This window comes from Pseudonocardia kujensis (genome assembly GCF_021283305.1).
Lineage (GTDB): Bacteria > Actinomycetota > Actinomycetes > Mycobacteriales > Pseudonocardiaceae > Pseudonocardia > Pseudonocardia kujensis.
Window position 1 is genome coordinate 1 of sequence record NZ_JAJSOK010000023.1, and the last position, 57,671, is coordinate 57,671.

Genomic DNA, 57,671 nt, shown 5'->3' on the forward strand with positions numbered 1-57,671 from the left:
ACCAGGGCGCCAGCTCGTCGCCGGCGACCTGGTAGTGCGCCGCGGTGACCACGCCGGGCAGCACGGGGACCCCGGTGGGCAGCAGGCTGCGCTGCAGCTCCAGCACGATCTCGGACGCGTGCCGGTACCGCCGCTCCGACGCCGCCGCCGCCCGCTCGGCCTCCTCCTGGCGCAGGGCCTGGGCGGTGGTCTCGGCGATGTGCACGACGAGGCCGCGGACCGACCCGTCGGCGTGGTGGGTGGGCAGGAAGGTGTAGGTGAAGAAGCCCTCCTCCAGCCGGCCGTCGCCGTCCCGGTCGACCAGCACCCGGCGATGATCGGCGGAGACCGGGCGGCCCGCGGCGAAGGCCTCCTCCATCATCTCGAAGATCTGCTGCCCCTCCAGCTCCGGCAACACCTCGCGGATCGGGCGGCCGACGATCCCGGGGCGGAACCCGGCCGAGGCACGGGCACCCGCGTTGGCCGCGACGACCCGCAGCTCGGGGCCCTCGAAGGCCCAGATGATCGCGGGAACCGACTCGAATGCGTCGAGGACGTCGACGGGGGAGCCGGCGTCGCCCGAACCGTCCTCCGCCGGCATGCCCGCATCGTGGCACAGTCGCCGGTGGCCCGCGCGCCGCTCGCCGCGGCGCTGCCCCTCGCGACCACCGGGCGGGGCGCCGCCCGCGCCGCGTCCCCGCCCGGGGGCCCTCAGCTCGACCCGGCCGCGACCGACTCCTCCTCGGCGCGCAGGACGTCGTCACCGTAGAGGGCCTCGACCCAGTTGCTCTGGTACACGGTGTCCAGGTAGCGCTCGCCGAGGTCGGGGGCCAGCGCCACCGCGACGGTCCCGGGCGTGCCGTGCTCGGCGAGCCAGCGGGTCGCCCCGCTGACCACAGTGCCGGTGGAACCGCCGAAGAGGAACCCGCGCCGGGCCAGCCGGTGGCACATCCGCACGGTGTCGGCCTCCTCGACCCGCACCACGTCGTGCACCAGCGCCGGTTCGAGGAACTGCGACGGGACGCTGCTGCCCAGACCCGGGATCATCCGCCGCGCCGGTGCGTCGCCGAAGGTCACCGATCCCGCCGCATCGACGGCCACGATCGTGACACCCGGTGCGTACTCGCCGAACCAGCGCGCGCACCCCATCAGGGTGCCGGTCGTCCCCGCCCCGACGAACAGCACGTCGAGGTCCGGGAACTCGCGATGGATCTCCGGTGCGGTCCGCCGGTAGTGGGCGCGCCAGTTGTCGGCGTTGCCGTACTGGTTGAGCCACACGTACTTCTCGTCCGAGGCGAGCAGTTCGCGCACGTGCCGCAGGCGCGCGCCGAGCAGCCCCTCCTTGGGGTCCGGGTCGGTCATCACGTGCACCTCGGCCCCCAGTGCCTCCATCATCCGGCGGGTCGCCAGGTTGCACCGGGAGTCGGTCACGCACACGAACTTCAGACCCTTGCTGGCGGCGAGCAGGCTCAGCGCGACGCCGAGGTTGCCCGACGACGATTCGACCAGCACCGACCACGGATGGATCACACCGCGCCGCTCGGCGGCCTCGACCATCTCGGTCGCGGCCTTCAGTTTGATCGATCCTGCGAAGTTGAACCCCTCGCACTTGAGGTGCAGCGGCTGGTCGACGATCGCGGCCAGATCGACGTACAGCGCGTCCTCGTTGTACTGATGGGGCTCGGAGATGACGGGCACTGGGCCCTCCTCGTCTGACTGCTCGCCCGGCGCGGTCGCACCGGCGAGACCGTGGTGGAGAACGACGGAGGTTCGTGGGTTCCGGCACGTGGGCGCGTCGAGGCGGCCCGTCGTACCGGGTGGATCTCCGACCGTGCGGTGGCGGCCGGTGTGCCGGGTGGGTCCCGCGGGGTGCGGGGCGACCCGTCCCGGACGTCGGCATGCTTCTGGTCGATGACCGGTCAGCGTGGACCGGGCGGGAGCCGTACGGGTACGGCCACCGCGCGCCCCGGTGGCCGGCGGGATCGCCGGCGCCGGGACGTCACCGACGTCGCTCTCCTGATGTCGTCACGAGCGGTCAAGGTTCCCCCCTTCCCGATCGGCACGGCACCCCCATGCCCCGCCGATCAGTGCCCCGCCGCCCCCTTGCGGCGAGTCGTGCACGTAGATCCCTCCGGACGAGCCGTCTGTTTCACGCGGGTCGATAATTCACTCAGACGTCGTATAAGGGGTTGCGCGACAAGCGCGTTCCGTGTCCGGTCGCGACGAACGGGTGATCAGGCGTCTCGCCGCCGGCAACGATCACCGGAAGGGTCGTGCCCTGCGCGGACGGTGGGAGGTCCGGGACCACGATGGACCGGCCCGTCGTCCTCGGTCGACTTCCGCCGTGATCGCGAGCACACTGCCCCCATGACCCCGCCGGACGACTTCGTCGGGCGGCGCGAGGAGCTCCGCGTGCTGACCGAGGAGTTCGAGCGGGCGCGGTCGGGCCGGGCCCGGGTCGTGTGGTTGACCGGCGAGGCCGGGATCGGCAAGACCTCCGTGCTGCACCGCTTCCGGGACCGGTCCGGCGCCGGGACCGTGCTGTGGGTCGCCGGCGACGAGGCCGAGGCGGGCCTGCCGTACGGCCTGCTGCAGCAGCTCCTCGCCGACGTGCCGGCGGAGCTGGTCGCCGACCTGCCCCTCCTCGGTGCCGGACCGGCGCCCGGGGCGGACCCGGTCGACGTCGGGGCGGCGCTGCTGGAGGTCCTCGGCGCGCTGGAGGCCGCGGGCCCGGTCCTGATCGTCGTCGACGACGCCCAGTGGGCCGACGAGCTGTCCGTCCGCGCGCTCGTGTTCGTGGTGCGGCGGCTCCGTCGGGACCCGGTCCTGCTCGTGGCCGGGGTCCGCGCGGAGGACACGCCGTCGCCGGCCTGGGGCCGGGTGCTCGCCCAGGAGCCGCTCCTGCGCCGGCTCTCCCTGACCGGACTGGACGCCGACGACGTCGGGGCCCTGTCGGTCGCCCTCGGTGGACCGGAGCTGCCGCCCGCCGCCGCGGTGCGGCTGCGCGACCACACCGAGGGACACCCGATGCACGTCCGGGCCCTGGTGGAGGAGATCCCCCCGGCCGACCTCCTCGACCTCGCCGTCACCCTGCCCGCCCCCCGGTCGTTCGGTTCGCTGGTCCTGGTCCGGGTCGCCGGGCTCTCCCGGCCAGCCCAGGAGGTCGTGCTGGCCGCGGCCGTGCTGGGTGTCCGGGCCGCGCTGTCCGACGTGGCGGCGCTGGCCGGGGTCCCGGCCCCGCTCACGGCGCTCGGCGAGGCCGTCGGGGCCGGGGTGCTGCAGGAGGTTCCCGCCGGTGTGCGGCCCGACGTCGTGTTCCGGCACCCGCTCATCCGTGCCGCGGTGTACGCGGACCTGCCGCCCGAGCACCGGCATCGCCTGCACGCGGCCGCGGCGGGTCGCCTCGGCGGCGCGGCCGCGCTCGAGCACCGGATCGCCGCGGCCGTCGGGCCGGATCCCGAGCTGGCCGCGGAGCTGCAGAAACTGGGCGAGGACGAGCGCGCGGGCCGGCGATGGCGGGACTCGGCGGCACACCTGCTGGCGGCGGCCGACCTCAGCCCGACCCACCGGGAGCGGTCGGCGCGGCTCGTCGGCGCGCTGGAGTCCATGCTCGCCGGCGGGGACCTCGGCGCGGGGCTGCGGACCGAGCCGGAGGTGCGTGCGGCCGGTCCGAGCCCGGGCCGCAGTCGTGTGCTCGGCCAGCTCGCCGCGCTGACCGGCCGGTTCGCGGTGGCCCGCGAGGAGCTGACCGCGGCGGTCGACCGGAGCGGGCCGCACCCGGGCCGCCGGGCCGCGGCGGCACACCTGGCCCTGGTCTCCCTGATCGAGGGCGACACCGCCCGGGCCGTCGCGTCAGCCGAGGCGGCGCTCGCCACCGCGGGGGCCCCCGACGTCGCCTCGACGGCGGGGTTCGTGCTGGTCGTCGCCCTGGCCGCCGAGGGCCGGCACGACGAGGCCCACGCCGCCCTCGACGGCGGCCGGTCCGGCCCCGAGCCGGTCGAGGCCCGGGCGCTGCGCGGGATCCTCGCGCTCTGGACGGGCGACGCCGCCGGCGCGGCCCGGATCCTGTCCGGGGTGGTCGACGACCGGGCGCAGCACCTGCCGATGCAGGGCCGGCTGCTCGCGCTGGGCTACCTCGCCGAGGCGCACTACCGGACGGGCGACTGGCAGGAGGCGACCGTCGAGGCGGAGCTGGCGATCTCGCTCGCCCGGGACGCGGGCGTGGTGATGGGCAGCGGCGTCGTGCGCGCCATCGCCGCCTACGTGGCCGCGGGCCGGGGCGACCGCGAGGCGGCGCGCGCCCACACCGCCGCGGCGGCCGGCGTCGCGCAGGCCCTGCCCTGGTGGGGCGGGCGCGCGTACGCCGCCCTCGCGGCCGCCACCCTCGCGCAGGCCGAGCACGATCACGCCGCCGTGCTGGAGGCCCTTCGCCCCTTCGACGATCCGGCGCTGTCGCGGCTGCTCGACAACGTCGGGCCCGTCGGGTGGCGGGTCCTGCGCACCGAGGCGTTGCTCGGCCTGGGCCGCGAGCAGGAGGCGGACGCGGCCCTGCGCGAGCTCGAGGGCCGGGTCGCGGGCCGGCCGCCGGGTTGGCCCGGATCGGAGGTCGCCCGGCTGCGCGGCCTGCGCGAGGAGCTCCGGTCGGACCGGGCGGCCGCCGAGCGGGCCTACCGGGACGGCCTCGCGCGGGCCGAGGGCGTCGACGCGGCGCTGGGCCGGGCCCGCCTGGAGGTCGCGCTCGGCCGGCTGCTGCTGGCCGGCCCCGAGCGCCGCCCGGCGGTGGACCTGCTGCGCACCGCCCACGACCGGCTCGCCCGGCTCGGTGCCGTGCCGTTCCTCGCGGAGTGCACGGACCTGCTCCGCTCCGCCGGGCTGCACCCGCCCGCGCCCGGCGACGCGCTGGGCCTCACCCCGCAGGAGCTGGCCGTCGCCCGCTCCGTCGCGGCCGGGCGGACCAACCGGGAGACCGCCGCGGCGCTGTTCATCACCGGCCGCACGGTCGCGTTCCACCTCAGCAACATCTACGCCAAGCTCGGCCTCTCCTCGCGCCGTGAGCTGGCCGCGCGCCTCCACGAGCTCGACGCCCGGCCGCTCCCCTGACGGCGTCCGGCGGTACCGGGCCGGGCGGAGCCGGGACGGAGCCGGGCGGGCAGGGTCGCAGGATCGACCGGCACCATCGTGTCGCGGACGTGCAGCAGCCGGAATCGGAGCGAGACGCGGCTGTCCGAACCCGCGAACGTCCCGCCGGGCCGCAGCACCCGGGCGGCCTCGGCGAACAGCCGGTCCTGCCGTGCGGTCGAGGGCACGTGGTGCAGCATCGTGAAGCAGGCGACGACGTCGACGCTGCCGGCCGGGAAGGGCAGGTCCGCCCCGTCACCGGTCCTGATCTCGACCGGGCCCGCGAGATCCCGTCGCAGGTCGGCGGCGAGGGCCGGGTCCACCTCGACGGCGGTGAGGCGGCCGGCCCGCTCGGCCAGCCACCGGGTCGTCGCCCCGTAGCCGGGACCGATCTCCAGCACGTCGCCGGTGAGGTCGACGCCGTCGAGCGCCCACGGCATGACCTGGCCGTGCATCCGCTCCGCCCACCCCGCGGAGCGGCACAGCCGGCGGTGGACGGCATTCATCGGCCTGGTCCCGACGCTGGAGGGCGCCCTGGTGTCGGTCGAGCGCGCCGGTCGAGCGGTTTCGCGGGACCTTCGTCCTCCGCGGTGTCGAGGAGGGACGCAGGGCAGGGGGTCCGACCGTCGGCCGCCCCTCACTCCGGTCGGCGCAACGGCGGCACGGCCGGTCGACGGCCGAGGTCGGGACCAGCGCATTTCGACCACCGTCACCCCTGGTGTCGACCCGTCACGGCATGCACCATCGAGGGATGCCACGGTGGGCGTGGGGCGTGATCATCGTGCTGGTCCTGCTGATCTGGGTCGTGCCCAACCCGGCAGCGGCAGGAGCAGCGGTCGGCAACGCCTTCCAGGCGATCGTCGTCTTCTTCCGCAGCATCGGCAACGCCGCGGTCACCTAACCCGCCCCCGCCCCCGTCAGCATCCCGTCGACCAGCAGGTCGGCGTAGGCCGCGCCGATCTCTTCCGGCGACCTCCTCCCGTCGGGCCGGTACCAGCGGTGGACCCAGTTCGCGGCGCCCAGCACCGCGAGGGCCGTGAGCTGCGGGTCCAGGTCCGGCTTGACCCGCGGGTCGGCCCGCGCGTCGACGACCAGGCCGGCGACCACCTCCTGGTAGTCGCGGACCGGCAACCGCGCGCGGTGCTCGGCGGAGAGCTGGTCGAACTCGTGCAGGAGCACGGTCGTCCCCACGAGGTTGTCGATCAGGTACCGGACGTGGCCGCGGATCACGGCCCGCAGTCGCTCGACGGGGTCGAGGTCGGCCCCGGCCAGCTCGCGCAGGTGCGCCAGGCCGCCCCCGTACACGGTCCGGACGACCTCGAACAGCAGCTCGTCCTTGCTGCGGATGTAGTGGTACAGGCTGCCCTTCAGCACCCCGAACTCGTCGGCGATGTCCTGCAGGGTGGTCGACCGGTAGCCCTTGCGGGCGAAGATCCGGGCCGCGATGTCCAGCAGCTCCTGCCAGCGGCCGTCGTCGGCGCGCAAGGGCGGCGCGGTACCGGTGCGCGGCGCCCTCCGCCTGTTCACCACCGGCCCGGCCGTCCGCTCACACCCCGGCCGACAGCTCGGCGAGCAGCCGGTCGCGCAGCCGGAACTTCTGGATCTTGGTGGCGGACATCGGCCAGTCGGCGGTGAACCGCACGTACCGCGGCACCTTGTACTTCGCCAGGCCCACGCGGCAGTACGCCGTCACCTCGTCCTCGGTCAGGGTGGCGCCGGGGCGCAGCTCGACGAACGCGGCCGGCACCTCGCCGTACTTCGGGTCGGGGACGCCGAGGACCACGGCCGTCTGCACGTCGGGATGGGCGCCCAGGTAGGCCTCGACCTCGAGGCAGCCGACGTTCTCGCCGCCGACCTTGAGCATGTCCTTGGTGCGGCCGCGGAAGGTCAGGTTGCCGGCGGCGTCGACCGAGGCGAGGTCGCCGGTGTGGAACCAGCCCTCGGTGTCGAAGCTGGCCGCGGTCTTCGCCGGGTCGTTGCGGTAGCCCTGGAAGAGGTTGAACCCGCGGATCCACAGCGGACCGGTCTCGTCCGGGGGCAGCGGGGCGCCCGTCAGCGGGTCCCGCACCTGCGCCTCGACGCCGGTGAAGGGCCTGCCGGAGGTCAGCCGGGCCTCGAGCGGGTCGTCGAGCCTGCCCATGATCGCGACGCCGCCGGTCTCGGTGGAGCCGTAGCAGCTGACGTGGGCGGTGTGCGGCAACCGCTCCTGGAACGAGCGCAGCAGGTCCGGCGGCCCGACGGTGAGCATCGCGCGCACCCGCCGGAAGGTGTCCGGGCCGTAGGAGGGGTGCTTCAGCAGCGGGCTCGTCAGCGTCGGGTAGGCGGGGTAGAGGATCGTGGCGCGCTCGCGCTCGATCTGCGCGAGCGCGGCGTCCACCTCGAAGTGGGTCATGGAGAGCCAGGCGGCGCCGGCGCCGAGCACGCCGACCATCGGCGCCTGCGCGCTGACGTGGAACATCGGCAGCGGGTTCCACATCCGGTCCGCGGCGGTGAGGCCGAACGCCTCCTCCCCCACCGCCCGCCCCAGCCCGACGACCGAGCGGTGCGTGAGTGGGCAGCCCTTCGGCACCGCCGTGGTCCCGGACGTGTACATCATGATGTACGGCTGGTCGGGATCGACGGCGTCCGCGGCCGCGAGCGCGTCACCGGTCCCGGCCGCCAGGAAGTCCTCGCGGGTGCGGAAACCCGGCGCCTCCCGGGTGCCCATCACGACCGCGGCCCGCAGCCCGGGCGCGCCGGCGAGCGCCGGTGTCGCCCCCGGCCGGGCCGCGGCCAGCTCGGGGAAGGCCTGGTGCAGCCGCGCCACGTAGTCCACGTGCTCGTCCACGGCGTCGGTGGTGAGCAGCACCTTCATCCCCGAGTCGGGGACCACGTGCGCGATCTCCCGCGGCGTGAGCCGGGCGTTGACCGGCACGAACAGCGCCCCGGTCATCGCCGTGCCGATCATGGCGTGGGCGAACGCGAGCCCGTTGGGCATCAGCGTGCCCACGGCGTCGCCCGGCCCCACGCCGAGCGCGAGGAGCGCCCGGGCCACCTCGCTCGCGGAGGCCAGCAGCCCGCGGTAGGTCTGCCGGGCGTCGGGGAACACGAACGCGTCGGCGTCCGGGTGCTCGCGGGCCGCGCGCAGGACGAGGCCCGGGATCGTCAGGTCCGGGGTCATCGGCACACCGCTCACGAGAAGGACCGCGGGAGGCCGAGGCCCTCGGCGATGCCGTTGCGCGCCATCTCGTTCGTCACCGGGCCGATCCGGAACAGCCGGACGTCCCGCCAGTAGCGCTGCATGTCCGTCTCGGCCGAGTACCCCATGCCCCCGAGGATCTGCAGGCCGAGGTCGGCGGCCTGCCCGGCCAGCTCGGAGGCCACGACCTTCGCCATGTTCGCCTCCTGCCCGCACGGGCGGCCCAGCGACTGCAGCCAGGCCGCGCGGTAGACCATCAGCTCGGCCTGGTCGCGCCACATCGCGATGTTGGCGACGTGGTGCTGAAGCGCCTGGAACCGGCCGATCGGACCGCCGAAGGCCTCGCGGTCCTGCATGTACCGCAGCGCGTCCTCGAGGACGCCGTCCATGATCCCCACGCAGAACGAGGAGAGCATGATCCGCTCGTTGTTCAGCGTGGGCAGCAGCATGTACCAGGCCCGGTCCTGCTCGCCGAGGAGGTTCTCGTCGGGCACGAACACGTCGTCGAGGAAGACGTCGCACGCGCCGAGGGCGCGCATCCCCAGCTTGGGGATCTCCCGGATCGTCACGCCCTCGGCCCGCGCGGGCAGGATGAACAGCGACACGCCCTGGTGCCGCTTCTCCCCGTGGTCGGCCGTGCGCGCCAGCAGCAGGATGTAGTCGGCCACGTGCGAGGCCGAGCTCCAGGTCTTCTGCCCGTTCACCACCCAGCCGCCGTCGACCTTGCGCGCGCGGGTCCGCATGCCGCCCAGCAGGTCCGTGCCGCCGCCGGGCTCGGTGAACCCGATCGCCCACTTCTCCCGGCCCTCGACGATCGCGGGGAGGTGCGCCGCCTTCTGCTCCTCCGTGCCGTAGAGCCCGACCGACTTGCCGCCGGCGAACGACGTGATGCCCCAGACCCAGGTCAGCCCGGCCAGCGACCGGGCCAGCTCGCGGGCCAGGATCATCTGGGTCAGCACGTCCCCGCCCTGGCCGCCGTACTGCTCGGGGATCCCGATGCCGTGGAAGCCCGCGGCCGTGAACTTGTCGAACAGGGCGTGCGGGAAGTGGTGCTCGTCGCGCTCCAGCTCCCGGGCCCAGGACTTGGGTGCCTCGCGGTCCACCCATTCCTTCACGGTCTTCCGGAAGAGCTGCTGCTGCTCGGTGAGCTCGAAGTCCACGCCGTACCTCCGTCGGTCCGCCGCGGGACGACGGTACGCGCCCCGACAACCGTTTGGTAGGGCTACGGGGAGACGCGGCGGCCGGCCGAGGGCCGGCGAAGGAGACCTACTCGGTCAACAGCAACGTGTAGAGGCGGGCGATGAGCCCGTCCTGGACCAGCGCGACGTCCATCCCGCGGACGACGGGCGGCTGCCCCTCCGGCCCGAAGTTCCAGGCGAGATGACCCAGGTCCTGGACGATGCGGACCGGTCCGGCCGGGGTGAACCCGAAGTCCGGGGCCTCGTCGAGGAGCTTCTGCACCTTCGCGTCGACGGCGTCGTGCCCGACCACGGTCCCCTCGGGGTCCGAGAACCTGACGTCGGGGCGGTAGGTGCGGGCGATCGCGGCCCGCCGCCGCTCGGCGTCGCGCTCGTTGAAGACCGCCATCAGGTTCGCCTGCATGAGCTCGGCGATCTCCGCCACGTCGTGCGCCTCTCGTCCGGGGTGGTCGCGCGGTCAACGTAGAAGCCGCGGGGGCGGTCGCGCCACCCCGTCCTCGAGCCGGCCGGCCTGTCGCCGTGAACCTCCCCGGTCGGACGGGGCCGGTTGCGGGTCATGCCGTGTGCGGAGTCCTGGTTCTGAACTAGGCTGGTCGTCCTGGTTCTCGACGCCGAGCAGGAGGTCGCCCGATGCCGCGCCGCCCCCGCCACGTCCGCCTCACCGAGCCGCTCGTCCGTGAGGACGGGGTGTTGCGCCCGGCGAGCTGGGAGGAAGCCCTCGACCGGGCCGCCGCCGGCTTCCGCGGCGTCCCGCCCGAGGCGTTCGGGATGTTCAGCTGTTCCAAGGCCACCAACGAGATGAACTTCATGGCCCAGAAGTTCTCCCGGGTGGTCATGGGCAGCAACAACGTGGACTCCTGCAACCGCACTTGACACGCTCCCTCGGTCGTCGGTCTGACGGCAGTGTTCGGAGCGGGTGGCGGCACGTCGGCCTACGTCGAGGCCGAGGACGCCGATCTGCTGGTCCTGTGGGGTTCCAACGCGCGCGAGACGCACCCGATCTTCTTCCACCACGTCCTGCAGGGGCTGAAGAAGGGCGCCCGGATGTGGTCGGTCGACCCGCGGCGCACGTCCACCGCGCAGTGGGCCGACGGGTGGCTCGGCCTCGACGTCGGCACCGACGTCGCGCTGGCCAACGCGATCGGGCGGGAGATCATCCACGCCGGCCTGGTCAACGAGGTGTTCGTCGAGCGCTCGACGACCGGGTTCGAGGACTACCGGGCCACGGTCGAGCCCTACACGCTCGCGCGGGCCCAGGAGATCACCGGCGTCGACGCCGGCCTGATCCGCGACCTGGCGCACGCCTACGCCCGAGCCGACCGCGCCCAGATCTGCTGGACGCTGGGCATCACCGAGCACCACAACGCCGCCGACAACGTGTTCGCCCTGATCAACCTGGCGCTGCTGACCGGGCACGTCGGCCGGTACGGGTCGGGGCTGGTGCCGCTGCGCGGGCAGAACAACGTCCAGGGCGGCGGCGACATGGGCGCCATCCCCGCCAAGCTGCCGGGCGGCTACGACCTCGGCGACGAGACGGCACGCGCCCGCTACGAGCGCGCGTGGGGCGTGCCGATCTCGCCGAAGCCGGGGATGCACCTGTCCGAGATCTTCGAGGCGATGGACACGGGCACGTTGCGCGCCCTGTACTGCATCGGGGAGAACCCGGCCGAGTCGGAGGCCAACGCGGCGCACGCCCGGCACCTGCTGGAAGGCCTGGACCACCTCGTCGTCCAGGACATCTTCCGCACGGCCACGGCCGAGCTGGCCGACGTCGTCCTGCCCGCCGCGGCGGACTGGTGCGAGTACGAGGGCACGGTGACCAACTCCGAGCGCCGCGTGCAGCGTGTTCGCAAGGCGATCGACCCGCCGGGGTCGGCCCGTCCCGACACCCACATCATCTGCGGCGTCGCCGAACGGATGGGCCACGCCTGGGGCGAGCCGACCGCCGAGCAGGTGTGGGACGAGCTGCGGTCGTTGTCCCAGAACTGGCACGCCGGCATGTCCTACGCCCGCCTGGACGCGCTCGGCGGGATCCAGTGGCCGTGCCCGACGGAGGATCACCCCGGCACGCCGACGCTGCACACCCGGCTGTGGGCCGAGGAGCCGGAGGACCGGGGCCGCCCGGCGCCGTTCATGCCGGTGGAGCACGCCGCCCCGCTCGACGTCCTGAGCGAGGAGTTCCCGATCCGGCTCACCACCGTCCGCATCCTCGACGCCTACAACTCCGGCGTGCAGAGCGGCGGGTACTCCTCGCCGATGCGGCGGCGCGAGTCGCTGCGGATGGACGCCGAGGACGGGGCGAGGCTGGGCATCGCCGACGGCGAGCGGGTGCGGGTCGTGTCCCGCCGCGGCGCCGTGGAGGCACCGGTCGCGTTCGACCCGTCGCTCCGGCCGGGGCTGGCGTCCTTCACGCCCCACTTCTCCGAGGAGGTCGACATCAACGTCCTGACCAACGACGCGTGGGACCCGAAGTCGGGCACATCGGAGTTCAAGGCGACGGCGATCCGTATCGAGAGAATCGGCAGCGAGAAGATCTGATGGACCTGCGCCTGTCCACGGCCGAGCCGACGGAGGCCGAGCGCCGCGCCGTCGACGCGGCCTTCGCCGCCCACCGGTCCCCCGACGACGTCCCCGGCGCCGACGTGCGGTTCCCCGACTCGGGGCACGCCGCCCGGGGGCGCCGGCACATCCTGCTGCCCGCGCTGCACGCGGTGATGGACGCGGTCGGGCACCTCACGCCGGGCGCCCTGAACCACCTCGCGCGGGTGCTGTCCGTGCCGCCCGCCGACGTCTACGGCGTCGCCACGTTCTACGCGATGTTCAGCGTGACGCCGCGGGCCCCGCACGTGGTGCACGTGTGCGACGACGTCGCGTGCGCGCCGGCCGGCGCCGAGGCGGTCATCGCGGGGCTGACGGAGGACCTCGGCGAGGAGGGCGAGGGCAAGGAGGCCTGCTGGGTCCGCAGCCCGTGTCTCGGGCTGTGCGAGCGGGCGCCGGCCGCGATGCTGCAGCTGGCCGGCAGGCCGGACGTGAGCGTCGCGCCCGCGGCGATCGGGAGTCTGCGCGCGGAGCTGGACCGGATCGCGACCGAGGAACCCACGCGGGTCCCGGCCGCCGACGCCGCGTTCGCCGACGCCACCGTGAGCGTCCCGCAGGCCGGGCAGCCGCAGCTCACGTTGTTGCGCCGGGTGGGCGTCGTCGACCCGGAGAGCATCGACGACTACCGCGCCCACGGTGGCTACGAGGCGCTGCGGCGCGCGGTCGCGCTCGGCCCGGAGCGGGTGATCCGGGAGGTCTCCGACGCCTCGCTCACCGGCCGGGGCGGGGCCGCGTTCCCGACCGGCGTCAAGTGGGACGGCGTCGCCCGCGCCCCGAGCCGCCCGCACTACCTGGTCTGCAACGCCGACGAGTCCGAACCCGGCACGTTCAAGGACCGCGTGCTGATGGAGTACGACCCGTTCGGGCTGATCGAGGCCATGACGATCGCCGGGTACGCCACGGGCTGCGAGCGCGGCTACCTCTACGTCCGCGGCGAGTACCCGCTCGCCACGCGCCGCCTGGAGCACGCGATCGCGACCGCGCGGGCCCACGGGTACCTCGGCGACGACGTGGCGGGGGACGGTTTCACCTTCGACATCGAGCTGCGCCGCGGCGCCGGGGCCTACATCTGCGGCGAGGAGACCGCGCTGCTGAACTCGATCGAGGGGCATCGCGGCGAACCCCGCAACAAGCCCCCGTTCCCCAGCACCAGCGGCCTGTTCGGCAAGCCGACGGTGATCAACAACGTCGAGACGCTGTACAACGTCCTGCCGGTGCTCGCGGTCGGCGGCGAGGAGTTCGCGAAGGTCGGCGGCGGTCGCTCGACCGGGACGAAGCTGTTCTGCGTGTCCGGGGCGGTCGGCACGCCCGGGGTCTACGAGGTGGACTTCGGCACCACGCTGCGCGAGCTGCTGGAGCTGGCGGGCGGCGTGCGCGGCGAGCTGCGGGCGGTCCTGCTCGGCGGGGCGGCAGGCGGGTTCGTGCTGCCCGACGGGCTCGAGCTGCCGCTCACCCTCGAGGGCTCCCGCGAGATCGGGGCCACGCTCGGCTCCGGTGTCGTGCTCGCGCTCGACACGCAGGCGGACCTGACCGGGACGCTGCGCCGGATCGCGGCCTTCTTCCGCGACGAGTCCTGCGGGCAGTGCGTGCCCTGCCGGGTCGGCACCGTCCGCCAGGAGGAGGCCCTGGCCCGGCTCACCCGGGGCGCCCCGAAGGGTCCGGAGCTGACGTTGCTCGACGACCTGGCCCGCGTCATGCAGGACGCGTCCATCTGCGGCCTGGGGCAGACCGCCCCGGCCGCCGTCCTGTCCGCACTGAAACTGGGCCTGTTGTGAGAATGGGGCTGCTGTGACGACCGTGCTGCTCGGCTCGATCTCCCGGCTCGTGACCGTCACGGTCGACGGCCGCGAGCTCCGCGTCCCCGAGGGAGCGACGATCCTCGACGTCCTGCGCGAGCAGGGTGTCGAGACGCCGACCCTCTGCTGGGCGCCGAACCTCACGCCGATCAACGCCTGCCGGGTGTGCATGGTCGAGGTCGAGGGCTCCCGGGTGCTCGTGCCGTCGTGCGCGCGGAAGGTCGACGACGGGATGGTCGTGCGCACGGACACCGAGAAGGTGCGGCACAGCCGTCGGATGGTCCTCGAACTGCTCGCCTCCTCGGTGGACATGGACCAGGCGAGCGAAGACGTGCAGCGCTGGATGGTCGAGTACGGCGTCGAGCCCGGCCGCTACGGACCGCCGGCACCCCCGGAGGACGACCGCGCGGGCCACCGGGTCGGCCACCACCACGCGCCGGACGGGTCGACGGCCGCGAACGTCGCCCAGCCGGTCAAGGTCGACAACGACCTCTACGTGCGCGACTACGCCCGCTGCATCCTCTGCTACAAGTGCGTGAAGGCCTGCGGCACGGACGCCCAGTTCACGTTCGCGATCTCCGCGGCGGGCCGCGGGTTCGACGCCCACATCGCCACCGAGTACGACGGCGAGCTGCCCGACTCCGCCTGCGTCTACTGCGGCAACTGCATCGGGGTCTGCCCGACCGGCGCGCTGAAGTCGGTCCGCGAGCACGAGCTGCGCGAGGCCGGCGACTGGCGTCCCGAGAAGGAGACCGTCACCACGACGATCTGCTCGTTCTGCGGGGTCGGCTGCAACCTGGAGCTGCACGTCCAGCAGGGCAGCATCGTCAACGTGACCAGCCCGTCGGACCACTCGGTGACCCACGGGCACCTCTGCATCAAGGGCCGGTTCGGCTTCCAGCACGTGCAGAACCTCCCCGAGGCCTGAGCGGCCGGTCCCGGACCGTGCGGTCGGAGGGGTTCTGGGGCCACCGCCGAGCCGCTACCGTCCGCACAGCGGCACACGCACGACGCCGACGCTCGCACGACGACGTGAAGGGGTGCGCGTGGACCCGACCATCGTGGACACCGACCGCCATCCGCTCGACGACCCGGCGCTGGTCGACCGCGTGCGGGCCGAGCTGCGGGACTCCGGCTGCTGTGTGCTGCCGGGGTTCGTGCGGGCGGAGCACGTGCCGGCGTTGCGCGCGGAGGGCCGGGCGCTGGCGCCGCTCGCCCATCACGAGACCGCGATCGTCAACGTCTACAACACCGACCCGGACCCCACGCTCCCGGCGGGGCACCCCGCCCACCGGCCGCTGGAGCGGGGCAACGCCTTCGTGGCCCGCGACCGGATCCCGGCCGACGCGCTGATCCAGCGCCTCCACGCCGACCGCGCCGTCCAGGGGTTCGTCGCCGCCGCCTTCGGGCTGCCCGAGGTGTTCGCGCTCGCCGACCCGCTCTCGGGCCTGGTGCTCAACGTCGTCGGCCCCGGCCGGGAGCACCCCTGGCACTTCGACACCAACGAGTTCACCGTCAGCCTGCTGACCCAGGCGGCCGAGGCCGGCGGCCTGTTCCAGTACTGCCCCGGCATCCGATCGCCCCAGGAGGAGAACCTCGACGCGGTCTCCGCGGTGCTCGACGGCGACCACCACGCCGTCCGCACGCTGGAGCTGCGCCCGGGCGACCTGCAGCTCTTCGCGGGCCGGTACTCCTTGCACCGGGTCAGCCCGGTCGAGGGCGGCCGCGAGCGGCACACCGCCATCCTCGCCTACAGCCGCCGGCCCGGGGTGGTCGGCACCGCGGCCCGGACCCGGCAGCTCTTCGGCCGGGTGACCCGCTCCCACACCGCACCGGCCGGCCCCGGCCGCGTCGACCGGCTCCTGATCTGAAGGGCCTCCGGTGACCCTCTCCCCCGCGACCTTCGGCAACGAGGACGCCCTGCCCCGGGTGCCGCTGCCCGCGCTGGAGGACACCGCCCGGCGGTTCCTCGAGTGGTGCGCGCCGCTGCTGACCGACGACGAGCGCGCCCGCACCGAGAAGGCGCTCGACGAGTTCCTCGCCGGCGAGGCCCCGGAGCTCGACGCGGCCCTGCGCACCTACGACGCCACCCCGGGGGTGCACAGCTGGCTCGACGCGTTCTGGCGGTCCCGCTACCTCGGCCGCCGCGACCGCATCGCGCTCAACGCCAACTTCTTCTTCCTCTTCCAGGACGCTCCCGGTCTCGGGCGGATCGAGCGCGCGACCGGGCTGATCGCCGCCACCGTGGGCTACAAGCTGGCGATCGACGCCCAGGCGGTGCCGCCGGCGACCCAGCGCGGCGCGCCGCTGTCGATGGAGCAGCTCAAGTACCTGTTCTCGGCCTGCCGCATCCCGGGTCGCGAGATCGACACCAGCCGCACCCCGTACACCGGGGCGTGGCCTGGCCCGTCCGCCGAACGCCACGTCGTCGTGTTCCACCACGGCCACGTCGTCCGGCTCGACGTGATCGCGCCGGACGGGAGACCGCACTCGGCCGCCGAGATCGCCGACGGGCTCCGCGTCGTCGTCGCCGACACGACCGCGCGCGGCGACGCCGTCGGGCACCTGACGACGATGGCCCGGCCCGCCTGGGCGGAGAGCCGCGACGCGCTGCGCGCGCACAACGCCGACGCCCTGGAGACGATCGAGACCGCACTGTTCTGCGTGGCCCTGGAGGACACCGTGCCGGGCGAGCCGCGCGAGGCCTGCGACGTCCTCCTGCACGGCGACTCCGGCAACCGCTGGTTCGACAAGTCGCTCACCCTGATCGTGTTCGGCGACGGCACCGCGGGGCTCAACGGCGAGCACTGCGAGCTCGACGGCACCACCGTCATCGGCTACGTCGACGCGATCCTCGGCGCGCCGACCCCGTACCTCCCCGGGGCGGGGCCCTGCGCCGTCACGCCCGTCCGCTGGCACCTCGACGACGCCCTGCGCGTCGACATCGCCCGCGCCGGCACCGAGTTCGCCGACTACGCGGCGGCCTGCGCCACGTCGACCCTGACGATCGACGGCGTCACCAGCCGGCGGGCCAAGGAGCTGCGCTGCTCCCCCGACGCCTTCGCCCAGCTGGCCTTCCAGCTCGCCCACCGCCGTGCGAAGGGGATCACCGGAGCGACCTACGAGTCGATCGCCACCCGCCGCTTCCATCACGGCCGCACCGAGGCGATGCGCGTGGTCACGCCCGAGATCGTCGCGTTCGTCGACGCGATGACCGACCCGGCCGTGGGCGACGACGCGCGGCGCGCCGCCTTCCGTGCCGCCGCCGACGCCCATGTCCGCCGGGCGAAGGAGTGCCAGGCCGGCGACGCCCCCGAGCAGCACCTGTGGGAGCTGCAGTGGATCCAGCGCCGGCGCGGCGGCCCGGACCTGCCGTTCTTCGACAGCCCCGGCTGGACGATCCTGCGCGACGACTACCTGTCCACCAGCGCCGTGCCCTCGCCCCGCATCCAGTACTTCGGGTTCGGCTCGACCAGCCCCCGCTGCATCGGGGTGGGCTACGGGCTGCAGCACGACCGGTTCGACGTCTACCTCGCGACCCCGTGCGCCGTCGCGGACCGGATGCACGTCTTCGCCGACCGCCTCCGCGAGGCCCTCGCCGAGCTCGACGGCCTCCTCGCCGCAGAACGGTCCCCGGGATGACCTCGATCGTCCGGGCGGCGCGGACCGCGACCTCGAAGGCCGACTTCAGCGGCATCTACACCGCACCCGACCCGCGCCCGTACTTCACCGCGCTCGCGCCGCTGGAGTACCAGGTGCCCGCCCACGCCGTGCCCGTCGTCCGCGCCGAGGTCGACGCGGCGGGCCGGGACGCACGGGCCCGGACACTGCTCGACCTCTGCTGCTCCTACGGGATCAACGCGGCACTGCTGCGCACGTCGATCGGGCTGCCGGCGCTCGGGGCCCGCTACACCGCGCCCGCCGTCGCCGAGCTGTCCCCCGACGCGCTCGCCGCCGCCGACGCCGCGTTCTTCGGCGCCTGGATGAACCGCCCCGACCTCCGAGTCCTGGGTCTCGACGCCTCCGCCCCCGCCGTCGGCTACGCGGTCCGGGCGGGGTTGCTCGAGCACGGTTTCGCCGAGGACCTCGAGACCGCCGCCCCGTCCCCCGAGCTCGCCGCCGCGCTCACGACGGTCGGGACGGTGGTGTGCACCGGCGGCGTCGGGTACGTCGGCCCGCGGACCTTCACCCGGCTGCTCGCCCACCTGCCGTCGGACGTCCGGCTGGTGGTGTTCGTGCTCCGCGTCTTCGCCTACGACGAGATCGTCGAGGTACTCGAGGCGCACGACCTGGTCACCCACCGCCTGCCCGGCACCGTCCGGCAGCGCCGCTTCGTCGACGCGGAGGAGCAGGCCGCCGCTGTCGCCGACGTCCGCGCCCGCGGCCTCGACCCCGCCGGCAAGGAGTCCGCGGGCTGGTTCCACGCCGAGTGCCACGTCAGCCGGCCGGCCCCCTGAGACCTCTCGTCCGCCGCCGGCGTCCCGGGCCGTGGGACCGACGCACGGGGACGACGGCGGCGGCGCCGTGGCATCACGCAGCCCCGCGCCATGGCGGGACTACGCCTCCTGCAGCTCGGCGAGGATCCGCTGCCGCAGCCGGTACTTCTCGACCTTGTTCGTCGGCGTGCGCGGGATGTCGTCGACGATCCGGACGTGCCTCGGCCGCAGGTACTTCGGCATGGTCTCCTCGGCGAAGGCGAACACCTCGTCCGTGGTCAGCGGGGCCCCCTCGGTGGGGACGACGTAGGCCACGATGTCGTCCTCGTCCCCCTCGGCGCTCGGGATCGGGAACGCGGCGCTCATCCGGATCACCGGGTGCTGGTTGAGCATGTCCTCGACCTGGAACGACGACAGGTTCTCGCCGCGCACCCGGATCCGGTCCCCGAGCCGGTCGACGAAGTAGAACAGCCCGTCCCCGCCCACGAGCGCGGCGTCGCCGGTGTGGAACCAGAGGTTGCGGGTCGCGGTGACCGTGGCCTCCGGCTTGTTCAGGTAGGACTCCAGCAGCAGCCCCGGCACCTTTGGCCGGACGGCGAGGTGGCCGGGCTCCTCCGGCGCGCACTCCTCGTCCCGCTCGTTGCGGACCGTGACGTCGAAGAACGGGCTCGGCCGCCCCATCAACCCCTTCCGGGTCGCGTGGGCGGCCTGCAGGACCGGGACGCCCTTGCGCTCCGCCACCGCCGCCATCTCCTCGTGCGAGTGGCCGCGGTAGAGATCGGTCGGCGTCCCCTCGCCGGGAGCGGTCTCCTCGATCAGCACGCACAGCGGCGCCCCGGCCTCGGTCTGCCCGAACCCGGCCGCCACGTGGTCGATCCCGAACCGGCGGGAGAACTCGTTGTGCTGCAACGGCAACGGCTGCATGTACGCCTTGTTCAACGTGTTCCGCCGGTCGTCGGCCGAGACAGGTGCCTTGGAGAGCCAGGGGATCATGACGTCGAGCAGGATCGCCGAGGTCGCCCCGCGGGAGGCGACGCGCTCCCAGAACCGGGTGGGGCTGAACCGGTTCCACACCGCGACCTCGCTGCCCTGCCAGAGCGCACGGCCGAAGTTCGCCAGCGCCCCGCCCACGTGGTACATCGGCAGGTCGTTGTAGACGACATCCTCCGCGGACAGCGTCATCCGCAGCCCCCAGGTGTACTGCGCCATCCAACGAAACGGCTGCAGCACGCCCTTCGACGGACCGGTGGTCCCGGAGGTGTAGAAGACGTTGGCCGGGTCGTCGAAGGCGAGGGCGATCGGCGGCGCCGCGGCGTCGGCCACGAGATCGTTCCAGCTCACCGGCCGGTACGCGGGGTGCAGGTCGGGGGCGGGCGCGTGGTCGTGCGCCGTCGGCGGCGGGGCGTAGACGGCGACGGCGGGCGGCTGCTCCAGCCCGTCCGCGACGCCGTTGAGCGCCGGGAGCAGCGCCGGGTCGGTCACGGTCAACACCGGCCTGGTGTCGTCGAGCTGGTAGGACAGCAGCCGCCCGGTGTAGGAGAAGTTGACCGGCGCGTAGACCGCCCCGGCCTTCCAGCAGCCGACCATCACCAGCGCGGTGATCATCGGGTTGAGGCTGAAGACCGACACCCGGTCGCCCTTGGCCACGCCCTGACCGGCCAGGTTGCCGGCGATCGCATCCGTCCGGCGGTCGAACTCGGCGTAGGTGAACGAGACGTCGTCCTCGCCGTAGTAGAGGAAGGTGCGGTCGCCGGTGGTCCGCGCCCAGTGCCGCAGCCGGTCGGTGATCAGCTCGTCCTCGGCCCGCAGCCGTGCGGTGAGCTCGTGCTCCGATGTCGCTGCCATGCGGGTCTCCTCAGGGGCGCGTGCCGAAGGCGGGGCGGCCGAGCTGCTCGGGCAGCAGGCGGTAGGCGTCGCGCACCCACTCGCACAGCACGGCCCGGCTCTCGCGGGGGTCGATCAGGTCCTGCACGCCGAACCGCTCGACGGTCCGGAACGGCGAGGCCAGCGCCTCCAGCTCGCGCTCGATCCGGGCGATCTCCGCCGCCCGGTCCGGCGCGTTGGCGAGCTGCGCGCGGAAGGCCGCCTCGACGCCGCCCTTCGCGGGCAGCGAGCCCCAGGTCGCCGAGGGCCAGGCCCACGTCCGGTTCGGCCGGTGCCGGTTGACGATCCCGGCCCCGCCGACCCCGAACACCCGCCGCACGACGATCTCGGCCTGTGGGATCCGCGCCTGGTAGACCGCGGCGATGGCCCGGACTCCGAAGCGGATGGTGGCCTTGCGCTCGGCGCCCGAGCCGATCGAGGCGCCACCCTGGTCGGTGAGGCTGACCAGCGGCAGGTGGAAGGTCTCGCAGAGGTCGACGAGCCGGGTGATGGCCTGCGCGCCCTCCGCCGAGATGGTCACGCCTCGGGTCGGGTCGGTGGCGATCACGCCGACCGGGTGCCCGTCGAGCCGGGCGAGCGCGGTCACCGTCGCGCCGCCGTACTCGGCGTAGCGGAAGACCGAGCCCTGGTCGAAGACGGCCTCGAGCAGGGCGTCCACGTCGTAGGGCTCGCGGGGGTTGCGGGGCACGGCCCGCAGCAGGCTCTCCTCCACCCGGTCCGCCGGGTCCTCGCCGGGCACGACCGGGGGCACCTCGAACACGCTCTGCGGCAGGTAGGACAGGAAGCCCCGGATCACGCCGAAGGCCTCCGCCTCGCTGCGGACGAACCGCTCCACGAGGCCGTTGTTGCGGTGGATCTCCGCGCCGCCGAGCTGCTCCTTGGTCAGGTCCTCGCCGGAGCTGCCCTTCACCACCGGCGGCCCGGCGGTGAAGACCTGCCCGATGCCCTCGACCATCAGCGCCAGGTGGGACATGGCCAGGCGCGCGGCGCCCAGCCCGACCGTCGGGCCGAGGCAGGCCGAGACGACCGGGACCAGCGACATGTTCTCGACGACGGCGTCCCACCCCGGGTTGACCGGCAGGTAGTGGTAGCCGTTGCGCTGCGCGGTGACGACGCTCCCGCCGCCGCTCGCCCCGTCGAGCAGCCGGACGACCGGCAGCCGCATCGCGCCCGCGTACTCCTCGGTGAAGACCTGCTTCTGCCAGATCGCGGCGTCGCCGGAGCTGCCACGGATGGTGAAGTCGTCCGCCCCGACGACGGCGCGGCGCCCGTCGATCCGGGCCGTACCGGAGACGAAGTTGACCGGCAGCAGCGCAGCCAGCTCGTTGTCCTCGGAGTAGGTGGCGAAGCCGGTGAGCGGGGCGATCTCGGAGAAGCTGCCCTTGTCCGCCAGCGCATCGATCCGCTCGCGCACGGTCAGCCGGCCGCTCTCGTGCTGGCGGGCGATCTTCTCCGGCCCACCCATCTCGCGGCCGAGGGCCCGGCGGCGGTGGACCTCCTCCGCCTCGCGCTCCCAGCCCTCGTCGACCGCGGGGACGTCCGCCGTGACCTCTCCGTCGTCCGCCGCCGAGGGTTCCAGCACCAGCAGCGGCGCGCCTTCCTCGACGACCGCCCCGACCTCGGCCAACAACCGGCCGACGGTGCCCGCGGTCTCGGCGCGGACCGTGAACTCCATCTTCATCGCCTCGAGCACCAGCAGGCGCTCGCCGCGGCGGACCCGGGCACCGGGCTCGACCGCGTACTCGACGACGACCCCGTCCATCGGCGCCGTGATCCCGTCGACGGGGACGACCGCGGCCGTCGGTGCCGCCTCCGGGGCGGTGGGGAACCGGACCGGCAGGGCGGTGCTCCGCAGCTCGGCGAGGTGCGCGGCCACGAACCCGGTGTCCGACGGGCCGCCGGTGAAGTCCGGATGGGTCAGCACCGCGCGCAGGAACGGGATCGTCGTCGCGAGCCCCTCGATCCGGAACTCGGCCAGCGCGGCGTCCGCGCGCCGGGCCGCGTCGGCGAACGAGGCGCCGCGGGCGATCACCTTGGCCAGCAACGAGTCGAACCGCGGGCTGGTCCGCAGGCCGGTGTAGCCGTAGGTGTCCACCCGCACGTGCGGGCCGGAGGGCGGGTCGAAGGCGGTGAGCAGGCCCGCCCGGGGGCGGGGCGTGCCGTCCTCGTCGAGCTCCTCGGTGTTGACCCGGGCCTGGATCGCGAACCCCCGCGGCTGTCCGTCGACGTCCAGCGCGCCGCCCTGTGCGAGCCGGATCTGGGTCTCGACGAGGTCGACGCCGGTGACCTCCTCGGTCACGGTGTGCTCGACCTGGAGCCGGGGGTTGAGCTCGAGGAACCACACGTCGTCGCCGTGCACGAGGAACTCGACGGTGCCCAGGCTCTCGTAGCCGACATGCTGGCCGATCGCGACGGCCGCGTCGAGGAGCCGCTGCCGGACCGTGGCGTCCAGGAACGGCGCGGGGGCGATCTCGACCAGCTTCTGGTGCCGGCGTTGGATCGAGCAGTCCCGCTCGCCCAGGTGCCGGACCTGCGCGCCGTCCCCGACGATCTGCACCTCGATGTGCCGCGCCGCCCCGACCAGCTTCTCCACGTACAGCTCCCCCGACCCGAACGCCTGCTCGGCCTCGGAACGGCAGCGGGCGTACGCGTCGGCGAGGTCGTCCGCCCCGGTCACGGCCCGCATGCCGCGGCCGCCCCCGCCGGCGAGTGCCTTGAGCATCACGGCGCCGTGCTCCGCGAGGAAGGTCGCGGCCTCGTCGAGCGAGGTTGGCCCGAGGGTGCCGGGCAGGACCGGGACGCCGGCCTCCTGGGCCGTCGCACGGGCGCGGACCTTGTCGCCGAACAGGTCCAACAGCTCAGGTCGTGGGCCGACGAAGGTCAGGCCGGTGTCGGCGCACCGCCGGGCGAAGGCGGCGTTCTCGCTGAGGAAGCCGTAGCCGGGGTGCACGAACCGGGCTCCCGCACGGGTGGCCACCTCGAGGAGCGCGTCCTGGTCCAGGTAGGCGGCCACGCCGGAGCCGGGCAGCTCGTGCGCCTCGTCCGCCAGCGTGACGTGCGGGGCGCCGGCGTCCTCGGGCGCGAACACGGCGACCGTCCGCAGGCCCAGCTCGCGGGCGGCCCGGACGAGCCGGACGGCGATCTCGCCCCGGTTGGCGACGAGCAGGGTCACGGGACCTCCAGTCGTGCGGTGATGCTGCGCAGCAGGTGCGCGACGAGGCGGTCGACGATCTGGAACTCGTCGAGCCCGCCGTCCGGCCGGTACCAGACCGCCGGGCCGAAACAGGCCCTGATCAGGGTGAACGCGGTGAGTTTCACGTCGTCGACCACGAGGCTGCCCTCGGCCACGCCCTCGCGCAGCAGCGTCTCGAGCAGCCGCTCGTAGCGGCGCTCGATGGTCCGGACCTCGTCGAGGTGCCGCTGGTCCAGGCCGTGCAGCACCGGCAGGAGGATCACGTGCCTGGCGAGCGGGTCGAACGCCGTCGCCGCGAGATCCCGCAGGGCGGCCTCGATGCGCACACGGGCGCTCTCGGGTCGCTGCACGATCTCGGTGAGCCGGTCGACCGCCGCCCCCGAGGTGGCTCGCCGGGTCTCCACGACCAGCTCCTGCTTGCTGCGGAACTGGTAGTAGAGCACGCCCTTGCTCACGCCCATCCGGGCGGCGATGTCCTCCATCGTCGCGGCCTCGTACCCCTTGCGGGCGAACACCTCCGCCGCGGCCGCCAGGATCCGCCGGCGCTGCGCCTCGCGCTGTTCGGGATCGCGGACGGCGCTGCCCCGCAGGCCGATCTCGGCCACCGACCCTCCCGGCGCGTCGTCGCGTCCGACGTTCGACCCGCCGGTTTATACCGGAGCGTATGAGGGGTTGGGGGGCCAGGTCAACGCCGCGGACCTGACCAGAGGAGGCTCATCGCGGACGAGGGTCCGGCGCACGGCCTCACGTCAGGTGCCGGGCGAAGAACCGGTTCCCGGCGTCCGCCTCGAACTGCGGGACGCCGGTGTGCCCGCCCATGTTGGCGTGCAGCGTCTTCTCCTCGGCGCCGAAGGCGTCGAACAGGTCCAGGGCCCGCTGTCGGTCGTTCCCCTCGTCGTCCCACTGCAGCAGGACCAGCAGCGGGATGGTGACCTGCCGGGCCTCGTCGAACATCCTGCGGGGCACGAAACTGCCGGCGAACAGGACCGCGGCGGAGAGGCGCGGCTCGACCACCGCGAGCCGGGTACCGATCGCGATCACCCCTCCCGCGTAGCCGACCGGGCCGCCGATCTCGGGCAGCGCGAGGAGGGCGTCCAGGGCGGCCCGCCATTCCGGAACCGCCTCGTCGACCAGCGGGAGGACGAGCCGGTCGATGATGTCGTCGCCGACCGGCTCGCCGGCCTCCACCGCCCGGCGAAGGTCGGCCCGGGCCTCCTCGGCGGCGGCGGAACGGGGCCGGTCACCGCTCCCCGGGAGCTCGATCGTGGCCGCGGCGTAGCCCTCGGCCGCGGAGTGCCGGGCCCGGGCGACCAACCGGGGGTACATCCTGTGCAGTCCGCCGGGGTGACCGAGCAGGATCAGCGGGGCCGGTGCGGATGCGGGGCCGGGCGTCCACAGGATGCCGGGGATCTCGCCGAGGGTGAACCCGCGTTCGAGGACGCCGTCGTCGAAGCGCTGTTCGGAAACGAAACGCATGGTCGTACCTTCCAGGAGTGCTCGGGGCGGCGCTCCCGGACGACGACCTAGCGTCCGACCGTGCCCTCGGAGGGGAGCACCCCTGTCGCCACGTTCACGGGTCCCACCTCCTCGTCCTCTCGCACGGCTCGCGGAAACCTAGCAGTGCCGCCGTCGTCGCCCGAACGGTTTTCGGGGAGGATCCGGCTGTCCGTCCATCCCCCGATGACGGAGCGCCGGGAGGTGCGCGGGGGCGAAGAGATCGCCGGTGGCCGCGAGCTCGTCGGCGGTCCGGGCGCCTACGGCGTTGGCGGCGCCCCGGTCCACGTCGAACATCCTGTCCCACTCCGGGTCGGTGAGCTCGCCGACCGTGTGCACGACGTCCCCGAGCAGCCGCGCGCGCTCCACCTCTCCCCGATGCCGCCGGGCTCCGCCTGATCCCGTTGACGTCACCAGCGCCGCGACGGACCTCCGGGAGGAGCTGGCCCGGGCCGGCATCGACACCCTCGACGGGGCCGTCTTCACGATCGGCAGCTGGGGGCCACCCGGGCGGATCGGCCTGATCGATACGATCGAGGACACGTGGCAGCGCATGATCGACGCCAACCTCACGGCGCACTTCCACGCCCAATGCACGATCATCCCGCTGGTGGCCCGCACCGGAGCGCTGATCCACCTCAGCCGGGTTCAGCGGCGAGATCCCTTACCCGTTCGCCGCGCTCGCCGGTGCCACCAACGCCGCGAAGAAGTCGCTCGTCCGTTCGCTCACCGCCGAGCTCGGCAGCCGCGGCCCCCGGGGTCCACGAGCTGGTCATCGGCCCCATCCGGACCCGGCCCCGCGCGCCGCCAGGGCCCGCCGAGACCCCGCGTCGCTCTTCGACCGCCACCTTCGCGCTCCCTCCCGCCACCTCCTCGATCGCCTGCCGTGCGACGTCGGGGTCGGTCGGGGGCGCCGATCAGGCCGTCGGTTCCGGGTTGCGCTTGCGCCGGCGCTGCCGGGCCGAGCGCGGTGGGGCCGCCCGCATGTGCTCGCGCGCGGATTCGAGCACGGCGTGGAGGGTCTCGACCTGCTCGCGCGCCAGCGGTTGCAGCAGGAGGTCCCTGATGACCTGCACGTGCCCGGGCAAGACCTTGGCGACCCGCGCCCGGCCCGCGTCGGTGATGGTGACCGTGACGCCCCGTTCGTCGTCGGCGGCCGGAGCCCGCGTCACCAGCTGCGCCTTCTCCAACAACCCGGCCTGGTAGGTCAGCCCGCTGCGGCTGTAGACGACGCCGTCGGCCAGATCCGTCATCCGCTCGCTGCCGGTCGGCGAGTCCAGGCCCAGCCGGGCCAGCAGCTGGAACTGCACGTAGCTGAGATCGCCCTCCTCGCGCAGCTGCTGCTCGACGGTGTGGCGCAACAGATCGGCCACCTCGATCAGGGCGAAGTAGGCGCCCAGCTCGACCGCGTCCAGGGGCGAAGCAGCGTCTGACATGGCGGCATCGTACTTCGTCTTCGAATCACTTGCTTTGGATTTGAAGCACTGCTAGCGTCCTCCATGTGCTTCGGATTCGAAGTACATCGCAAGCCGAGAGAGGCATCGCCATGAAGGCTGTCGTGTTCCACGAGTACGGCGACCCGGACGTCCTGCGCTACGAGGACGTCGACACCCCTACGCCGGGCGCCGGACAGGTTCGGGTGCGGGTGGCGGCGACCACCTTCAACGGCGTCGACGCCAACATCCGGGCCGGCTTCATGCAGGAGCCCATGCCGCTGACGCTGCCGCACATCCCTGGCCTGGACGTGGCGGGCACCGTCGACGCGCTCGGCGACGACGTACGGGGCCTCGAAGTAGGGGACCAGGTCATCGGGTTCCTGCCCTTCGTCGCCGACGGCGCCTCCGCCGAGTACGTCATCGCGCCCGCCGACGGGTTGGCGCCGGCCCCCACGACGATCCCGCTCGGCGATGCCGCCGCGTTGCCGTTGGTGGGTCTCACCGCGTGGCAGGCCCTGTTCGAGCACGCCCGGTTGACCGCCGGGCAGCGGATCCTGATCGTCGGCGCCGGCGGGGCCGTGGGCGGCTATGCCGTGCAGCTGGCCAAGGCCGCCGGTGCCCACGTCAGCGCCACCGCCAGCCCCCGCAGCCGCGAGCAACTCACCGAGCAGGGCGCCGACGAGGTCATCGACCACACCACCACCGAGGTCGCCGACGCCGTCGACGAGCCGGTCGACGTGCTGCTCAACCTGGCCCCGATCACCCCCGAGCAGTTCGCCACGCTGGCCCGCCGGGTCCGCGACGGCGGCGTCGTGGTCAGCACCACGGTGTGGATGCCCGCACCCGCCGACGAGCAGCGGGGGGTGCGCGGGATCGACCTGTTCGTCCGCAGCGACGCCGCCCAGCTCGCCGAACTCGTCGCCCGGGTGGACCGCGGCGAGCTCACCGTCGACATCGCCGAACGCGTCGCGCTCGGCGACCTGCCGTCGATCCACCGCCGCGCCGCCGACGGCGACGTCGCGGGCAAGGTCGTCGTCCTCGCACCCACCGCCTGAGCCGGGCCGGCCGGCCCGGTTCGCACCACCCCACGCGCAGGAGACACGAGGCACATCATGTCCTTCACCTACGACCCCGAGTTCGCGGCCGCCATCGCCCCCTTGGGCGAGGCGATGGCCGCTGCCACCCCGCCCGCCGTCGGCGACGTCGAAGGCCGCCGCGTCAGGTGGGAGGCGATCATCGGCGCCGCGGACAAGGCCCAACCGGTGCCGGCCGACGTCACGGCCGTCGAGAAGTACGCGACCGCCGACGACGGAACGCGGATCACGATGCGCTGGTACGCCAAGGCGGGCGCGGCGCCGGGGCCTGCCGTGCTGTTCTTCCACGGCGGCGGCTACATCTTCGGCCACATCGACCACTTCGACGGGGCGGTCTCGCGCTACGTCTCGGCCAGCGGCGTGCCGTTCCTGTCGGTCGAGTACCGCCGCGCGCCGGAACACCCCTTCCCCACCCCGCTCGAGGACGGCTACGCCGCGCTGCGCTGGCTCCACGAGCACGCGAGCGAGCACGGCGTCGATCCCCGGCGGATCGCCGTGATGGGCGACAGCGCCGGTGCCGGCCTGACGGCCGGGCTGGCCATCCTCGCCCGCGACCGCGGCGGCCCCGCGATCGCCCGGCAGATCCTGATCATGCCCATGCTCGACGACCGCACCCGCACACCGGACCCGTACATCGCGCCGTTCGCGCTGTGGTCCTACGACGACAGCGACACCGCATGGCCCGCGCTGCTCGGCGCAGCCGACGGCGGGCCGGACGTGCCCGCCACAGCAGCCCCTGCTCGCCTGGAGGACGCGCGCGACCTACCGCCGGCCTACATCGAGATCGGCCAGATCGACGTCTTCCGCGACGAGGCCGCCGCCTACGCGATCAGGCTCAGCCGCGCGGGCGTGCCGACCGAGTTCCACCTGCACCCCGGGGTGCCTCACGAGTTCGACTCCATCGCCTTCGACTCGGGCGTCGGCCGCCGCGCGATCGCCGACCGCGTCCGCGTCCTGAAGTCCCTCTCGCTTCGCGCGGCGGCCGTCGGACACGACGGCGGCCGCCCCAGGCGCAAGCGCCTGTCCAGGCCAGGCTGGGCAGCTCGTCCGCCATCGCGCGGACGAGGACTCCTACTGCGGGTCGTCGCTCCTGAACCGGAACTCGCGGAGTCCGCCGGCGGTGACCAGCCGCCCGAAGGACAGGCCCGGGAGGTGCGCGGGGGCGAAGAGATCGCCGGTGGCCGCGAGCTCGTCGGCGATCGCGGCGCGTACGGCGTTGGCGGCCCTCCTGTCCACGTCGAACATCCCCTCCCACTCCGGGTCGGTGAGTTCGTTGACCGTGTGCACGACGTCCCCGAGCAGCAGCGCGCGCTCCCCCGCGTCGCTCAGCACAAAGACGGTGGAGCCTGGGGTGTGGCCCGGTGCGGGGCGGGCGCGCAGGCCCGGGAGCAGCTCGACCTCCTCGTCGAAGGTCTCCAGCTGGGCCTCGAGGGGTGCGAGGGCCTCCGACATCGTGTCCTCCGCGCCCGCGCCGTGCAGGAAGTAGGCCCAGTCCGCGGCGTGCACCCGGTACGTCGCGCGGGGGAAGGTCGGCCGGCCCTGTGTGGTGGCCCAGCCGACGTGGTCCACGTGCAGGTGCGTGAACACGACGTCCGTGACGTCCTCCGGCGCCACCCCCGCCCCGATCAGGTTCGCGGGCAGGTCACCGGTCGTGAAGGCCTCGTGGATGAAGCCGTTCCCCGCACCGAGGTCGACCAGGACCGTGCGGTCCCGGCTCCGGACGAGGAAGGCGCCGATGCCCATGTGGACCCTGCCCTCGGCGTCCAACGGCTGGTGCGGACAGTCCCAGGCCGAGCCCCGGACGTGCCGCACGGCCATGTCCAGCGGCAACCGCGCGTCGCCGTCGAGTACCGGAAGGACCTCGATCGACCCGATCTTCATGGCCGGACCACCACCTTCCCGACGGCTCCGCGTTCCACCGCATCGTGTGCCTCGGCCACCCGCTCCAGCGGATACGAGGTGATCGGCAGCGCCGTGAGCCCACCGGTCGCGAGGACCTCCGACGTCCACCGGACCGCCGCGGCCAGTTGCTCCGCGGGCACGGTGTAGAGCAGCGCGAACACCAGCACGGCGTTCGCGCTCATCAGCGCCCCGCCGGGCAGGGTGAGCGTCTCGTCGGCGGCGTAGGTCGCGATCGTGCCGCCGCGGGCGAGCACCCGCAGGTCCAGGTCGAGGTTCGCCATCGGGGCCACCTCGACGATCCGGTCGACGGGCCCCACCAGCTCGAGGATGCGGTCGGCGGCGTCCGCGGCGGTGTAGCGCACGACGTGCTCGGCGCCCGCCTGTTCGGCCAGGGCCTGCTTCTCGGGTGAGCTCACGGTCGCGACGACCCGTGCCCCGGCGGCACGCGCCAGCTCGATCGCGTAGTGCCCCACCGCCCCCGCTCCCCCGGCGACGAGCACGGTCCGCCCCTTCAGCCCCTCGGGCGCCCCGCCGAGGCAGTGCGCGGCGGTCAGCGCGGGCACGCCGAGGCAGGCCCCCAGGTCGTCGGAGGCGGTGTCCGGCAACGGAACGGCCTGCACCGCCGGCACGACGGCGTACTCGGCCGCGGTCCCGTACCGGTTGCGATAGGCCGCCAGGTACAGCCACACCCGCTGCCCGACGGTGAGCCCTACGACCCCTTTCCCGAGCGCGTCGACCACCCCGGCGCCGTCGTGGTGCGGCACCTGGAAGCCGTCCGGGCGGCGGGCGGTGAGCCCGGCACGCCCCTTCCAGTCCGTCGGGTTGACCCCCGAGGTGGCCATCCGGACGCGCACCTGCCCCGGGCCGGGCGCCGGCGCCTCCAGGTCGACGACCTCCAGCACCTCGGCCGCGGGGCCGGGCCGCTGGTAGAGGGCGGCCCTCACCGTTGCGCCCGCACGTGGCCGACGTAGTGGCGGACCGCCCGCTCGGGGTCGAAGCGGGGGCTCCACCCCAGGTCCTCCGCGATCCGCGTGTTGTCCAGGACCATGTAGGCGCTCTCCTTCGCGTCCATGGGGTTCAGTCCCGGGCCGACGTCCAGTTCGGCCGCGGGGAGGACCGTCCGGATGACGTCCGCGAACTCGGCCACCGACAGCGCACGGCCGCTGGACACGTTGTACGCCCGATGGCGCAGCGGTTCCGGGGCCGCCACCACCGTGGCGATCGCCTCGGCGACGTCCAGGACGTAGACGAGGTCGTCCCGCTCCTCCCCGCCGTGGGCGAGGGCGAACGGCAGGCCGCCGGCGGGCAGCTCGATCATCGCGCTGTAGGCCGACACCAGGCCGATGCCGACGTTCCCGCCGTGGCGCTGCAGCTTCCCCGGCCCGTAGATCGTGGAGAACCGCAGGCTGACGCACTCCAGGTCGGTGGTGCGGCCGTACCAGCCCAGGACGTCCTCGGCGGCGGTCTTGGTGATGTCGTACATCCCGCGGGGCAGCCGCTCCCCGTCCTCGGTGATCGGCTCGTAGGTCGGGAAGCCGCGCTTGCCCGTGGTCGGGCCGTAGACCGCCTTCGAGCTGGTGTTCACCACCCGTCGGACGCCCGCGGCGGCGGCCGACGCACACACCTGCGCAGTGCCGCCGATGTTCACGGCGATCGCCGTGTGCGGATCCTGCTCGGCGGCGACGAACGCCGCGAGGTGCACGACGCACTCGGAACCGCGCATCGCCCCGGTCAGCCGGTCCGCGTCCCGGATGTCGCTCACGACCAGCTCGATCCGGTCCGCGACGTCCTGCACCAGCGTCAGGTCCTCGCGGTTCTCGACGACCACCACCTCGTGCCCGCGGCCGAGGAGCTCCCGCACGACCCAGGCCCCGTTGACCCCGAGGCCGCCCGTCACCGTCACCCGCATCGGCTCACTCCTCCCGCGCCAGCCGCCGGAAGGACGGCACCATCGGCGCGTACGCCGACATCCCACCATCGACGACGAGCACGTGACCGTTGATGAACGCGGCGTCCGGCGAGGCGAGGAACAACGCGGCCAACGCGACGTCGTCGGGGCGGCCGAGACGCGGGGCGGCCATGTGCTCGGCGAGCACCTCGGTCTGCTCCGCGGTGTACATGCCCTCCGTGCCGGGCGAGACGATCGGGCCCGGTGCCACGACGTTGCACCGGATCCCCTGCCTGCCGTACTCGACGGCGATCGACCTCGACAGCCCGATCACCCCCGCCTTCGCCGTGGCGTAGGCCGGCCGCGACTCCAACGGGAGCCAGCCGACCAGGGACGACGCGTTGGTGATGCTCCCGCCGCCTCGCCGGAGCATGTGCGGCAGGGCGTACTTCGCGGTGAACACGCAACCCATCAGGTCCACGCCGAGCTGCCGCGCCCACGCCGAGGCGTCGGCGCCGGCCAGAGCGACGTCCTCGGCCACCACGCCCCGGTTCGAGGCGTAGTTCTGGAGGACGTCCACGCCGCCGAAGGTCCGCGCGGTGAAGTCGACGAGTGCCTCCACCTCCGCCTCGTCGGAGACGTCCGCGGCGTAGGGCTCGGCGACGCCCCCCTCGTCCCGGATCCGTTCGACCGTGGCCGCCGCACCCGCCTTGTCGAGGTCCGCGACGACGACGCGGGCCCCCTCTCGCGCGAAGACCTCGGCCGTGGCCGCCCCGATCCCCGAGCCGGCGCCCGTGACCAGCGCCGACCTTCCGGTCAGCCGCCCCGAGCTCATGACACCGAGCTCCGACGCACCGACACCGACGTGACGACCACGACGAGGGTGACCAGTCCGGCCGCCGTCATGTACCAGGCCGGGGAGAGCGTGTTCCCGGTCAGCTCGATCAGCAGCGTCGCGACGAACGGCGCCGTGCCCGCGAAGATCGCGGAGCCGAAGCCGTACCCGATCCCGAAGCCCGAGGCCCGCACCTTCGTGGGGAAGAGCTCCGCGAACAGCGCCGGGATCGCCCCGCCGAAGGCCGCCACCGGCACCCACAGGATCAGCTGGCCGAGCAGCGCGGACCCGAAGCCCGACAAGCTCATCACCAGCAGGCTCGGGTAGGGCAGGAGCACCGTCAGCACACAGGCGAAGATCAGGATCGTCCGTCGGCCGTACCGGTCCGACAGGTGACCGAACACGAGCACCATGACCACTCCGAACGTCGTGGCCAGGACGACGCTGGTCAACGCCTGCACCGCGGGCAGCCCCACGACGGTGCGGATGTAGGTGAGCACGAAGGCCTGCGCGGTGGCGGACGCGACGCTGAACCCGATGCAGATCCCGATCAGCGTCAGGAACGCGCGCCAGTGCTCGCGGAAGAGCGTTCGCAGGGGACTCTTCGCCCGCGCGTTCTCGGCCCTGACCGCCTCGAACTCCGGCGACTCGGCGATCCGGTAGCGCAGATAGAGCCCGATCACCAGCAGCGGGAAGCCGAGCAGGAACGGGATCCGCCAGCCCCAGCCGCTGAGCGCGTCCGCGGGCATCCCGATCGTGAGGAGCAGCACCACCAGGGCGCCGAGCACGCTGCCCGCCGTCGAGGAGAAGAAGGCGAAGGACCCGTAGAGGCCGCGGCGGTGCCGCGGCGCGTGCTCGACCAGGAAGCTGGCGGACGTCCCGAACTCGCCACCGACGGACAGCCCCTGCAACAGGCGCGCGATGCAGAGCAGCAGCGGCGCCACGACCCCGGCCTGGGCGTACGTGGGCATGACGCCGATCAGCACCGTGGTCACGCCCATGAGCAGGACGGAGATCGCCAGCGGGATCCGCCTGCCGAGCCGGTCCGCGAGCCTGCCGAACACGATGGCGCCCACCGGCCGCATCACGAACCCGACGGCGTAGAGGGCCAGGGTGGAGAGGATCGCCGCCAGCTGGTCCCCCGAGGGGAAGAACAGCTGCGAGATGACCGGCGTGAGCGAGGCGAAGATCGCGAAGTCGTAGAACTCGAGGGCGTTGCCGGTGCCCGCGGCGACGACGGACCGGCGGGAGAGCCCTGCGGGGGCCGGCGCGGGGGGCGAGCTCACCGCGTCGGGCGGGGATGACTGAGACATCGTTGTCCTTAGCTCATCGGGGGCGGATCAGACGGCGACGGGATCGGTCACACGGTCGAGCCGGGGGGCGACGTCCTCGGCGAAGATCCGGAGACCGCGCACGGTCTCCTCGTGGGTCAGGTGCCCGGCCTGTCCCATGAGCAGCAGGTTGCCGAAGCCGCCCACGTGCTCGTGGAAGCGTTCGAGCTGCCCGGCGACCGTCGCGGGGCTGCCGGCGAACACGATGCCCTTCTCGATCAGTTCGTCGAGCGACATCGTCGACAGGTCCTTCGACACCCGGCCACCCTGGCCGGGCAGCAGGGCGGGGTCGCCGATCGCGCTGCGGGCCCGCAGCCCCGCGGCCCTGGCCTGGTACGGGATGTACCCGGGCGGGTAGAGGAACTCGGTCGCCACCTTGTTGGAGTGGATGTACCAGAGGAGTTTGCGAGCCCCCTCCAGCCCTTCCTCGTCCGTCCGTCCGGTGTAGACCAGTGCCGCGTAGCCGAACTTCTCGTCCCCGGCGGCCGGCCTGCCCGTCTCGGCGAGGCGGTCCCGGTACTCCTGGAAGACGCGGCGGGTCCCGTCGAGGCCGGTCAGGAACGTGCCGATCGTGTAGCCGTTGTCGGCCACCCGCGCGGCGCTGCCGGGGCTGACCGCCGTGACCCAGACCGGCGGGGTGGGCTGCTGATAGGGCCGCGGCCAGATGTTGACCTGGCGGTGGTGGAAGTACTCACCCTCCCAGTTGAAGGGGCCGTCGTGGGTGGACCAGGCACGGGTGATGAGGTCGATCGCCTCCCACATGCGCTCGGTCATCCCGATGGGCTTGGTGTTGGTGGCGGCGATCTCGTAGGGCACGCCCTTCACGAAGCCGACCTCGAGCCTGCCGTGGCTGAGCAGGTCGACCAGCGCCATCTCCTCGGCGATGCGGACGGGGTCCTTGCGGTTCGCCACGGGGTTGCCCAACAGCAGGATCCGGGCCTTCGAGGTCACCCGGGCCAGCACCCCGGCGACGACCGGCGCGACCGAGTTCATGCAGGTCGCGGTGGAGTGGTGTTCGTTGACCATCACGTTGAGGCCGCACTCGTCCGCGACCTGCCACTCGCGGATGTAGCGGTCCCACAGAGCCGCGGCGTGCGCGGGGTCGATCAGGCCGTTGGGCAGGGTGACCCGGATCGAGGAGTACTCGCCCGGCTCGGGGAGATCGGGGTAGGCGGTCTCGCTGAAGTGCCAGTGCTGCACGGGGTTCCCTCCTCGGGATCAGACGGCGGACTTGGCGACGAGCCGGGCGAGGTCCTCCGGACGCTCCACCTGCGGACGGTGCCCGGCGCCGTCGACGAGCTCGAACCGGGCACCCGGGATCCGCTCGGCCAGGCCGCGGCCGTGGTCCGGCGCGACGATGCCGTCGCGGTCGCCCCAGACGACCGTGGTCGGTACCGAGATGCGCCAGGTCCAGTCGGGCAGCCGCGGATTGTGCAGGAAGGGCTCCCACCCGTAGGTCACGAGCGCCTCCTCGTTGCGCGCCACCTCGAGCACCGCCTCGACCGGAGCTGCGCCGAGGTCGCCGAGCGCGTGCCGCGGGTCCGCGTAGGTCAGCCGGTCCAGCTCCTCGTGCGGCGTGGCGAAGAGGTCGACGACGTCGCGGTCCAGCCGGCCGCCGAGCTTGACCCCGAGCGCGTCGACCAGCACGAGCCGGCCGATCCGCGCGCAGCTGCGGACCGCCATCTCCAGCGCGACCCACCCGCCGAACTGCAGCCCGACGACCGTGACGTCGGTGCACCCGGACCGGTCGAGCCACTCCAGGTAGAGGTAGGCGAGATCGTCGACCGACCGGCACCAGTCCGGCCGGGGCGAGCGGCCGAAGCCGGGGTGCGAGGGCGCCACGACGGTGAACTCCTCGGCCAACGCGTCGAGGAACGAGGCGTCCTCGTCGGCGCGCTCGGCGCCGGGGAGCACGAGGGCCACCCGCTCGCCCGTCCCGCTGCGACGGGTGTCGAGGGGGACTCCGGGGAGGAACTCGACGCCGACGCCGGCGTCGACCAGGTCAAGTGTCTGCACAGGTGCCTCCAACTCGGGCCGGGGCCCGGTGAGTGTCGGTGTCGCCAAGTCTGGCCGCGCGCGGCGGCCGTGACTGTGACCTGGATCCGGCGGTCTATCCCCTGCTCGGGGTGGCGGTTCCGGTCGCGCTGCGGCCGCCGTCGACCACGTACTGGGCACCGGTCGTGTTGGAGGCCAGGTCCGAGCAGAGGAAGAGGACGACGTTGGCGACCTCGTCCGGCGTGCTGTAGCGGCCGGTGGGCTGCGCGGCCCGGTTCCGCGCGGTGAGCCCTGCGGGGTCGTCCGGTGCGATCTGCTCCTCGAGGCGGCACATCGCGTCGGTGTCGACCGGGCCGGGGCACACGGCGTTGACCCGGATCCCCTGCCGCGCGACCTCGCCTGCCGCCGTCTTCGTCAGCCCGATCACGGCGTGCTTCGACGCGACGTACGCCGACGCACCGGGGGTGGCGATGAGGCCCGCCACCGAGGCCGTGTTCACCACCGCGCCGCAGCCCTGGGAGATCATCACGGGCAGGACGTACCGCAGGCCCAGGAACACACCGGTGACGTTCACCGCCAGCACCGCGGCGAAATCCGCCTCGTCGTACTCGGCGACCGGCGCCACCGTGCCGCCGATCCCGGCGTTGTTGAAGAAGCAGTCGATCCGGCCGAACTCCTCGACCGCCGTCCGCACGTAGGCCTGCACCTGGGCGGAGTCGCCGACGTCCGCGCGCACCGCGAGCGCCTTGGCCCCCGCCTCCAGCACGGTCTCGGCCGTCGCCTCGGCCGCCGCCGCGTCCCGGTCGACCACGACCACCGCGGCACCGTGGCGCGCGAACGCCACGCAGGCCGCCCGCCCGATGCCGCTGCCGCCGCCGGTGACCAGCGCGACCTTGCCGGTGAAGTCCATCGTTCTCTCCTTCAGTAGTGGACGGCGCCGCGGTTCCCTCCCGCGACGACGACGGCGTCCCCGGTCACCCCGGCCGCTCTCGGGGAGCAGAGGAAGACGACGACCGCCGCGACCTCCTCCGGGGTGACGAGCCGACGCAGGCTGGTGCCGGCGGCGAGGTCCGCCCGCACCTCCTCGGCGGTGTGCCCCGTGGCCGCGGTGCGGGCGGCGACCAGCGCGTGGACGCGCTCGGTCTCGACGAGGCCGGGGTGCACCACGGTGACCCCGACGCCCGCCGGACCGAGCTCGTCGGCCAGGTTGGCGGTCAGCGCGGCCACGGCGACGTTGCGGACGGTGCCGGGGATCGAGCCGGTGCGCCGGGCGTTGAGGCCGGAGACATTGACGATCCGGCCGCGGCCCTGCGCGGTCATGTGGGGCGCCACCGCCCGCGCGCAGCGCAGGTATCCCAGGACCTTGGTGTCGAGATCGCGGCGGACCTCGTCGTCGGTCAGGTCGGCCAGGGCGGGCGGCGCGGCGGTGGAGGGCTCGGCGGCGGCGTTGACCAGGACGTCGACCCCGCCCCAGGTCGCCACGACCTCGTCCACCATGGACCGTACGGCGGTGTCGTCGGTGGTGTCGGTGGGGATCGCGAGCACCGAGCCGGACAGGCCGTCGGCCGCGGCGCGGAGCCTGCGGGGGTCCCGGGCGGCGAGGGCCACCCGTGCCCCTTCCTCGACCAGCCCGCGCGCCACGGCCAGGCCCAAGCCGCTCGATCCGCCCGTCACGATGACGCGGGCGCCGCGGAGATGCAGGTCCACGGGCCTACGCCCCGGCCCGCAGCGCCGCCGCCGTCGCGACGACGGCCGCGCGGGGCGCGTCCCGCAGCCCGGCCAGGATCCGCTCGACGGCCCCCGTGACGTCGTCGGCACAGCGGTCCGCCAGCCCGTGGCGCACAGCCTCCTCCCCGCTCCAGGTCTCCCCGCCGTAGAGCAGCAGGGCGGCCACCCCGGGCCCCACCACCTGCACGAGCCGTTGCACGTGGACGGGCTCGTAGACGATCCCGTGGCGCAGCGACGGGATGCCGAACCGCGATCGCGGTGTGCAGATTCGCAGGTCACACGCCAGGGCGAGGCTGGCGCCCGCGCCGAAGCAGGGGCCGTCGATCTCGGCGACCGTCGGCGGAGCGAGGTCGCGCAGCCGCAGCACCGTGGCCTCGGCCAGTTCCTGGACGCCGCCGACGTACTCGGGGTCCGGGATCCGCAGCTCGCCCAGGTCCGCGCCCGCCGAGAAGCTCCCCGCGGCGCCCCGCAGCACGACGGCGACGACGTCCCTGGTCTCGAGCGAGTCGAGGTGCCCGCGCAGTGTCACCCACATCTCCGCGGTCAGGGCGTTCCGTTTGGCGGGTCGGTCGAGCGTCAGCCGAGCCACTCCGTCGGTGATCTCGAACCCGATCACACGCCCACCACGTGGTCCCGGCACAGGGCCTCGATGTCCCCGGCTCCGTACCCGATCTCCTGCAGCAGGGCCGCAGTGTCCTCCCCGACGGCCGGGGCCCTCCGATGGGCGCGCGGGGCGCCGTCGGCGACGAGCGGGGTGTTCACGATGCGCCGCTGGCCGAACCGCGCGACGTCGCTGGGGAACATCTCCCGCGCGGCGTACTGGGCGTCCGCGAGCATCCCGGGGACGTCGTTGACCGGTCCGCAGGGGACTCCCGCCTCGCGCAGCCGCTCGATCCACAGGTCGCGGGGTGCGGTGCCGAACCGCTCCTGCAGGAGGTCGGCGAGCTCCGCGCGATGGAGGAACCGGGCGTACTCGCCCTCGAACCGCGAGTCGCCGGAGAGGTCGATCCCGAGTACGCCGCACAGGTCCTTCCAGGACCGTTCGGTCGCGCCGATCACGAGCGTCTCGCCGTCCTCGCAGGTGAAGGCCTCGTAGGGCGCGGTGAGGCGGTGCGCGGTCCCGAGCGGACCGGGTGCGGTGCCGCTCCCGACGAAGTCGGCGACCTCCCACACGGACCACCCGGCGATGGTGTCCGCGAGCGAGACGTCGATGTGTGCCCCGCCGTGCCCGGCGCGGGCGCGCAGCAGCGCCGCGAGCACCCCGATCGCACCCCACATCCCGGTCCCGAGGTCGCCGATCGGATAGCCGGCCTTGGCGAGCTCGCCGCTCGTGCTCCCGGTGACGCTCAGCAGACCCCCGTAGGCCTGTGCGACCAGGTCGATGCCCTTGGCGTCCCGCATCGGCCCGAACTGGCCGAACCCGGAGATCGAGCAGTAGACGAGATCCGGGCAGTCGTCCTTGAGGTCCTCGTAGGACAGGTTCTGGCGGGCGAGGGCACCGACCCGGAAGTTCTCGACCAGGACGTCCGAGCGCGCGGCGAGGGCTCTCACGACGTCGCGTCCCCGCTCGGACTTGATGTCCACGGCGAGGCTGCGCTTGTTGCGGTGGATCAGGTCGAAGGGCAGCGGGGTCTGCTCCACCCCCACGAGACGTCGGCGGAGCGAGTCCCCCTCGACCGGCTCGACCTTGATCACCTCGGCGCCCAGGTCCGAGAGGATCGTCGTGCAGTAGGGGCCGGCGAGAGCACCGGTGACGTCCAGCACCCGGACCCCGCTCAGGAAGTCCCCCATCTACCGTTCTCCCAGCATGGTGCGCAGCACGGTGATCTCCTCTGTGCGTTGACGGTCGCTCACCGCGGCATCCGGGACCGCGAGCGAGCCGTGGTAGGTCCCCGGGAACAGGTGCAGTTCGACGGGGATCCCGGCCACCAGGAGGGCCCGGGCGAAGTCGATCGCCTCGTCCCGCAGCGGGTCGAACTCCGCCACCGAGACGCAGGTGCGGGGCAGTCCGGTGAGGTCGGCCGCCCGCGCGGGGGCGGCGTACGGCGACACCGCCGCACTGCCCGGCGTCACCGACCCGAGGTAGGCGGACCAGCAGATCTCCAGGTCGCGGCGGGTGAGCGCGGGGGTGTCGGTGAAGCGGCGGCTGCTGTCCGTCGTGAGCCGGTCGTCGATGACGGGAGAGACGAGGAACTGGCCGCGGACCGGCGGCCCGCCGCGGTCGCGGGCCAGCAGCACAGCGCCGGCCGCCAGCGCGCCACCGGCGCTCACGCCGTGCAGGACGATCGCGCCACCGAGGTGCCGGTGAACCCAGGCGAGGCCCGCGAAGACGTCCTCGACCGGCGTCGGGAAAGGGCATTCGGGGGCCAGCCGGTAGTCGACGGAGACCACCATCGCCCCCACCTCCCGTGCGATCTCCGCGTTCCGGAGATGGCCGGAGTCGAGGTCGCCGAGGATGAACCCGCCGCCGTGCACGTGGTAGATCACGCCCTCGCGCGCGCGGCGGTCCGGCCGGTACACCCGCAGCCGGACGGCGTGACCGTCGGAGCTCGGGACGGTGTGCTCGACGACCGTCACGCCCTCGGGCACCCCGGGATCGTGGCTCGCGGTGATCCGCCGCGCCTCCGCGACGTTCGTCCGGTCGATGCGGGGCAGCGCGGCGGCGGCCGCCCGCAACTCGTGGTCCAGCGCGTACGAGCTCACCCCGGCCCCCCGTCCCGCGTCCAGCCCCCCAGCGGGCTCGACGCCAGCGACCGCAGCAGGCCCGGGTCCTCGATCCAGATCTGCCGCCGCGAGCGGCGGATCGCCCCGGTGTCCCCCAGCTTCTTCAGCGCCCGGGCCACGACCTCCCGCACCGAGCCGATCGCGTTGGCCAGCTCGGTCTGGTCCGTCTGCACGAGCAGGCCCTCGGCGGTCGGGTTCGCCATCTCCAGGAGGTGCCTGCTCACCCGCTGCTGCACGGACCCGAACAGGTTGTCCTCGTAGTAGGCCACCGTCTCGTAGGTGGACTCGGCCAGGTAGACGGCCACCTGGTAGCTCAGCTCCGGGTGCTTGTGCATGAGGCGCCGGAAGGTGGCCGGGTTCAGCACCGACACCTCGCTCGTCGTGACCGCGTGCAACGACGCCGGCGCACCGTCGGTGAGCATGGCGGGCACGGCGGTGATCTGCCCGACGGTCATGTACCGGGTGGTGACCTCGCGCCCGTCCCAGGACGTGATGGCCGCCCGGATCCGGCCACTGTGGATCAGCGCCACGCGGTAGTCCTCGTTCGCCCTGCAGACGACCGCTCCGGCGGGATAGCACACGACCCGGCTGTCGCCGAGCAGCGCGTCCCTGATCTCGGTGTCCTGACCGGCCAGGAAGCTCTTCGACCACGCCTCCAGCGCCCGCGGGTTCATCGCACACCTCGCCTCGTCCCCAGGGATCCTCCCGACGAGGACGCCGCTACCCAGCAAGAGACTCGGTCCCCTCGAGGTCGAATTGCAAGACGGCCCTGGACCGCGGGTCCCGTTCCGGCCAGGCGCCCGCCTGCACAAGGCCCTGGAACCAGCGGACGAGGTCGGTGAAGCGCCGCGGGTCCTCCAGGTTCGGCACGTGCCCGCTGTTCGGGAGCACGGCCAGCCCGCAGGCGGGAACGGTCCGCTTGAGCAGCAGGCCCGTCGAGAGGCAGGCCTCGTCCTCGTCCCCGACCACGACGAGCAGCGGCACCGGGAGCCGGGCGAGGTCGTCGACGAGGTCGTGCAGGGAGGGCCGCCGGCCCTGGACCTCGACGATCGTGTTCGCCAGTCCCTCGACGGAGTGCTCGGCGAACTGCGCGACCATCTCGTCCCACGCCGCCGGGTCGGCCGCTCTGAGCTGCACGCGGCTGGGCCCCTCGGCCATCCGCCGCCCCACGAAGTCCGCCCCGCGAGCGCGCAGTTCGGCGGCCACGATCTCGGTCTCGGCCAGGTACGCCGGGCGCGTCGCCGGGTCGGAGCCCGACCCGACGCTCGCGGCGAGGATCGAGCGCACCCGGTCCCGGTGGCGCAGCCCCAGCTGCAGGGCCGTGTAGCCGCCCATCGACAGCCCCACAACGTGGGCGCTCTCCAGCCCGAGCGCGTCGAGCACGGCCACGACGTCGTCGACGGCGCGCTCCCAGGAGTACGCCGCCGGATCGGCGGGCACCTCCGAGGGCAGGTAGCCGCGCGCCGCGATGGTCACGCAACGGTGGTCGGCCGCAAGGTCCGCGACCTGCCCGGCCCAGCTGCGCTGGTCCCCCGCGTACTCGTGGAGGAACACGACCGGGGCGCCCCGCCCGGTCTCGGCCACCGCCAGCCGCACACCGTCAGTGGTGACGACCGTCCGCCGCTGCTCTGCTGCATCCACGTCGATGCCCCTTCCTGGTCGACACCCATGCTCGCCGGGTCCCGCGGCCGGGTCTGTGACCCGAGTGCGGTCAGAAGGCCGCTGCTGCGGGGATGACCCGTTCGCCGAACAGCTCCAGGGGCGCGATCCCGGTCGCCCCCGCGACACGGGTGTGCGCGTGCGCGAAGCCCAGTCCCGCAAGCCGTTCCAGCTCCGTGAGCAGCGCGTCGACGTGCTCGCCGCCCGGTCCGGGATCCATCGGCAGGACGACGGTCTTCTCGATCTCGTCGTAGTCCCGCCCCACGGCCGCGCAGTGCTCGCGGAGCACGTCCAGCTTCCGCCCGAGTTCCGGCGAGGCGAACAGGTTGCAGGCGTCCGCATACTGCGCGACGAGGCGCAGCGTCCGCCGCTCACCCCCGCCCGCCACCAGGATCGGGGGGCGACGGAGGGGTTGCGGCACGTTGAGCGTCCGCTCGAGGGTGTAGTGCCGACCCGAGTAGGGCTTGTCCTCGTCCGACCACATCTGCAGGCAGATCTGCAGCGTCTCCTCCAGCCGGTCGAACCGCTCGGCCGTCGGTGGGAAGGGCAGGCCCAACCCGCGCGCCTCCTCGGCGTACCAGCCCGCGCCGACGCCCAGCCAGGCCCGCCCGCCGCTCAGCACGTCCAACGTCGTCACGCACTTGGCGAGCAGCGCGGGCTGGCGGAACATCACCGCGCTGACCCAGGTCAGCAGCTCCACCCGGGACGTGCAGGCCGCGAGGTAACCCAACGTCGTGTACGCCTCGAGCATCTCGCTCTCCGCGGACCCGTTCGCCGGGATCTGCCAGAGGTGGTCCGCCACCGCGAGCCGCGCGAACCCTGCGTCCTCGGCGGCCACGGCCACCCTCCGCAGGTCCGCCGCGAGCGCGGGCGGACCGCCGGGAACGGTGAAGTCCGAGACCTGCAGACCGATCTTCATGGGCGACGCTGCCTCCCCTTCGGCGACTGACCGAACGCATCCTCCCTGCTCGAGGCCGCAGAGAATGTGACCTGGATCCGGAGACTCACCACGACCGGGTGCGCGTGCAGGGGAGGGTTCGCCCGCTCGCAGGCAGCCCGACGCTCACGGCTGCGCAGCGTGAACGGTGCCTCCTACCAGAGACAACGCTGAGGTGATACCGCTCTCCCGCCTCCGCAACTCGCACCACGCGCAGGGTTTCGCACCACGAGTGGCTCCACGCCGGTCAGAGGCCCGCTGGTGCTCGTCTCCTTCACACCTGAACCTGAGGTCGTGGTCGGCCAGGGCCCACACGCCCGCGCCCCGTCCTTCCGGGGTCGTGGGAGAGACCGGCGAGCGCGCTCATCACGGAGGCGCCGGGATTGCCTTCGTCGCCCACGTCGGCCGTCCCGACACGGTCCGCGATCCTCCTGCCGATCTCGGCGGTGCTCACTCCCATTCCTGGACCCGCGAGGGTCGGCAGCTCGGCGAGGACGGACGCGACGGCTGCTTCGAGCGCGAGTGCTGCCTCCGACTCGCCCAGGGTGGACAGACACATCGCCGCCGACAGGACCGCCGCTGCCGGGTTCGCCCATCCCCTACCGGCGATGTCCGGTGCAGACCCGTGGACCGGCTCGAACATGCTCGGGGCGCTCCCGGACGGGTTGTGGTTGGCACTCGCCGCGACGCCCAGGCCACCCTGGAGGACGGCCCCGAGGTCGCTGATGATGTCGCCGAAGAGGTTGTCGGTGACGACGACGTCGAAACGTCCGGGGTCCAGCAGAAGGTGCTGGCACATGGCGTCGGCATGGACGTAGTCGTGGGCCACGCGGGGGTGGCGGACGCCGACCTCCTCCACGATGTCGTTCCAGATCCGCCCGGCGTGGGTGAGGACGTTCTTCTTGTGGCAGAGCGTGAGCCGTCCTCGGCGGGCCGCTGCGAGGCGGAAGGCGAACTCCACGGCCTCCGTGGTCGCGGCCGCGGTCGTGACCGAGTTCTGGGTCGCGACGGCCTCGGCGGTGCCCGCGTGCATCGTCGTGCCACCGCCGGTGTACGGGCCCTCGGTGTTCTCCCTGATGATCACGACGTCGCAGTTCTCGGGTCGCACACCGGTCACCGGACTCTGCACCCCCGGGTACAGCCGGACCGGACGGATGTTGACCGACTGGCGGAACGCGACGCGCAGCGCCACGACGAGGCCGTGCTCGAGGATGCCCGGAGTCACTCGCGGATCTCCGACCGCCCCGAGCAGGATCGCATCGTGCCGGCGGAGCCGGGCGATGGTCTCCTCGTCGAGCACGACACCGGTCTCGAGGTATTTCTCGGCACCCAGTTCGTACTCCGTGGTGCTGATGGAGAACCCGAAGCGGCGTTCAGCGGCGCGTACACCGTCCAACGCTGCGGCGACGACATCGGGTCCGATGCCGTCGCCGCCGATGACGGCGAGACTGTGAACACGCATGAACGTCCCTTCCTCGGTTCTCTCTGCGGCGCCGCGATCGCCTACCCAGCGACCGGCTCGTAGGTGTAGAAGCCACGTCCGCTCTTTCGACCGAGGAGGCCGGCCTCGACCATCCGGGCGAGCAGCGGCGGCGGGGCGTACAGCGGCTCCTTGAACTCCGCGTAGAGCGAGTCGGCGATGGCCTCGGTGGTGTCGAGCCCGATCAGATCCGCCAGCCGGAGCGGGCCCTGCGGATGCGCGCATCCGCGCACGAGGCCCTCGTCGATGTCCTCTGCGCTGGCGAAACCGGACTCCAACATGCGGATCGCCGAGAGGACGAACGGGACGATCAAGGCGTTGACCACGAATCCCGCGCGGTCCTGGCAGTCGATCGCCTTCTTCCCGAGGGTGTCCTCGACGAAGCCCCGGGCGAGTGCCACGGTGTCGGTCGAGGTCAGCAGGCTGGGCACGAGCTCGACGAGCGAGAGGACCGGGACCGGGTTGAAGAAGTGCACCCCGAGGACCTGCTCCGGCCGTCGGGTCGCCACCGCGAGCTTCATGATGGGGATCGACGAGGTGTTGGACGCGAGCACCGCCGTGTCGCTCTTCACGATCCTGTCCAGGTCGCCGAACAGGCGGACCTTGGCCTTCTCCGACTCCGCGATGGCCTCGACGACGAGGGTGCGGTCGGCGAGGGCCTCGAGGTCGGTGCTGACGGTGATTCGGTCCAGCACCTCGTCGGCGGAGCCGATCCTTCCCCGTTTCTCGGCCCGGCGGAGCGAGGACTCGATGCGTCCCAGCCCGGCGCGGGCGCGATCGTCGTCGGACTCCACGACGGTGACCGGACACTCGGCCCGGGCGGCGACTTCGGCGATGCCGGCCCCCATGAGACCGCAGCCGACCACTCCGACATCGTGCATGGATCGTCTCCTCTGGCGTGGTCGGTCAGCCGGCGACGGCTCTGGCCTTGACCAGTTCGGCGGTCCGGTTCACCAGTTCGGCGGTCCGGGTGACGGTCTCGGCATGCCGCAGGTGAGCGGCATCGACGAGCATCCCGTCGACACTCGTCGCGCCCCGGCCGGTTGCCTCCGCCTCGCGGTAGGCGGCCACGACGCGGCGGGCGTGCTCGATCTCGTCCTGGGTGGGGGCGAAGGCGGTGTTCGCGAGCGCGACCTGGCTGGGGTGGATCGCCCACTTCCCGACGTAGCCCATCGCCGCGGCGCGCTCCGAGGCGATCCGGTAGGCCTCGGGGTCACGGAAGTTCGGGAAGGGCGCGTCGATGGCGTCGACGCCGGCCGATCGGGCCGCGACGACGACCCGGGCGCGGGCGTAGTGCCACATGTCCCCGGGGTAGTCGACGACCGGGTCGAAGTTGGTGTCGACTCGAGCGCCCTGCGACGCGGAGAAGTCGCCTGCACCGAAGATGATCGCCTCGAGCCGGTCGCTGGCGCGGGCGATCTCGCCGACGTTCTCCAGACCCTCGGTCTCCTCGATCAGCACCTCGAGGGCGATGCGCTTGGTCAGGCCGAGGGTCTCCTCCAGCTGCGTGAGCAGGGTGTCGACCCACCAGACGTCACGCGCGCGGCGCACCTTCGGCACGATGATCACGTCGAGGGCCTCGCGGGCCTCGGTCACGGTCTCGATGACGTCGCCGTACGCCCAGCGGGTGTCGATCGCGTTCATACGGATCGCGCGCAGCGTGCGGCCCCAGTCGAGCTCACGGAGGGCCTTGGCCGCCTTGCCGCGGGCGGCCTCCCGCTCCGCCGGGGCACAGGCGTCCTCGAGATCGAGGAAGACGAGGTCGGCGTCGGAGGCGGCGGCCTTGGCGAACATCCACTCGTTGCTGGCGGGTGTCGCCAGCTCGGAACGGCGCGGGCGGGCAGGGCGGGCCGATCGGTCCGGCCGGGCAGGTCGTGCCACGTCAGATCACTCCGTCTTCGCGCAGGGACTTCAGGTCGGTGTCGGTGAGCTCGAGGAGGTCGGCCAGGACCTCGTCGGTGTGCTCGCCGAGCGAGGGGCCGAGGTGGTCGACCCGACCGGGGGTCGCGGTGAGCATCGGCACCGGCCCCTGCACGGTCATGTGGCCGAGCTCGGGATCGGGGATGCGGCGGTACACGTTGCGGGCCTTGAGCTGCGGGTCGTCGAGCAGTTGCTCGGCGTCGTAGACGGGAGCAGCGGCGACCTGCGCCTCCTCGAACACCGCCATCGCCTCGTCGAGGGTGTGCTCGGCGACCCAGTCGGCGATCACCTTGTCGATCTCGGCCGCGTTCTTGAGCCGCTGCTGCGCCTCGGCGAAGCGCGGGTCCGTGGTCAGGTCGGCCCGCCCGACGGCGCGCAGCGCACGCATGGCGATCGACGGCGCGCTGCCGGACATGGCCAGCCAGCGGTCGTCCTTGGTGCGGTAGGTGTTGCGGGGGGCCGAGATGTCCCAGCGGTTGCCGCTGCGCATGGGGACGACGCCGAGCTGGTCGTAGGTCAGCACCGGCTGTTCGAGGAGCCGGGCGAGGGGCTCGATGAGGTTGACGTCGATCAGCTGTCCGGCGCCCCCGTGCACGTCCCGGTGGTAGAGGGCGGCGAGGACGGCGTAGGTCGCGTTGAGCGCGGCGACACCGTCCCCGAGCATGAACGACGGGAGCGTCGGCGGGCCGTCGGGGTGTCCGGTCATGTGGGCGAACCCACTCATCGCCTCACCCAGCGTCCCGAAGCCCGGGTAGTCGGACTTCGGGCCGCCTGCGCCGAAGCCGGTGATGTGGACCATCACCAGGCTCGGGTTCTCCGCGGCCATCGCCTCGTAGTCGATGCCCCACCGCGTCATCGTGGACGGACGCAGGTTCATGATCAGGACATCGGCGCCGCGGGCCAGCCCGCGCAGGATGTCGCGGCCGCGCTCCTCCCGGAGGTTGAGCGTCACCGACTTCTTGTTGCGGCCCAGGCTCTTCCACATCAGACCGACGCCGTCCTTCTGGGCGCCCCACTGGCGGACGGCGTCCCCGCCCGCCGGCTGCTCGATCTTGATCACCTCGGCGCCGAGCTCGCCGAGCCAGGTGGCCACCAGCGGGCCCGCGGCCAGCGAGGCGGCGTCGATGACTCGGAGGCCGGCCAGGGACCGGGGGGTGGCAGCAGTGCTCATGTCCGTTCTCCTCTTCGGTCAGGCCGGCAGCAGTCGGGACTCGCGCTGGCGCACGAGCGCGGTCACGACCTCGTTGAAGGGCGCCCGCAGACCGGCGCGGGCGGCCTGCTCGGGGACCGCCCCGTTGATGACGTCGATCTCGCTGAGCCGCCCGGCGAGGACGTCGAGCAGCATCGACGGACGGGCGTGCGGGATGGTGGATCCGAACCTCCGCACGTAGTCGACCGGGTCCTCGATGGCGAGGGGGACACCCAGGGCCCGCCCGACCTCCCACGCCTCGGTGGCGCAGCCGGACGCGATGCGCCAGGCGTGGGGATCCTCGATCACCTCGCCGATCGTCAGACCGGTGACCGCGCACGTTCCGGAGTAGCACACGTTGCAGAGGAACTTCTCCCACACCATGAGCTCGATGTCGTCGTAGGTGGACACCCGGAATCCGGCGTCGGACCAGACCGAGGCGACGGCCTCGAGTTCGGGGGTCACCGGGCCGTCGAGCTGACCCATGTGGAGCATCTCCCAGCCCTCGTGCCGCACATGGCCCGGCTCGGGGATGGACGCGCCGAAGCCGCCCACGATGCCGACCGCCACACCTCGGCCGTCGCCGAGGGCCCCGGCGATCCGCTCCGCGCTGCCCAGCCCGTTCTGGATCGTCAGCACGACGGTGTCGGCACCGACGAGCGGCTTGGCCGCCGTCGCGGCCTCGACGACGTCGCGGGCCTTCGTGGCGATGACGACGAGATCGCACTGCCCGGCCTCCGCCGCGTCCGTGGTCGCGTGCGGGTGCGTGACGCGGTCGCCGCTCGCTCCCTCGACGCGCAGGCCGTTGCGACGGATGGCGTCGATGTGGTCGGCCCAGGTGTCGACGGCCCAGACCTCGTTCCCGGCCGAGGCGAGGAGCCCGGCGTACACCGAACCCATCGCTCCCGTGCCGACGATGGCGATCTTGCTCACGTGGTCGGTTCCTCTCGTGGAGTTCCCTGCATCGGATGGGGGACCGGGCGAGGGCTGTCGGAGACGACACGGGGTCCGCGGCCGTGCCGGCTCCACCTGGCGACGCCGGGGGCGAGGAGATCGCCGCCCGCTCCGGCCCCATCGGGCTCGGATCCCGCTCCGCGACACACACAGCTCCTCTTCGAGCCCACCAGCGCTCCTCGCGCGGCTCGCACTCGGCGTGCCGCACCGTGGCCAAGCTGGTCAGACCAGCTCTCGCTGACAGCGAGGATGCCTTTCCTCGCCACCTCGCGTCAAGTGCGACGTACGCCGCGTCTCAGCACGAGAGACGCTGCGAAAACGCAAGATCTGGCAAAGTCCGCCCACCGCGGACGGCCACAGACACCACAACAGTCTTGCTGTATCCAGGAATCCGAAACAGCTGTTCAACCGGCTTCGGATTCCTCGGCGCGGCGGGCGCGGCGCCCCCATCCGCGCCCGGTCCCCCGCGTCGTCGTGACCCGGACGCCGACGAGGATCACCAAGCCGTACGCGATCGACAGCGACGCCGGGTCGAGGTTGAACAGCGGCAGCAGCGAGTTGAGCAACGTCAGGGCGATGGCGCCCACGACCGTGCCGAAGTACGTGCCGCGCCCGCCCAGGATCGAGGCCCCGCCGATGACCAGGGCTGCGATCGAGGCGAACAGGAAGGGCTGCCCGATCTCCAGGTAGGCCTTGCCGATGTACCCGGAGATGATCACGCCGGCGAACGCCGAGGCGGCCCCCGAAACCGCGTAGGTGATCATCCGGACCCGGCCGGTGTCGATGCCGGACAGCACGGCGACGACGTCGTTCTCCCCGGTCGCGTACACGCTGCGCCCGAATCGGGTGCGTGCGAGCACCACGGCCACCACCAGCGCCACCACGAGCCACACGACCGCGACGACCGGGATCGGCCCGAGGGCTCCGTTCGCGACGCCCGAGGCGATGGTCGGGACGTCGTTGCCGGTCGCCTTGAGCAGGCCGACGGCCAGCAGGTAGGCCTGCACGAGCCCGCCGACGCCCAGCGTCATGACGATCGGGGCGACCCCGAACACCGTCACGCCGATGCCGTTCACCAGCCCGACGAGCAGGCCCACCACCACGCAGACGACGACGGCCAGCACCTGGTTCATCCCGCCCGCGCACAGCACCGCCAGCTGGATGCCCCCGAAGGAGATCAGCCAGGGCACGGACAGGTCCAGGCCGCCGCCGAGCACCACCAGCGTCTGGCCGAGCGCGGCGAAGCCGACGAAGCTCGCGAACACGAGCAGCTGGCGGATGTTGTCCCCGGACGCGAAGCCGGCGGTGTGCACGGTGCCGACCACGAAGAGCACCAGCGCGAACAGGGCCGCACCCAGCGTGGTCCGGGAGCCGCGCAGGGCGGCGAGGACGCCGGTCATGTGACCCGCCTTCCGGACAGGCGGGCCACGAGCCCGCGGGTGAGCACGAGCACCAGCAACAGCCCGGAGGACGCGGCCGTGGTGACCCATACGTCGGCGTTCATCGCCGCGACGATGTCGTTGATCAGGGTCAGCGACAGCGCCGCCAGGACGGTGAGCCCGATCCCCCCGCGTCCGCCCAGCAGGCTGGTTCCGCCGATGACCACGGCGGCAACCGAGGTGAGGATGTAGCGGTCCCCGATCGTCGGGCTGCCGCTGGCCGTGAGGCCGCTGGAGAGCACGCCGGCGAACGCCGCGAGCAGCCCGGACAGCACGAACGCCGCCACCACCACCGCGCGGACCGGGGTCCCGTTGAGCCGGGCGCGCTCGGCGTCGGTCCCCACCGCGACCATGCGGTGCCCGAACCGAGAGCGGCGCAGCAGCAGCCAGGCCACCAGCAGGCCCACCACCACCAGCACCGAGTTCGGGATACCGGCGGTCTCGCCCGTCGCCAGCGCGACCGCCGCCGGGGGCGGCGTGCCGCCGTCGGTGCTCATGATCTTCAGCGCGATGCCGTCGAAGATCGTCCAGGTTGCCAGGGTCACGATGAACGGCTGCATTCCGACCGGCCCCACCAGGAGGCCGTTGAGCAGGCCGAGGCCGATCCCGACGGCCAGGGCGAGGGCGATCCAGCCGGGTCCGCCGCCCTGCGCGGAGGCGGTGACCACGGTCGCGACGGCGAGAATGCCGCCCACGGACAGGTCGAGCCCGCGGACGAGCACGACCATCGTCTGCGCCGCGGCGACGAGCACCAGCGGCAGCCCGGTCTGCAGGAGCAGCCCGATCTGGCCCAGGTCGGCCAGTGCGGGCTGCAGGACCAGGTCGACCACTGCCAGCACGAGGAAGATCGCGAGTGCCGCGACGAGGTCCCAGGGCACCGGACGGCGCCGCCGGGCACGCGGCCGGGCCGCCGGGGCGGCCGGGAGCTGCAGGTCGGTCATGGCGCGGGAGCCTCCTCGCCGGTGTCGTCGGCCCGGTGGGTGAGCGCGAGCCGCAGGATGCTCTCCTCCGAGAGCTCGCCACCGGCGGCGTCGAGCCGGCCGCGGACCCGTCCCTCCGCCATCACGTAGACGCGGTCGCAGAAGTGCGCGAGCTCGCTGAGGTCGCTGGAGTAGAAGACGACGCCGGTCCCCTTGGCCGCCAGCCCGGCGACCAGGGCGAAGATGTCGGCCTTGGTGCCGACGTCCACGCCGCGGGTGCAGTCGTGGAGCAGCAGCACGGTCGGCTCCCGGTAGAGCGCGCGGGCCAGGACCACCTTCTGCTGGTTGCCACCGCTGAGCATGGACACCGGCGCGTGCAGCCTGCCCTCGGGCAGCCCGGTGTCCCCCGCGACCGCCCGGGAGCGCTGCGCCTCCCGCCTGCGGTCGAGCAGTCCGCGCCGGACCAGCGAGAACAGGCTGCTCAGGCTCGAGTTCACGAGCACGGACCGGGTCAGCAGCAGGCCCTCGCGCTGGCGGTCCTCGGGCACATAGGTGATGCCCGCGCGGATCGCCTCGGCCGGGGTCGCCGGGTGGTGCTCGCGCCCCCGCACGGTGACCTCGCCGCCGGTCCACCGGGTGGCACCGGCCAGGGCCCGGAGCACCTCGCGCTGCCCCTGGCCCTGCAGCCCGCCGAGGCCGGCGATCTCACCGGCGCGGACCTCCAGGTCGAGCGGCCCGAGCCGTTCGCCGACGCGGCCGCCGCGGACCGCCACCACGACGTCCTCGCCCGGAGGGGTGCGCGGCGGGAACAACCGCTCGACGCGGCGGCCGAGCATCTCGGTGATCATCGTGTCGTCGTCGAACTCGTCGGGCCGGCCCACCAGCACGGTCGTGCCCGAGCGCAGCACGGTGAGCCGGTCCGCGACGTCGCGGACCTCGCCGAGACGGTGGGTGATCAGCAGGACGGCGCAGCCGCGGGCGGCCGCCTGACGACCCTGGTCGAGCACCCAGGAGCTGTCCGCGCTGGACAGCGCCGACGTGGCCTCGTCGAGGACCAGGACCCGTGGCTCGGCCGCGAGCGCCTTGACCACCTCGAGGAGCTGCCGTTCGGCGAGGTCGAGGTCGGCGACCCGGCGGCCGGGATCGAGCCGGTCCATCCCGAACCGTGCGAGCAGCTCGGCCGCGCGCCGCTGCAGGCGCCGGCCCGCGACCACGCCGGCGCGGTGCGGCTCGGCCCGGTACAGCAGGTTCTCGGCCACCGAGAGGTTCGCGATGCTGCTCAGCTCCTGGAACACCACGCGCACCCCGGCGCGCTGGGCCGCGGTGACCCCGCCGGGCGGCAGCTTCCGGCCCCCGAGGGACACGGTTCCCGCGTCCTGCCGGGTGACGCCGCCGAGGATCTTGATCAGCGTCGACTTGCCGGCGCCGTTCTCCCCGAGCAGGGCGTGCACGGTGCCGAACCGGGCGGTGAGGTCGACGCCGCGGAGCACCTGGTTGCGCCCGTAGGCCTTCTCCAGCCCGGTGACGACGAGCTCACGGGCGGGGCCGGCGGCGGGACCGGCGGCCGGGCCGCGGCCGGCCCCGGCCCCCGTGCCCGCGCCGTCGATGATGGTCACGAGCCCAGAACCGCGGCGGCGGTCAAGGCGTTCGGCCCGTAGGTGACGGGCGTGACCAGCGAGGGCGACCCGGTGGCGAAGTACGACTCGCCCTCCTTGATCACCTCGGCCTTCTGCTGGTGGGGGAAGTCGATGTCCGCTGCGGTCGACAGGTAGTTGGTGTCCCAGTAGACCTGGTCCTTCGGCACCGTCTCGCCCCGGAGGATCTTGACGGCCTGCTCGACGGCCATGCCGCCGACGAAGGCCGGAGCCCCGATGTAGAAGCACGGCAGCTTCAGCCGCTCGCACTCCTGCATGTTGCCGTTGATGTCCAGGCCGGTGGCCGGGACGGGTGTGCGGCCGGCCTTCTCGAACGCGGCGATCTGGCTGGAGATGTAGCCCCCACTGAGGATCCCGTCGATCCGGGTGTTCGCGGCGAGCTGCTGCGAGACGCCCTGCAGCTCCGGACCCGGCGCGTACTGGCTCGAGTAGGTCCCGACGACCTTGATGTCCGGGTACTTCTCGGCCAGCGTCTTGGTCCAGACGTCGACGAACGTGGTCGAGATCGGGATCCCCGGCAGGCCGGTGTCCATCAGGATGTTGCCCTTGCCCTGCAGGACGGTTCCCAGCCAGTTGACCATGTCCGCCGCCTCGGCCGCGTAGTCCTGGGGCATCGTGTGGGCGCACGGGGTCTGGGCGATCTGGTCGAAGGCGATGACCTTGATCCCCTGGGCACATGCCTGTTCGAGCGTGGGATTGAGCGCGGTCGGCGATGCGGCGTCGACCAGGATCGCGTCGGGCTTCTGCCGGATGATGGTCTGCAGGGATGCGATCTGCAGGTTCGGCTGGGTGTCGACGTTGCGGATCTGCAGGTCGACGATGTCGCGGTACTCCGGTGACCCGGCGACCAGCGTGGCGCCGTTCACCATCTGTGGCCGCCACTCGTTGCCCATGTAATTGTTCGACAGGACGATCGTGTACTTCTCCGTGGCGCCCGCCGCCTGTTGCGGCGGGCCCGCGCAGCCGGCCAGTGCAGCGAGAGCGGCACCCATGAGTGCTACGAGAGCCTTCTTCGTGGACATGCGAAACCTCCTGACGCAGTGCTGTGAGCAGTGCAGGGAGAGGCGCGTCGGGCGCGTCGAGCCGCGCCGGGCGCGCAGGACGGTCTGCTCGACCGGGCGGCCGAGAAGTGAGATCACGCCAACCGGGGGCACACGGGCCGAACAGGCGCCGGAGGCGTGAAACGGAAGGCGACGAGACGGGTGTCCGTCGAGCGCCCGGGGAAGAACGGACGGGACGAGCGGCGACGGAACACGACGGCCGGTGCCCGCGCAGTCTCAGGCGTGGGATCCAGAGGGCAGGTGCCGAGCCGAGATCGGTACGTGACGGTTCATAAGAACCTCCAGCGGTGAGTACCCGTCGTTGGATACAGCAAGGCGAGATCGTGGAGTACTTACCTACTACAGTCAAGTCCGTCGTCGTTACGCCTGTTCACGCGCAGGATTGCCGGCCAGCATCTGGACCGACCAGCGAACACCTTCGCGCCACTCGGGCTCCGGTGCGCGCCCCTCCGAGCTGGTCAGACCGGTCTGCGCGAAGGCGTCCGCGGCACGAGAGAGTGCTCGCCTCGCGGGCCGGGTCCCTCGCGTCGGGGACCATCTGGTCGGACCACCCGGGGTCGCCGAGCACGGGGGCCGCTCTCTGACGTACATCCAAGCACGTGTCATCAGGAGTCACTCACCAGCGAAAAACTGTACAACTCGGCCCGCCCCGGCGGTCTCGGCCTTGACTGCCACCGCTGGATGGGCCAGTCTTCTGGTCGCTGTATCCAAGGTCCGACCCAGCGGAGAGGACGGCAATGGTGCCGAGCAGTCGGAAGCGGACTCCCGCCTCACCGGTCATCCCCCTCGTCGACGAGATCGCGTCCGTCATCCGGGAGCGGATCTACACCCACCGCTACCCGACCGGGTCCTGGCTCCGGCAGGAGCACCTCTCCGCGGAGCTCGGGGTCAGCCGAACGCCGCTCCGTGAGGCTCTGCGCATCCTGGAGCAGGAGGGCCTCGTGCAGGTCAAGGCGGGCCAGGGCGCCCGGGTCGTGACCGGGGACCTGGACACCCTGCTCGACGCCTACCAGCTGAGGGCGGTCGTCGACGGGCTCGCCGCCCGGCTGGCCGCCGAGCGGGCGACCCGGTCCGGGGTCCGGCTGCTCAGGCAGGCGATCCAGATCCAGCAGGCAACGATCGAGCCGTGGGAGCCGCGGCAGTACACCCAGTCCAACGTCGACTTCCACGAGCAGGTGCTGGACCTGTCGGGGAACGACTTCGTCCTCGGTCAGAGCTCCATCATCCGTATGACGGCTCAGGTCTTCGCCCCCGTGGCACTCGTGAGCCCGGATACCGCGTCCCGCGCGATCGGGGAGCACAGTGCGATCGCGGACGCGATCGAGGCCGGTGACGGCCCCGGTGCCGAGCACCTCGCCCGCGACCACATCGAGGCGACGATCGCCCAGCTCCGGGCGAACCGGGGCGACGACTCCCGCCGGACCGGGGACGCTTCCTGACCTCCCCGTTCCACCCCCGCAACCTGCGCCACAGAGGAGTGACAGCCGGATGCCCACCTATTACGTCGCCTCCGACATCGGCGGCACGTTCACCGACACCGTGGTGATCGACGACGCCGGTGGCGTCGGCCGCTACAAGTCGTCCACCGTCCCGGACAACCCCGCCCAAGGTGTTCTCGACACCCTCGTCCTCGCCGCCGACGAGCGCGGTGTCGCGCTGGCGGACCTGTTGGCGGACGTCGAGGTGTTCGCCCACGGCACGACGGTCGCCACGAACGCGATGCTGGAGGGCAGGCACCGCAAGGTCGGCCTGATCCAGACCCGCGGGTTCGGCGACACACTGAGCGTGATGCGCGGGTTCAAGAGCATCGGGCTCGACGAGGAGGAGGTCAAGCGCTTCCGCACGCTCGTCAAGCAGCCCGCCGCGGTGCCGCGGCGGCTCATCGCCGAGGTCACCGAGCGGATCGACTATGCGGGTCGCGTGGTTTCGCCGCTCGACGAGGCGGACGTGCGCCGCGCGGTCTCCGACCTGCGCGCCGCAGGCGCCGAGGTCTTCGCGGTCTCGCTGTTGTGGTCCTTCGCCAACGACGCCCACGAGCGCCGGGTCGCGGAGATCATCGCCGAGGAGGTGCCGGGCGCTTCGGTGACGCTGTCGTCGGAGTTCCTGCCGCGCATCGGCGAGTACGAGCGCACCCTGACCACGGCGGTGAACGCCAGCCTGCGCCCGGTCCTCAGGACCTCCCTCGACTCCTTCGAGTCGACGCTGACGAAGGCCGGTCTGCGCGCGGACCCGCTGCTCATGCAGTCCAACGGCGGCCTGGCGACCTTCGCCGAGGTGGAGAAGCGCGCCGCCGCGACGGTGATGTCCGGGCCGGTCGGCGGCGTCGTCGCCTCGCAGTTCCTCGGCGCCCGCTCCGGCCACCGCAACGTGGTCACCACGGACATGGGCGGCACCAGCTTCGACGTCGGGCTGGTGCTCGACGGCCGCCCGGTCATGTCCAACACCACGCTGATCGGCCGGGACGAGCTCGCCCTGCCCTCGGTGGCGGTGCGGGCCATCGGTGCCGGCGCGGGCTCGATCGCGTCGGTGCGCAACGGCGTACTGCAGGTCGGCCCCGAGTCGGCGGGCGCGCGCCCCGGCCCGGCCTGCTACGGCCGCGGCGGCACCCTGCCCACGGTCGCCGACGCCGACCTCGTGCTCGGCTACCTCAACCCGGACAACTTCCTGGGCGGCAGGCTGACCCTCGACGTCGAGAAGGCCCGCGCGGCGATCGACGAGCACGTCGCGAAGCCCACCGGCCTCACGGTCGAGCAGGCCGCCGAGGGCATCAAGACCATCGTCGACGCCCGCATGGCCGACCTGGTGCGGCAGGTGACCGTCGAGCAGGGCTACGACCCCACGGACTTCACCGTGTTCGCCTACGGCGGCGCGGGCCCGCTGCACGCCTTCTCCTACGGCGCCGAGCTGGGCTGCCCACAGATCGTCGTGCCGATCACCGCGTCCGTGCACTCGGCGTTCGGCATCGGCTGCTCCGACCTGACCATGGTCGAGGAGCTGTCCAAGCCGATGCAGACCCCGCCCGGCACCACGGACCACGCGTCCGCGCTGCCCCCCGCCGAGCTCAACGCCACGTTCGACGAGCTCGCCGCCCGCGCCCGCCGCGACCTCGTCGCCGCGGGTGCCGCCGAGGACTCGATCAGCATCGCCCGGTCGGTCGAGATCCGCTTCCGCGCGCAGATCCACGTCCTGACCGTCCCGGTCGAGGCCGAGACGCTGACGGCGGCGGACGTGAACGCCGTGGTCGAGCGGTTCGTCGAGGTCTACGAGGGCCGCTTCGGCAAGGGCGCCGCGTTCCTGGAGGGCGGCGTGGAGATCACCACCTTCCGGGTCGTCGCCACCAGCCCGGTCCCCCGCGCCGAGTTCGACACCGGCGCACAGGCGGCGGGCTCGGGTGAGCCCGGGCTGCGCCGCGTCTTCTCCGGCGGCGAGTGGCGTGAGGCGAAGGTCTACCGCGCCGAGCACCTGCACGACGGGCTGCGGATCGAGGGCCTGGCGATCGTGGAGCTGCGCGACACCACGGTCGTCATCGGGCCGGACCAGGACGCCGAGGTCGACGGCTTCGGCGACATCATCATCCAGAACCGCTGACCGAAGAGGACCGGCGATGACGAACCCCACCTCCACCGACACTCCGCACGCCGTGGACCCGGTCACCTTCGAGGTCATCCGGCACAAGCTCTGGTCCATCAACTCCGAGGGCGCCACGACGGTCGAGCACGTCTCCGGCTCGCCGGTCGTGCACGCCACGGACTACAACTTCGGCATCTACACCGCCGCCGGCGAGATGGCGATCATCGGGACGTACCTGCTCACGCCCATCTACACCGGCGCCATGGCGATCGAGGTGTTCCTCGACCGCTACGACGACATCGAGCCCGGCGACGTCTTCATCATCAACGACCCGTACCTCGCGGCCATGCACCAGAACGACGTCCAGTTCTGCAAGCCGGTCTTCCGCGACGGGGAGATCGTCGCCTGGCTGGGCTGCATGGCCCACCAGGTGGACCTGGGCGGCATGGACCCGGGCAGCTGGTGCACCACGGCCACGGACGTGTTCCAGGAGGGCATCCGGATCCCGCCGGGCCGGATCGTGCGCCGCGACGTGCTCAACCAGGAGCTGTGGGACACGATCGTCCTCAACTCCCGCATGCACGACACGGTGGCCAACGACTTCCGCGCCTTCCTCGCCGGGCTGCGGGTCGCCGAGCAGCGCTTCCACGAGCTGTGCGACCGCTACGGCGCCGCGCAGGTCAAGGCGACCATGGAGCGCACGCTGGACAACTCCGAGGCCGAGCTGCGGGCGATGCTGCAGGAGCTGCCGGACGGGGTGTACGAGCACACGTCCTACCTCGACCGGCCCGCGGCCGACTCCGTCGAGCTGCTCCAGGTCCCCTGCCGGATGACGAAGACCGGCGACCGGATCGTCTTCGACTTCTCGGAATCCAGCCCCCAGTCCCCGGCCTATGGCATGACCACCCGCGGCGGGCTGCTCGGCGCCGTCGCCACGCTCATGCTGTGCACCTTCGGCTCCGACATCCCGTGGAACCACGGGCTGATGCGGCCGGTCGAGGTCGTGGCGCCGGACGGGCTGTGCGTCACCGCCGTCGAGCCGATGCCGGTGTCCGGTGGCGCGGCCGGCGCGAACTGGA

The 57,671-nt window shown here is 73.0% G+C and carries 50 protein-coding genes and 1 pseudogene (1 of these 51 running past the window's edge); 14 read left to right on the forward strand and 37 right to left on the reverse strand.

The window, feature by feature from the left end:
- Both LWC35_RS17640 and sbnA read right to left on the reverse strand, forming a co-directional pair.
- Positions 1–580, reverse strand: a 580-nt coding sequence (locus LWC35_RS17640) for a PAS domain-containing protein (protein ID WP_232871242.1), incomplete at its 3' end; no start/stop codon positions are given.
- Positions 581–690: 110 nt separating this feature from the next.
- Positions 691–1,677, reverse strand: coding sequence for a 2,3-diaminopropionate biosynthesis protein SbnA (sbnA, locus tag LWC35_RS17645; RefSeq protein WP_232871243.1), 987 nt, complete (start codon positions 1,675–1,677; stop codon positions 691–693).
- Between the two features lie 669 nt (positions 1,678–2,346).
- On the opposite strand from sbnA, the gene LWC35_RS39325 reads away from it, so the two are divergent.
- Positions 2,347–5,079, forward strand: a complete 2,733-nt coding sequence (locus LWC35_RS39325) for an ATP-binding protein (RefSeq protein ID WP_269804348.1) — start codon at positions 2,347–2,349, stop codon at positions 5,077–5,079.
- Here the strand turns inward: LWC35_RS39325 and LWC35_RS17660 are convergent.
- On the reverse strand, positions 5,001–5,603 hold the full coding sequence (locus tag LWC35_RS17660; RefSeq protein ID WP_232871244.1) for a class I SAM-dependent methyltransferase: 603 nt from the start codon (positions 5,601–5,603) through the stop codon (positions 5,001–5,003). The genes LWC35_RS39325 and LWC35_RS17660 overlap by 79 nt on opposite strands.
- A gap of 245 nt (positions 5,604–5,848) precedes the next feature.
- Between LWC35_RS17660 and LWC35_RS17665 the strand changes: the two genes are divergently transcribed.
- Positions 5,849–5,998: a hypothetical protein gene (locus tag LWC35_RS17665; protein WP_232871245.1), complete on the forward strand. Its 150-nt coding sequence runs from the start codon at positions 5,849–5,851 to the stop codon at positions 5,996–5,998.
- Here LWC35_RS17665 and LWC35_RS17670 read toward each other — a convergent pair.
- From LWC35_RS17670 to LWC35_RS17685, 4 genes are all read right to left on the reverse strand, one after another.
- Positions 5,995–6,582 carry a TetR/AcrR family transcriptional regulator gene (locus LWC35_RS17670; protein ID WP_232871246.1) on the reverse strand — a complete coding sequence of 196 codons (588 nt, stop codon included), beginning with the start codon at positions 6,580–6,582 and terminating at the stop codon, positions 5,995–5,997. The two genes, LWC35_RS17665 and LWC35_RS17670, sit on opposite strands and share 4 nt — an antisense overlap.
- Positions 6,583–6,643: 61 nt before the next feature.
- Positions 6,644–8,257 (reverse strand): class I adenylate-forming enzyme family protein, encoded by a 1,614-nt coding sequence (locus LWC35_RS17675; protein ID WP_232871247.1) that lies wholly within the window; start codon positions 8,255–8,257, stop codon positions 6,644–6,646.
- 11 nt (positions 8,258–8,268) lie between these two features.
- Positions 8,269–9,435 (reverse strand): acyl-CoA dehydrogenase family protein, encoded by a 1,167-nt coding sequence (locus tag LWC35_RS40335; RefSeq protein WP_232871248.1) that lies wholly within the window; start codon positions 9,433–9,435, stop codon positions 8,269–8,271.
- Positions 9,436–9,541: 106 nt separating this feature from the next.
- On the reverse strand, positions 9,542–9,898 hold the full coding sequence (locus tag LWC35_RS17685) for a nuclear transport factor 2 family protein (protein WP_232871249.1): 357 nt from the start codon (positions 9,896–9,898) through the stop codon (positions 9,542–9,544).
- Positions 9,899–10,104: 206 nt separating this feature from the next.
- Here LWC35_RS17685 and LWC35_RS17690 point away from each other — a divergent pair, with 206 nt between their 5' ends.
- The 6 genes from LWC35_RS17690 to LWC35_RS17715 all read left to right on the forward strand — a co-directional run bounded on the left by LWC35_RS17690 (position 10,105) and on the right by LWC35_RS17715 (position 18,325).
- Complete coding sequence (locus LWC35_RS17690; RefSeq protein ID WP_232871250.1) at positions 10,105–12,012, forward strand: molybdopterin oxidoreductase family protein; 1,908 nt, start codon at positions 10,105–10,107, stop codon at positions 12,010–12,012.
- Positions 12,012–13,847: an NAD(P)H-dependent oxidoreductase subunit E gene (locus LWC35_RS17695; protein ID WP_232871251.1), complete on the forward strand. Its 1,836-nt coding sequence runs from the start codon at positions 12,012–12,014 to the stop codon at positions 13,845–13,847. The genes LWC35_RS17690 and LWC35_RS17695 overlap by 1 nt, the downstream gene beginning before the upstream one ends.
- 13 nt (positions 13,848–13,860) lie before the next feature.
- Positions 13,861–14,796: a 2Fe-2S iron-sulfur cluster-binding protein gene (locus LWC35_RS17700; RefSeq protein WP_232871252.1), complete on the forward strand. Its 936-nt coding sequence runs from the start codon at positions 13,861–13,863 to the stop codon at positions 14,794–14,796.
- Positions 14,797–14,914: 118 nt separating this feature from the next.
- Entirely contained in the window at positions 14,915–15,739 is an 825-nt protein-coding gene (locus LWC35_RS17705; protein ID WP_232871253.1) for a HalD/BesD family halogenase, read from the forward strand.
- A gap of 10 nt (positions 15,740–15,749) precedes the next feature.
- Complete coding sequence (locus LWC35_RS17710) at positions 15,750–17,510, forward strand: choline/carnitine O-acyltransferase (RefSeq protein WP_232871254.1); 1,761 nt, start codon at positions 15,750–15,752, stop codon at positions 17,508–17,510.
- Positions 17,507–18,325 (forward strand): class I SAM-dependent methyltransferase, encoded by an 819-nt coding sequence (locus LWC35_RS17715; RefSeq protein WP_232871255.1) that lies wholly within the window; start codon positions 17,507–17,509, stop codon positions 18,323–18,325. Before LWC35_RS17710 ends, LWC35_RS17715 begins: the two co-directional genes overlap by 4 nt.
- A gap of 99 nt (positions 18,326–18,424) precedes the next feature.
- Here LWC35_RS17715 and LWC35_RS17720 read toward each other — a convergent pair whose 3' ends face one another.
- From LWC35_RS17720 to LWC35_RS17735, 4 genes are all read right to left on the reverse strand, one after another.
- Positions 18,425–20,149: an AMP-binding protein gene (locus tag LWC35_RS17720; protein ID WP_232871256.1), complete on the reverse strand. Its 1,725-nt coding sequence runs from the start codon at positions 20,147–20,149 to the stop codon at positions 18,425–18,427.
- Between the two features lie 10 nt (positions 20,150–20,159).
- Positions 20,160–23,360 (reverse strand): carboxyl transferase domain-containing protein, encoded by a 3,201-nt coding sequence (locus LWC35_RS17725; protein WP_232871257.1) that lies wholly within the window; start codon positions 23,358–23,360, stop codon positions 20,160–20,162.
- On the reverse strand, positions 23,357–23,986 hold the full coding sequence (locus LWC35_RS17730) for a TetR/AcrR family transcriptional regulator (RefSeq protein ID WP_232871258.1): 630 nt from the start codon (positions 23,984–23,986) through the stop codon (positions 23,357–23,359). Before LWC35_RS17730 ends, LWC35_RS17725 begins: the two co-directional genes overlap by 4 nt.
- 139 nt (positions 23,987–24,125) lie before the next feature.
- Complete coding sequence (locus LWC35_RS17735) at positions 24,126–24,857, reverse strand: dienelactone hydrolase family protein (RefSeq protein WP_232871259.1); 732 nt, start codon at positions 24,855–24,857, stop codon at positions 24,126–24,128.
- Positions 24,858–25,061: 204 nt separating this feature from the next.
- On the opposite strand from LWC35_RS17735, the gene LWC35_RS17740 reads away from it, so the two are divergent.
- Positions 25,062–25,274, forward strand: coding sequence for a hypothetical protein (locus tag LWC35_RS17740; RefSeq protein WP_232871260.1), 213 nt, complete (start codon positions 25,062–25,064; stop codon positions 25,272–25,274).
- Positions 25,275–25,792: 518 nt separating this feature from the next.
- Here LWC35_RS17740 and LWC35_RS17745 read toward each other — a convergent pair.
- Positions 25,793–26,311 (reverse strand): MarR family winged helix-turn-helix transcriptional regulator, encoded by a 519-nt coding sequence (locus tag LWC35_RS17745; RefSeq protein WP_232871261.1) that lies wholly within the window; start codon positions 26,309–26,311, stop codon positions 25,793–25,795.
- Positions 26,312–26,421: 110 nt separating this feature from the next.
- On the opposite strand from LWC35_RS17745, the gene LWC35_RS17750 reads away from it, so the two are divergent.
- Positions 26,422–27,366, forward strand: coding sequence for an NADP-dependent oxidoreductase (locus LWC35_RS17750; protein WP_232871262.1), 945 nt, complete (start codon positions 26,422–26,424; stop codon positions 27,364–27,366).
- A gap of 68 nt (positions 27,367–27,434) precedes the next feature.
- Here the strand turns inward: LWC35_RS17750 and LWC35_RS17755 are convergent, their stop codons facing one another.
- Positions 27,435–27,635 carry a hypothetical protein gene (locus LWC35_RS17755; RefSeq protein ID WP_232871263.1) on the reverse strand — a complete coding sequence of 67 codons (201 nt, stop codon included), beginning with the start codon at positions 27,633–27,635 and terminating at the stop codon, positions 27,435–27,437.
- 1 nt (position 27,636) lies between these two features.
- Here LWC35_RS17755 and LWC35_RS17760 point away from each other — a divergent pair.
- Positions 27,637–28,287: pseudogene (locus LWC35_RS17760) on the forward strand (alpha/beta hydrolase); the annotation flags it as partial.
- A gap of 189 nt (positions 28,288–28,476) precedes the next feature.
- Here LWC35_RS17760 and LWC35_RS17765 read toward each other — a convergent pair.
- The 24 genes from LWC35_RS17765 to LWC35_RS17880 form a co-directional block, all read right to left on the reverse strand.
- Entirely contained in the window at positions 28,477–29,286 is an 810-nt protein-coding gene (locus tag LWC35_RS17765; RefSeq protein WP_232871264.1) for an MBL fold metallo-hydrolase, read from the reverse strand.
- The gene (locus tag LWC35_RS17770; RefSeq protein ID WP_232871265.1) at positions 29,283–30,251 is read right to left on the reverse strand and encodes an NADPH:quinone reductase; all 969 of its coding nucleotides are present in this window, start codon (positions 30,249–30,251) and stop codon (positions 29,283–29,285) included. Before LWC35_RS17770 ends, LWC35_RS17765 begins: the two co-directional genes overlap by 4 nt.
- Complete coding sequence (locus tag LWC35_RS17775; protein WP_232871266.1) at positions 30,248–31,216, reverse strand: NAD-dependent epimerase/dehydratase family protein; 969 nt, start codon at positions 31,214–31,216, stop codon at positions 30,248–30,250. The genes LWC35_RS17770 and LWC35_RS17775 overlap by 4 nt, the downstream gene beginning before the upstream one ends.
- Before the next feature lie 4 nt (positions 31,217–31,220).
- Entirely contained in the window at positions 31,221–32,030 is an 810-nt protein-coding gene (locus tag LWC35_RS17780) for an SDR family NAD(P)-dependent oxidoreductase (RefSeq protein WP_232871267.1), read from the reverse strand.
- A complete protein-coding gene (locus LWC35_RS17785) occupies positions 32,027–33,343 on the reverse strand; it encodes an MFS transporter (RefSeq protein WP_232871268.1) in 1,317 nt (438 codons plus the stop codon). Before LWC35_RS17785 ends, LWC35_RS17780 begins: the two co-directional genes overlap by 4 nt.
- Before the next feature lie 27 nt (positions 33,344–33,370).
- A complete protein-coding gene (locus tag LWC35_RS17790; protein WP_232871269.1) occupies positions 33,371–34,561 on the reverse strand; it encodes an LLM class flavin-dependent oxidoreductase in 1,191 nt (396 codons plus the stop codon).
- An 18-nt stretch (positions 34,562–34,579) separates the two neighbouring features.
- A complete protein-coding gene (locus tag LWC35_RS17795; RefSeq protein ID WP_232871270.1) occupies positions 34,580–35,377 on the reverse strand; it encodes an alpha/beta fold hydrolase in 798 nt (265 codons plus the stop codon).
- A gap of 94 nt (positions 35,378–35,471) precedes the next feature.
- On the reverse strand, positions 35,472–36,266 hold the full coding sequence (locus tag LWC35_RS17800; protein ID WP_232871271.1) for an SDR family NAD(P)-dependent oxidoreductase: 795 nt from the start codon (positions 36,264–36,266) through the stop codon (positions 35,472–35,474).
- A gap of 11 nt (positions 36,267–36,277) precedes the next feature.
- A complete protein-coding gene (locus LWC35_RS17805) occupies positions 36,278–37,063 on the reverse strand; it encodes an SDR family NAD(P)-dependent oxidoreductase (protein WP_232871272.1) in 786 nt (261 codons plus the stop codon).
- A 4-nt stretch (positions 37,064–37,067) separates the two neighbouring features.
- Positions 37,068–37,700, reverse strand: a complete 633-nt coding sequence (locus LWC35_RS17810; RefSeq protein WP_232871273.1) for an enoyl-CoA hydratase/isomerase family protein — start codon at positions 37,698–37,700, stop codon at positions 37,068–37,070.
- Positions 37,697–38,875: a CaiB/BaiF CoA transferase family protein gene (locus tag LWC35_RS17815; protein WP_232871274.1), complete on the reverse strand. Its 1,179-nt coding sequence runs from the start codon at positions 38,873–38,875 to the stop codon at positions 37,697–37,699. Before LWC35_RS17815 ends, LWC35_RS17810 begins: the two co-directional genes overlap by 4 nt.
- Entirely contained in the window at positions 38,876–39,787 is a 912-nt protein-coding gene (locus LWC35_RS17820) for an alpha/beta hydrolase (protein WP_232871275.1), read from the reverse strand.
- Complete coding sequence (locus LWC35_RS17825; protein WP_232871276.1) at positions 39,784–40,482, reverse strand: Crp/Fnr family transcriptional regulator; 699 nt, start codon at positions 40,480–40,482, stop codon at positions 39,784–39,786. Before LWC35_RS17825 ends, LWC35_RS17820 begins: the two co-directional genes overlap by 4 nt.
- 46 nt (positions 40,483–40,528) lie before the next feature.
- On the reverse strand, positions 40,529–41,449 hold the full coding sequence (locus LWC35_RS17830; protein WP_232871277.1) for an alpha/beta fold hydrolase: 921 nt from the start codon (positions 41,447–41,449) through the stop codon (positions 40,529–40,531).
- A 70-nt stretch (positions 41,450–41,519) separates the two neighbouring features.
- On the reverse strand, positions 41,520–42,386 hold the full coding sequence (locus tag LWC35_RS17835; protein WP_232871278.1) for an LLM class F420-dependent oxidoreductase: 867 nt from the start codon (positions 42,384–42,386) through the stop codon (positions 41,520–41,522).
- A 292-nt stretch (positions 42,387–42,678) separates the two neighbouring features.
- Entirely contained in the window at positions 42,679–43,866 is a 1,188-nt protein-coding gene (locus LWC35_RS17840; RefSeq protein ID WP_232871279.1) for a 3-isopropylmalate dehydrogenase, read from the reverse strand.
- A 41-nt stretch (positions 43,867–43,907) separates the two neighbouring features.
- Positions 43,908–44,765 carry a 3-hydroxybutyryl-CoA dehydrogenase gene (locus LWC35_RS17845; protein ID WP_232871280.1) on the reverse strand — a complete coding sequence of 286 codons (858 nt, stop codon included), beginning with the start codon at positions 44,763–44,765 and terminating at the stop codon, positions 43,908–43,910.
- Between the two features lie 25 nt (positions 44,766–44,790).
- A complete protein-coding gene (locus LWC35_RS17850) occupies positions 44,791–45,765 on the reverse strand; it encodes an HpcH/HpaI aldolase/citrate lyase family protein (RefSeq protein WP_308194576.1) in 975 nt (324 codons plus the stop codon).
- A gap of 1 nt (position 45,766) precedes the next feature.
- Positions 45,767–46,975: a CaiB/BaiF CoA transferase family protein gene (locus LWC35_RS17855; protein ID WP_232871282.1), complete on the reverse strand. Its 1,209-nt coding sequence runs from the start codon at positions 46,973–46,975 to the stop codon at positions 45,767–45,769.
- Positions 46,976–46,993: 18 nt separating this feature from the next.
- Positions 46,994–47,926, reverse strand: coding sequence for a ketopantoate reductase family protein (locus tag LWC35_RS17860; protein WP_232871283.1), 933 nt, complete (start codon positions 47,924–47,926; stop codon positions 46,994–46,996).
- Between the two features lie 425 nt (positions 47,927–48,351).
- The gene (locus tag LWC35_RS17865) at positions 48,352–49,347 is read right to left on the reverse strand and encodes an ABC transporter permease (protein WP_232871284.1); all 996 of its coding nucleotides are present in this window, start codon (positions 49,345–49,347) and stop codon (positions 48,352–48,354) included.
- The gene (locus tag LWC35_RS17870) at positions 49,344–50,327 is read right to left on the reverse strand and encodes an ABC transporter permease (protein WP_232871285.1); all 984 of its coding nucleotides are present in this window, start codon (positions 50,325–50,327) and stop codon (positions 49,344–49,346) included. The genes LWC35_RS17865 and LWC35_RS17870 overlap by 4 nt, the downstream gene beginning before the upstream one ends.
- Complete coding sequence (locus tag LWC35_RS17875; RefSeq protein WP_232871286.1) at positions 50,324–51,922, reverse strand: sugar ABC transporter ATP-binding protein; 1,599 nt, start codon at positions 51,920–51,922, stop codon at positions 50,324–50,326. The genes LWC35_RS17870 and LWC35_RS17875 overlap by 4 nt, the downstream gene beginning before the upstream one ends.
- Positions 51,919–52,983: a substrate-binding domain-containing protein gene (locus tag LWC35_RS17880; protein ID WP_232871287.1), complete on the reverse strand. Its 1,065-nt coding sequence runs from the start codon at positions 52,981–52,983 to the stop codon at positions 51,919–51,921. Before LWC35_RS17880 ends, LWC35_RS17875 begins: the two co-directional genes overlap by 4 nt.
- A gap of 776 nt (positions 52,984–53,759) precedes the next feature.
- On the opposite strand from LWC35_RS17880, the gene LWC35_RS17885 reads away from it, so the two are divergent.
- The 3 genes in view from LWC35_RS17885 to LWC35_RS17895 are tightly spaced (at most 49 nt apart) and all read left to right on the forward strand, a layout consistent with a single transcriptional unit that may run on beyond the window.
- Positions 53,760–54,461 carry a GntR family transcriptional regulator gene (locus tag LWC35_RS17885; RefSeq protein WP_232871288.1) on the forward strand — a complete coding sequence of 234 codons (702 nt, stop codon included), beginning with the start codon at positions 53,760–53,762 and terminating at the stop codon, positions 54,459–54,461.
- Between the two features lie 49 nt (positions 54,462–54,510).
- Positions 54,511–56,610, forward strand: a complete 2,100-nt coding sequence (locus tag LWC35_RS17890) for a hydantoinase/oxoprolinase family protein (RefSeq protein WP_232871289.1) — start codon at positions 54,511–54,513, stop codon at positions 56,608–56,610.
- Positions 56,611–56,626: 16 nt separating this feature from the next.
- Positions 56,627–57,671, forward strand: partial view of a hydantoinase B/oxoprolinase family protein gene (locus LWC35_RS17895; RefSeq protein ID WP_232871290.1) — the beginning only. 1,118 nt of this gene lie beyond the right edge of the window; the window shows 1,045 of its 2,163 coding nt (coding positions 1–1,045); the start codon lies at positions 56,627–56,629; its stop codon lies beyond the right edge, outside the window.

What these genes read in the sequence shown, in the direction of transcription:
- LWC35_RS39325 (WP_269804348.1), top strand. Translation starts at nt 2,347, where the DNA reads ATGACCCCGCCGGACGACTTCGTCGGGCGGCGCGAGGAGCTCCGCGTG.
- LWC35_RS17660 (WP_232871244.1), bottom strand. Translation starts at nt 5,603, where the DNA reads ATGAATGCCGTCCACCGCCGGCTGTGCCGCTCCGCGGGGTGGGCGGAG.
- LWC35_RS17665 (WP_232871245.1), top strand. Translation starts at nt 5,849, where the DNA reads ATGCCACGGTGGGCGTGGGGCGTGATCATCGTGCTGGTCCTGCTGATC.
- LWC35_RS17675 (WP_232871247.1), bottom strand. Translation starts at nt 8,257, where the DNA reads ATGACCCCGGACCTGACGATCCCGGGCCTCGTCCTGCGCGCGGCCCGC.
- LWC35_RS17695 (WP_232871251.1), top strand. Translation starts at nt 12,012, where the DNA reads ATGGACCTGCGCCTGTCCACGGCCGAGCCGACGGAGGCCGAGCGCCGC.
- LWC35_RS17715 (WP_232871255.1), top strand. Translation starts at nt 17,507, where the DNA reads ATGACCTCGATCGTCCGGGCGGCGCGGACCGCGACCTCGAAGGCCGAC.
- LWC35_RS17720 (WP_232871256.1), bottom strand. Translation starts at nt 20,149, where the DNA reads ATGGCAGCGACATCGGAGCACGAGCTCACCGCACGGCTGCGGGCCGAG.
- LWC35_RS17735 (WP_232871259.1), bottom strand. Translation starts at nt 24,857, where the DNA reads ATGCGTTTCGTTTCCGAACAGCGCTTCGACGACGGCGTCCTCGAACGC.
- LWC35_RS17740 (WP_232871260.1), top strand. Translation starts at nt 25,062, where the DNA reads ATGACGGAGCGCCGGGAGGTGCGCGGGGGCGAAGAGATCGCCGGTGGC.
- LWC35_RS17745 (WP_232871261.1), bottom strand. Translation starts at nt 26,311, where the DNA reads ATGTCAGACGCTGCTTCGCCCCTGGACGCGGTCGAGCTGGGCGCCTAC.
- LWC35_RS17750 (WP_232871262.1), top strand. Translation starts at nt 26,422, where the DNA reads ATGAAGGCTGTCGTGTTCCACGAGTACGGCGACCCGGACGTCCTGCGC.
- LWC35_RS17765 (WP_232871264.1), bottom strand. Translation starts at nt 29,286, where the DNA reads ATGAAGATCGGGTCGATCGAGGTCCTTCCGGTACTCGACGGCGACGCG.
- LWC35_RS17775 (WP_232871266.1), bottom strand. Translation starts at nt 31,216, where the DNA reads ATGCGGGTGACGGTGACGGGCGGCCTCGGGGTCAACGGGGCCTGGGTC.
- LWC35_RS17780 (WP_232871267.1), bottom strand. Translation starts at nt 32,030, where the DNA reads ATGAGCTCGGGGCGGCTGACCGGAAGGTCGGCGCTGGTCACGGGCGCC.
- LWC35_RS17785 (WP_232871268.1), bottom strand. Translation starts at nt 33,343, where the DNA reads ATGTCTCAGTCATCCCCGCCCGACGCGGTGAGCTCGCCCCCCGCGCCG.
- LWC35_RS17800 (WP_232871271.1), bottom strand. Translation starts at nt 36,266, where the DNA reads ATGGACTTCACCGGCAAGGTCGCGCTGGTCACCGGCGGCGGCAGCGGC.
- LWC35_RS17815 (WP_232871274.1), bottom strand. Translation starts at nt 38,875, where the DNA reads ATGGGGGACTTCCTGAGCGGGGTCCGGGTGCTGGACGTCACCGGTGCT.
- LWC35_RS17825 (WP_232871276.1), bottom strand. Translation starts at nt 40,482, where the DNA reads ATGAACCCGCGGGCGCTGGAGGCGTGGTCGAAGAGCTTCCTGGCCGGT.
- LWC35_RS17835 (WP_232871278.1), bottom strand. Translation starts at nt 42,386, where the DNA reads ATGAAGATCGGTCTGCAGGTCTCGGACTTCACCGTTCCCGGCGGTCCG.
- LWC35_RS17840 (WP_232871279.1), bottom strand. Translation starts at nt 43,866, where the DNA reads ATGCGTGTTCACAGTCTCGCCGTCATCGGCGGCGACGGCATCGGACCC.
- LWC35_RS17845 (WP_232871280.1), bottom strand. Translation starts at nt 44,765, where the DNA reads ATGCACGATGTCGGAGTGGTCGGCTGCGGTCTCATGGGGGCCGGCATC.
- LWC35_RS17855 (WP_232871282.1), bottom strand. Translation starts at nt 46,975, where the DNA reads ATGAGCACTGCTGCCACCCCCCGGTCCCTGGCCGGCCTCCGAGTCATC.
- LWC35_RS17865 (WP_232871284.1), bottom strand. Translation starts at nt 49,347, where the DNA reads ATGACCGGCGTCCTCGCCGCCCTGCGCGGCTCCCGGACCACGCTGGGT.
- LWC35_RS17870 (WP_232871285.1), bottom strand. Translation starts at nt 50,327, where the DNA reads ATGACCGACCTGCAGCTCCCGGCCGCCCCGGCGGCCCGGCCGCGTGCC.
- LWC35_RS17880 (WP_232871287.1), bottom strand. Translation starts at nt 52,983, where the DNA reads ATGTCCACGAAGAAGGCTCTCGTAGCACTCATGGGTGCCGCTCTCGCT.
- LWC35_RS17885 (WP_232871288.1), top strand. Translation starts at nt 53,760, where the DNA reads ATGGTGCCGAGCAGTCGGAAGCGGACTCCCGCCTCACCGGTCATCCCC.
- LWC35_RS17890 (WP_232871289.1), top strand. Translation starts at nt 54,511, where the DNA reads ATGCCCACCTATTACGTCGCCTCCGACATCGGCGGCACGTTCACCGAC.